This window comes from Pirellulales bacterium (assembly GCA_036499395.1).
Classification (GTDB): Bacteria; Planctomycetota; Planctomycetia; order Pirellulales; family JACPPG01; genus JACPPG01.
Genome location: DASYDW010000047.1, coordinates 1 through 41,502 on the forward strand (window position 1 = coordinate 1; position 41,502 = coordinate 41,502).

The window sequence follows — 41,502 nt, forward strand, 5'->3', positions numbered from 1 at the left end:
GTTTTCGAGCAGGAAATCTTCCTCGGTCATGGCCTTTACACCAGGCCCACGCAGTTCCCAGGCCAGACCGTCAGCGTCGGTCAGCAGCGGCTCGTAGTTCGTGGCCAGCCACCAACGCGGCATGGCCGAGCCCTTCAAGCCCGGCTTCACCATGTGCAAATAGCTGGGCAGGCCGTTGATCGGCGGCGGATCGAAGTTCATCGCCAGCCGCTTCATGCGATAATCGGCGGCTACCAGCACGCGGGCGAAATGGCTCGTCGCCGGCACGCCGGTGAGCGTGATCGTTTGTGGGCCGAGCTCTTGTTCGATGCCACGCAGCGTAGCTTGCGGATCGGCGCCGATCGTTTGCTGATACTTCATCGCCTCTTGATAGCGGCGCAAACCTTCGGCCGTGGGATCGATCGAGCACGAAATGCCTCCCTGCGCGGCCTGCATGGCCGAACGGAGCGCGACCAAGAGATCATCGAGCAACAGCACGGCACGGCCTGTGTTGGCGCCGACGATCTCGCCCGACTCGCCAACCTTCCACCCTTCGCCAAAGCCGGCCAGCACGATGTCGTTCTGCTCGGGATAGACGAAGACGTAACGCAGCCGCTGCAAGCCGGCCAGGTATTTCACATCATCCGGCAAGTCGCGATTCTTGAGCCGGTAATCGTCGATCGTGGCCATCAGCCCACGCAAAGAGATCTTCCGCAGCTCGGTCGGCTGCGCCAGATCGCCCGGCACCGCAGCCAACGCTTTGACGCGCACGTCGCGCAGCTTGTGAAGATTGTCTTGCTGCGCATTGGCCAATACGCCATCAGCATTGATCGAAATACCACCCACCGCCCCGGCAAAGAACCCGGTGCTGGTGAGCCCCTGTTGAGCGAAGCTCGCACTGGACCACAACGCGCAGTCGAGCGCGAGAATGGTCGCGAACAGCGCTGCGGAACGTCCAAGGGCGACCGCAATCCGCTTGCACATGGCTCTTCTCATCACACCTGTTCCCCGTTTCCAAATTTATGCGCCGACCCCAAGCGCCGCGCTACTGTGGCCGCGGCAACCGGCCATATCGCATTCGCACTGTCAGCGACCAGGAGAGGCCGCGAAATCCCCATAAATAAGAGTAATCACAACCAGTTAGCGTAAGCAATAACCTGGGCGCAATACGGCATTTGGCCCAATTTTTTCGATTTTCACGGGAAATGCCGCCTGCTGAAACCGCCGGGAGCTGGAAGTCTGCCAATTTCCCGTCCGCCGAGAGGGGTGGCGCTGTGGCCGGAACTGCTATTCGGACGCCGAGACCACGAACGGACGGGCGACAGTCTCGGTCTCGATCCGTTCGCGGATCGGGCCGAAAGTGTCGACGTCGAAGGCACGGCCCACGGCGTTGCCGGCCAGATCCTCGAGCGTCGTCTCAATGACCAGCCGGTATTCACCCGCCGGCCAGGGCACGTCCGGCGTGAACCGCCAGTGCGTTTCGCCGTCCGGGACGTCGATCTGGCCCGCGATCGGTTCGTCCGTCGCGCTGGTCACGTGCAAGACGCGTAGCAGCAACGCGTGGTCGAGCGGTTCGGGAAATTCGACGCGCAGCGGATCGCGTGTGCCGGCCGCGGGCGAGGCAATCTGCCACGCCGTGATATCGATTGGCGTTTCGTCGGCGGCGCCGGCGTGAAATGATTTACGCAATCCCGAGCGCAGCGGACGGCCATGCGCATCAGGCCAGTCCGCATCAATGACCAGCGTGTAATCGTGCCCTGCTTCGAGCACGGGCCCCAATTCCTCGCGCGGCACCAGGCCCCGCTTCACGCGCCCCGGGTCCAACAAGAGCGTAAAACGTTGCATGTCCCGGTCCCACAGCTCTTCGCCGAGTTCCAGAAACACAGCCGGCATATCGCGTCCCTCGGCATCAACCAGATGAATGTGTCGGTACGCTTCGCCACGGCTCATCGGCGCCGAGAAGTGCAGGTAGAACTTCAATTGATTTTCAGGGAGTTGATCCGCGGTCGGATAGATATGCGCGATCTCGGCAGTGGGCGCGATGACCGGCGCGGTTGAAAACTGCAACGTGACGGGTTCTGCAAAATTGCGTGTGCTACTCAATTGCGGGCGATTGAGTAGCACACGATAATCGAGCCCGGCGCCGAACGGATAACGCGGCGTGAAGCGCAACGCCTGGTCGACAACCGTGGTTGCGCCGGTGATCGGCGGCAGATCGTCGTTTGCCTGCGCACCGACGAAGACTTGCAAGACCGTGGCACGCTGCGCTTCGTCGAGTGCGGCGAACGCCTGCAGCTCGTTCGCCGCAAGGCCGACCAGATCAACGCTGGTGGCGGGGTCACTCCCTATTTGATTGAGCGTTAGCCGCAAGTCGGCGGGTGCATCGCTTGACGCCGCACCGGCCGACGTTTTGGTGCCCGGCGAATCGCACCCGCCCAGGCAACACAGCATTGCAACAGCGCCGATCACTAGCGACGCCGGGTGATAGTGATCGCGCCAGGCAGAAAAAAGAACCGTCAACATTTGCGATCGAATGCCGAGCAAGTCGGAGCGCCCCCGTGTTTCGCACGCTCATAGCACGTGCCGCAGGGAATCGTCTGCTACGTGGTAAAAATCTCCTGCGCTCGCCGAACATCGCGGCGAGCGCAGGAGCCGAAATCGTTATGGCACGTTTACGGAAGCTCGATGGCTCGCAGGGCGAGCGATCCGCCGTCGTTGCGCACCAGCAGCACGGCGTGCCCTTTGTCGAGGCGATCGAGTTGATCGACTTTCTTGAACTCTTCGATCGTCGAATACGGCAGACCGGCCACATCGGGAATGCGCTCGGTAATGCCTTCGGACTTGTCGATGTTCGCCAGGTCGACCTTAATCAGGCCACGGGCACTATTGGACATCAGAATCCAGTCCCGGCCATCCTTGTTGTAGACGACCATGTCGAGCGGCCGGTTGTGATTCCCTAACTCGGCGACCGTGGTTCCTTTGACCTTCGAGCCGGGCTTCAGTTCGGCGACCGGAAATTTCACGAGCGGCGTGCAGGTGTAAGCAGCCAGCACGTTCGGCTGCCCAGCAACGTCGAACACGGCAAACGTGCGAACGGGGGCCTTGGTTTCGAAACGGCCGTGCGAGCCGTGATAGATTTCTACGCTCGCTCCCTTATCGACTGTGCCGAACGGGAACGGAATCATTCGCAACTGCGAGGCGAATTCCTCGTTCGACAGACCAGCCACGAGCACCTGCCCGCCGGTGAACTGTAGATCGGTCGTCACGTCCTGACGTCCCTTGTCTTGCGGAGCATTGGGAATCGCGGCGGACGAATACGTAACGTCGGTCAGCGGGAACTCGGTGATCTTGCCCGCCGAGTCGATGCGAATGATCGCCGGCTTGGCATCGGGCCCACGCCCGCGCGAGACGGTGAGAAAGCTGCTGCCGGTTTCGGGATTCACGGCCAAATCGTTGATCAAGATTTCGGCCGTCGCGATGCCCAACAGGGCCGCGATCTTTTCATCGACCTTATCGACGATGACCGGCTGGCCGGCCGTTCCGCTCGAAGTATCACCGGTGGCGATGGCATAGATCATCGCCCCCAGCGTGTCACCGACCAGCAGAACCCCCTCGGGAGCGAAGGTGGCGGGCCCAGCCGATTTCAAATCGGGCGTTCCTTTTTTCATGCCCGAGGTCAGGCTGGCGGCCGCCGCCGGAGCGCATAGCACCGTGGCCAGCAATCCGGCAATCAGCAAATGAAATCGCGTCGACATGGCGATGCTCCTCGTTGGGTGGCGAGCGTTCCCGAACAAAGACGCTCTCGTAAGTATCGAGATGCGGGAAAGCAGAACATGGCGGCTCGACTCTCGGTCAGCCGCAGTCGGTGAATGTAGCTGCTCGTAGCCAGCCGGTCCACAAAGCGCAAGTCCGACGACTTACTTTGGGGGGAGAGGAATCTGCGTGAGCTTCTGGCGCGTAGATGACGGGAAAGAAAGTTACCGCCCGCAGTTCGCGATTCATTCAAACCGCGCTGGATCGATCTTCGCATTCACGATCCAGTTGCTGACTTTGTAATGCTCCTTGACGGAGAGGAATTCCTGTCCCGCCCGGGTCACGACATAGTTCGATATGTCGACCATCTCGGGCAGCCAGACGCCGGGAAAATGCTCGGAAAATTGCCGGGCGTCGGCCTGGTAGTGCAAAGCCCACGGACCGTCTTCGCCGTACCGCATAAACGTTTGCCGGCGCACCACCGTGCCTCGTTCGTGATCGATCCAGAACCGAAGCTGTGAAGCGTATTTTGGCTTAACAATTGGTTGCACTTCCAAGACGGCAACCGGGCGATCCTCCCACACATCGCTACTAACAACGTTCGCCTTACCGTCCACGAGCAGCTTGCTGATCGGCGTGCCGAGATGTTGGGTGGTGATGTCGAAAGGGGATGAAGTCGCGCCTCGTAGCGTCTCCGTAACACCTCGCTGAACACTCGGCGGACTATCGTCAGAGCGCGAACTGGTGATTCGATATCGGCCACTCGTTCCGTCGAATACAGAATTGTATATCCATTCGCGGACAATCCTTTCCCCGTCGACGCGCACGTTCGTTATCTGAAAGTGGGCTTCCGTTCTCCCCTGCCCGCTGCTTGTCATCTCCCATGTGACTTCGCCTCGTCGGGTCATCGAGACAGCGTCATCCTCGATCATATTCCCCCGTGGAAGCTCTGTGCCCGGCTTCACGTAGTTAAATGCATCGATGCACAGATACGTGGCCTGCAGGCTTTCCAGTGCCTTCTCATTCGATGCGAGGCGCCGGACAATTTCGTCGACCGAGGGTGAACTCGCCGGTGCTTCATTGGCAAGCGCCGCAAAGCTCGTCAGCCCCGCGACGGCGAAGAGGAGTAGTCCAAAGGCGTCGGTCATCGTGACCTCGGGCAATCCCTGCGATAGAGCCTACAACTCGCGAATTCGAATATTGCGCCACCGCACCTCGAGCGGCTCGCTGCGATCGCCGACGCCGTGAACCTGCAGGGCGATAAAGCCACTCTTGGTCATGTCGTCTTTCAAATCCGCGGCCGGAACGTCGTTCAGCCAAGTGCGGAGCGAATCTCCCTGGCAGACCACGCGCACCTTGTTCCACTCGTTTTGCCGGAACGCCTTTTGGGCGGGCTCGTTTTTCTTCAAGTCGTTCAACCAGCCGCGCCGACCTTCGTCGTAGATGCCGCAACTCCAGGCCCGGTCCGAGGGATCGATTTCGACCTGGTAGCCATGCACGCGGCCGGCGGGAATGCGAATCGTCTTATCCGCGGTCTTCAACTCCGTCGGTTGGTCGAAACATTGGCTGCGGATCTGGATGCCCGAGTTCAGCGTCGGGTCGACCTTGTATTCGAGCTCCAGTTCGAAGTCGCCGTAATCACGGTCCGTGCAGAGGAACGAATTGCTGGTCTTCGGGACGCTGGTGCCGATGATCTCGCCGTTTTCGGCGCGATACAGCGCCTTGCCGCCGCGTTGAATCCAGCCGTCGAGGGTGCTGTCGTGAACCAGTGGCTTCCAATCCGATTCGGCCGCGCGGGCCGTGAATGCTATCAAGGTCACGACGGTGAAAGCGAACGTCTGGGCGAGAACTCTCAGGGGCATGAATCGTTCCTCACTTGGGGCATGATCGCGTGCGAATTCTGCGGCAGCAAAAGTCTGGGTAACTGCCACAGCGGTCGAATTATCTCACCGCGACCAGCGCCTCACAAGCAGCGGGGCCGGCCTGAAAACACGTACGATCGCCGTGCAAGACCGCACCGTCCGACTGAGGGCCATGCCCAGTCGGCCAGCCGTAGGCTAGAATTTCACTGACGCGCGGCGGCCCTCAGCGCTCGCGCGATTTCCTCTGCGGCCAGACAGCGCCGCGGATTGCCGCCCGCCAGGACTTCGAGAACACCATGGGTCTATACGACCGAGAGTATATCCGCGACGACCGTCCCGGCTTCTCGCTGAGCGGCGATCGCTCGATGGTCACGAACCTGATCCTGGTGAACGTGGCGGTCTACCTGTTGGATTGGATGAGCGGCGGCGCGCTCGAAGACAAACTCTCGCTGAAAGCCGATCTGTTCCAGCACCCGTGGGATTGTTGGCAATTGCTCACGGCCGGGTTTGTCCACTCGCACAACTTGGCGCATATCTTAGTTAATATGCTCGTGCTCTATTTCTTCGGCCGCGAGGTCGAAGGGATCTACGGGCGGATGGAATTCCTGCGCATCTATTTGGGCCTGATCGTGCTCTCCTCGCTGGCGTGGGTCCTCGTGCATTTCGTCGAAGGGGAAGAGTTCGAGACTATGGTCGGCGCATCGGGCGCCGTGATGGGAATCCTGGTGCTGTACGTGCTGCACTTCCCCAAGCGGATGATTTACATCTGGGGTGTTTTGCCCGTACCGGCCTGGGCGCTGGCGATTCTCTACGTCGGTTCGGATTTCCTGGGCTTCATCGGCCCCCCGCAGCGTGGTGGCCCACGCGTGGCGTATGAAACGCACCTGGCCGGCGCCGCACTGGCGGCAGTGTACTTCTACTCGCACATTAATCTGGGGCGGTTGCTCCCCGGCGGACTGCGTGGTTGGCGACCAAAGCCGCAACTACGCGTGCATGATCCGCGTCTGGATGGGGGCGAGTCACTCGAGGCGCGCGTCGATGCGCTGCTGGACAAGGTCTCGCGACAGGGAATCGACAGCCTGTCAGACAGCGAGCGAAAAATGCTCGAAGACGCCAGCCGGCGCTATCAGCGGCGTCGGTCTTAGCGGTAATTAAACACGCCGGCGCGTGGCGGGATAGCGTTACGTTCCCTCACTCTGCCCTCTCCCGGAGGGACAGGGGTTACTGGGCTCGATGCATCAACCGACGACTATCGCTGCTTGACCCGCACGCGTTGATTGTCGACGCCTTCGGCTACCGTGCTCGGCTTGCCCGACGGGGCCGCGATATAGGCGAACAGGTCGGCGATCTCTTCCAGCGTCAGCGTGTTGAACAGCCCCTCGGGCATGGCCGACTTCTGGCTCGGAACGATCTCGTCGATCTCGTTGCGCGGGATCGTGATCTTTTCACCGTTGGCTTGCAGCACGATCACGGCGCCGACGCCGGCTTCGCCGACGATACCTGTGAACTGCATGCCGCGTTCGGTCTGTACCGTCTTCGAGGCGTACTGATCCGAGATGACATGCGAGGGATGAATCACGGACTCGACGATTTCCTTGCGTTGAAAACGCTGACTGACGGTCGAGAGGTCCGGACCGATGCCTTCACCGCGCGAGCCAAAGCGGTGGCATTTCACGCACTGCGCCCGGTCGAACACTTCCTGTCCGCGCTCGCGGTTGCCGTGCATGCCTTCACCACTGGCGAGGAAGACAACGATTTCGTCGACGGTCCACTTGTTACCGGCAGTTTCCTTGGGCAACGTGGGGGCGGGCAGGTCGGGATGTTTTTCCTGGAACCAATTCTGCCAGGCGGCCATCGTCGCTTCCCATGAACTGTCGCTGGTCAGTTGCTCACCCGTCCATTTGGTGAGCAGCACAGCGGCATCTTTGGCTCCGCTCTCACCCAACCGCAGGCCGCACAAGATCGCCTGGCGAATCTGTTCGGGCTGATCGGGCTTGCGATCGACGGTCGTCAATTGCGCGATCACTTCTCGGCCGATGCCTCCTTCGACGATCGGCAGAGCGCGAACCAGGAACTCCCAGTTCTCGCCCCCCGGCTGTTGGGCCAGCCCGATCGCCAGGTCCTGCCGACGATTCGGCTCGGCGTCGAAGCGTTCGCGTAGATAGCTCATCGCACGGGGCGTACCGCTGCGCGCGAGCACTGCCACGATGCCGATGCGCAGTCTCTGCGCGGACGGCTGCTCGAGCGTTTGCAAACGGCCGTCCAATACGATCAATTGCTCCAGCTTGTCGCTGCCGATATTTTCCGGCAGATTGGCAAGCGCGGTGAGTGCCGCCGTCGGGGCCAGCTCGCCGTGAGCCAGTACTTGCATCTTTTCCTCTTCGCTGAACTTGGCGAAGAAATCGCGCCCGAAGTTATCCAAGTACAGCCCGTAGCTGTGCCCGCCGTTCAGGTCGCGACTGTGCTCATAGAATTCCAAGAGCGCGATCTTCTGATCCGTGCTCCAGCCTGATTCCAGGAACCGTGCGTGCGTCGCGGTGTGGATCTTGTCCGGCATGGGATCCTTGGATTCCAATTCTTCCAGCATCCGGGGAATAATGTCGGATTGTTGCAAATGCACCAGCAGCCGCACCAGCTCGCGATTGATCGTTAAATCGCGCGAGGGATACTCGCGTTCCAGTTGCTTAGCGACCTCGGGCACGTCCTTCACGGTCAGACCGCCGCGATGCATCGCGATCTGCATCAAACGCAACAGGTCGACGAAGTCGGGGTCGCTGACGTAACCTTTCATGAATTCGCCGCAGCGAGCTACCACGACCCGGGCTAGATCGGGATCCGCGTCCACCGCCTCGAGCGCCGCGGCACCGATCAGAAATTCGCGCAGCTTGCGCGAATTCAGCACTACGTCTTGCCATTCGTCACGCGGCGATTGTTGCAGCGCCCGACTGGCGGCGGTGGCGACATAACGATTCGGGCTAACGGCCAGGTCCAGCAGCTTATCTACCGGAGCGCTGCCGCCACTGCGCACAACTGCGTCGCAAGCGTTGCGGGCTACACCGGGATCGGGATCGCTGAGCATCGAGATCAGCGCCCGAGCCGTCTTTTCATCCGGATGCAGGCCCATCAACACGGCAACCTTGGTGCGCACCTCGGGAAACTGGTCGGTCGAAAGTTTGACCAGCAAGTCGCCCGTGGGGAACGGCCCGAGCAATTGCATCAAGTCCAAGGCACGGGTACGGTCGGCCGGCTTATTCTTCGGATTGCTGGCAATGCCGATCAACTCCTTATCCCATTTGGGACCGAGCTTTTGCTGAATTGTGGCGACCTTTTGCCGGCCCCAGGCACTATCGAGCTGTGGCTGATAAATGGCCTCGACGGCGCCGGGGGTCGCCGGGCGCGGCGGAGCTTTGCCCGTCCAGACGACGCGATAGATGCCGCCGTCGGTGCCGCGTCCCCCAGTGCAGAAATAGAGCCAGCCGTCGGGACCTACTTCGATGTCGGTGACATTCAGCGGGCGACCTTCGAGGAACACTTCGCTCTTGGCTTCATAGGTGCCGCGCGAGGGGGTCATCTTGATCGCCAAGATTTTTCCCTGCGACCAATCGCAGGCAAACAGCGCGTTGTGATAACGCAACGGCATCGAGTAGTGGTTGTAGACCACCATGCCGGTGGGCGAGCCGCGCCCGACATTCAATGTGGGGGGCAGAGCGTCATAGAAATACTCGGGCCAGTTGGCCCAACCACTGCGCCAGCCGAATTCGCCGCCGGCCGTGATGTGATTGATACGCGTGGGGCGATACCAGGGCAGTCCTTCGTCCCACTCCATGTCCGAATCGAAAGTAAACAAATCACCCTGGCGGTTGAAAGCCAGGTCGTAGGCATTGCGGAAACCGCCGGCCACGGTTTGCACGAAGCTACCTTCGGTGTCGGTCCGCAATACGACGCCGCCCGGCGCCTTGATGCCCACCGCATGACCGCCTGCGTCTTCATACCGCGGCTGTACCAGGTCCCCTTCGTACCAGTGATGATGGGGGCCTGCGCCTTCGACCGGTGAAATGCAACTGGTGTGGTTGCCGATCATGACATAGATCAGACCATCGGGCCCAAGCACCATGCCGTGCGGCCCGTGCTCGTGCATCTCGCCTTTGAACTTCAACAGCAGCTTGACCGTATCGGCCTGACGATCCTGATTCTCGTCGGTCAACCGATACATGCCGATCCCTTCAGGACCGTCGCCGATGGCGAAGACGTTGCCATTGAGCGGCAGAATGCCTTGGCAACTCTTTAGCTTGTCGCAGTAGGTGGCGGTTGTATCCGGAACGCCGTCCTGATCGTTGTCCGTGATGATCAGCAGTGGGCCTCCCTCGCGCGAGGCAAGGATCTCGCCGAATTCATTAAACGTCATCGCGATCAGCGAGCCGGTATCCTCCGCCTTCAAGACGCGCTCGACGCGAAATTCCGGCGCGATCGTAAAGCGTGCGACTTGCGCACCATCGGCAGCCGTGACTTGCTTGCCCCACGGAGCGGCCTCGCCGAACTCACCCAGGACTTGCGCCATGGGCCAGGCGGCATCGTCGAAACCGGGCTTCTCCCAACCGACCGTTTCATGATCGCTCGTGCGCCAAGTGGCATCGGTCGAATGCGAGACGTCGGTGCTCCCCTTTTGGCGCACCGTGACACGCGCCACCAGGCCGGCGCTTCCGGCGGTCGTGTTTTCGGCACGGACCGCGATCGTATTGGGCCCGGCTTGCAAGAAGCGTTGAATGTCGTAGCTCTTCAGCTTTTGCCATTCTTTGCCCGAGCCGACCAGGCGACCGTTCACGTACAGGTCATAACGATCGTCGCAAGTGATTTGCACTTTGCCTTGTTCGACATCTCCCATGTCGAACGACTTGCGGAAGAAGCAACTTTCGGTGGGCACCTGGTCCTTGGGGCTTTTCGCGGACCAGATCCACTGCGTCTCACCGGCGTCGACTTTGATTTTCAAAGTGTTTTGCGCGCGGGCCGAATCGGCGCACTGCGCGCCGCAGGCGAGAAGAATGATCGCGAATTTCGCGACGGTCGAGGCAGGCGAGTGCATGGCTAGTCATCCATGACAGGGGAAAAAATCCGTGCGAAGCGCTCCTGCCATCAGCAGGTGACGAATCGCACGATGAACCGCGCCGCTTTAACTGCGTCGATCTACATTGCGCGGCACACTTGCGTTGTTAACGAAGCAGCGCGCTCTTTAGATCAACGATTCCTTTCCTTCTGCCGTGGCGATGAAATCCCTTTCGCCGGGCAGCCCTTTAGAAATTTGCGGCGGTAGACTACCACCGATTGGCAATTTGGATCAACGTCGGTTATTGGCGCGGATTCCACAGGAGCAGGACATTTACTCGCACCGCAAGAAACAGGAGGACGAATCGCACGTTCTCACACGCGCGGATGATGCGCTAGCTACTCGTGCCAGCAGCGCACTGATGTCACGACAAACTCGTCGCGATCGGCAAAGTTTGCCAAATTCGCTCAATCCCCGACCGGCGCCACGCCGATATCTCCCGCGGCTCGATCTAACGCGCCGCGGTCCGACCGACTCGCGAGACACATACTCGCGCGCCGGTACCGCAAGCGTTCGATTTGCAGCCACCGGCGGCCACGGTCCGTCGAATTTGTTTCGCTAGCGGCAACGCCCCGATGCCAGCATGTGGGAGGATAACGTGAGTCAGCGACCCCTTATTCCGGTGATTTCCGGCTTCGTTGCCGCCGCAGGCCTGACGGTGCTGATCGGTCACGGGCTGGGAATGCGCGGGCAGAAGTTCGAAGGAATTTGGCAGTCGCTCATGGCTCCGCGCTCGGCACATGCGGCCGACAGCTCGGCAGCAACGGTGCCCCCCGGTCCCCCTCCCACGATTCACAATCCGTTCGTCGATGGCGACGCGAGTCCGGCCAAGCCAACGGCCAATCGTTACGCAACTGCCACGACCGCCCCACAGACCGAGTCACGGCCGCGCGATCGTTATCGCGACAACCCATCGCTCGAGCCGATTCGCCCGCGACGGATGAATCCGCAACTAACGGCCGATACCGACCATGGCAGCGACGCCGAAATGCCGCCGGCTCAACCCACCGTAAAGACGCCGCTTGTCCAACAGGCCGTGCCAGCAAAGCCGAAGGCGAACCGCTATGCGGACACGACCCTAACGCAGCCAGCGCGCTACCAAACCGTAAAGACGGTGAACGAGCTCGCGGCGCCGACGGAACCGGTCACCGAACTGGTGCCGGAGCAGCTTGCCGCTGAGAAACCCGCTGTGTCGTCCGGCGAGATCATGACGGTCTCGCACAACGATCCTTTGCCTGAGGTCGCGCCGCAGCCGCAACTGGCGCCGGAACGCGAAATGTCCGAACCTGCGATCGATTCGCCCGAGCCGACACTGGCCGCTCCGCCCGAGGCACCGACCACGGTCGAAAGCACCGATACGCCCGAACCGAATGACGTGGTGGCCGAGCCGCGACCGCTGTCCCTCCCCGAAGAGTTGCCGGTCTCGGATATTGGCGACCAGCGTGGCGGCGTAACGCTGCAATGGATCACGCCCAGCTCTGTCTCGGTCGATCAGGAAGCGACCTGCCAGTTGCTGGTTCGCAACGTCAGTGATGCGACGGCACGCTTCGTCGCGGTCGACGTGCAACTGCCGGCCGGCGTCGAGTTTGGCTCGGCCGAGCCGAAAGCCCAAACCGAAGGGCAGCGTCTTACCTGGGAACTCGGGGACATGGCGCCTGGCTCGTCGCAGACCGCGCAAGTCACCTTCACGCCGCGGCAACAAGGGGATGTGACCCCGCGAGCGGCCGTGACGTTCACCCGGCACGTAGCGGCCACGATACAGATCGTCGAACCGCGATTGGCCCTGGTCGTCGAAGGACCGCGCGAGTCGATCGTCGGTCAGCCGACTCCGTATCAATTTCGCGTGACGAACAAGGGAACCGGTCCGGCCATGGGCGTCAGCGTCGAGGTGGCGCCCAGTGACGGACTCGAAGCGGCCAACGGCTCGCAATCGCGATACACAATCGGCACGCTCTCGCCGGGCGAGTCCCGGCACGTTCAAGTGATGATGTCCGGTTCGCAACCTGGCGACTGCAGCCTGCACGGGCGGGCGTTCATCGATCAGCGTCCGATGGATAAGTCTTCTTGTTCGATCCGCATTGTCCAACCGGCGCTCTCTGTGGCGATGGACGGACCGAAGCTGCGGTTCGTCGATCGTCGCGCTGCATACACGATCACGGTACAGAACCCTGGCCCCGCGCCGATCGACAATGTGCAATTGCTCGAACAGGTGCCCGAAGGTTTCCGCTTCGTCGAGGCCAGCTCGGGTGGCAACTACGATCGCAACGTGCGGCAGGTTGCCTGGTTCGTCGGCCGCCTGGAAGCAAACGAAACCGCGACCGTGGGCGTGCAACTCATGGCGGTCGAAGCGGGCGATCATCGCCTGAACGCCGCAGCCAAGGCGGACTGTGGTGTCGTCGGCGAAGCCGAGACCACGACCCGCGTAAAAGGTGCGCCGCATGTCACGATCGACGTCACCGAAGATGATGATCCGGTCGAGATCGACGGCGAGACGATGTACCGCATTCGGCTATCGAACATGGGCTCGACGCCAGCCCGACGCGTGCAGTTCGCCGCCGAGGTGCCGCGTGAGATGCAAATTCTCGAAGCCAATGGTCCGGCCGCCGGCATGATCAAGGGACAGCAACTGGTCTTCCCGCCGATCGACGTGCTCGAACCGGGTCAGACCACGGCCTACGAGGTGCATGTGAAGTGCAAGAAGGCGGGCCAGGTGCGATTCAAGGCCTACTTCCGCAGCGAGGATGCCCCCGATCCGGTGCTGGAAGAAGAAGCCACGCGAATCTACGCCGACTAAACGCCGCAAGTCATTCCGCCCAAGCGGGGCGAATCGAAATATAGAAGGGCCGGACTCCATCGCCTGCGGGCGGTGGAGGACGGCCTGCTTCTTTTCCTAGGGGGCGTGCGTCCCGCCCGCCTGCAACGGAACGTGCGAAGGGAATGCAAACCGCCATCAGAATGACGAATGCCGAAGGACGTAATGACGAATGATCGAGTTCAACCCTTCGTCATTCGAATTTCCTGCGGCATTCGAACACCAGACATTGTCTCTTTCAGCGTAGTTGCGTCGTCGGCTGCCAGTTCCGCGCAGCGTCTGGGACCGGCGCCCTGACGGGCTGACTCGCCGGCGGTGTTTCGAGCGAAGTGAGACGCTTCGTGGTCTGACCGCGCCGCTCGGCCGATAGCTGGCGGAGCAGATCTTGCGAAGCACGATCGACGACCACGATCTCGCTCATCGAATGCGGATCCTTCAGCGGCCGCACGATGCAGATCACCTCGGCGTCACCGGATGCGGAACGAATCTTTTCCAAGACCGATCGCTCGGCAACGGTCAGCGGAGGATTCGCCATTGCTCCGCCGATGGGACCACGCGACTCCTCGGCACTCGTAGGCACAACGCGCGGCGCCGCACTATTCATATTCATGGCTGGCATATTGCGAGCCATCGATGTCGGCTCAGCACCAGTAGGTGCAACGGTCGCAGGGCCCGCAATCATTTGGGTGAGCCCCTTGCGAGCGAGTTCACCATGAATCGAGCCGATGGCGGCGTACAAGCCTTCGTTGTCCGCCGGATCAGCCGCGTTGCAGACGCCGATCAACAGGCCATCGGCCGTGAACAGTCCACCGCCGCTGCGCCCTTCGACCGGTTGACCCGCGACCTGAATATTCGGCGGCGGCAGGTATTTGTCGGTGGTCGTCACATGGCTATTGCGAACGCTCGGCTCGCGGCCATTGTCGCAACCGATGCTCAGCACCGCGTCGCCTGACTTGATGGCGTAGCCGGTCGGCGCCAGTCGCGCGACCGTGACTGGCACGCCGGGGCGAAAGCTGATCAGGCCCACGTCTCGTTTCAGGTCATAGCCGATGACCTGGCCGGGAACGTGCTTCGGCGCGCCAGGGCCGAAGAGATCGACCGTAATCTTGCCTTGCCCCTGCGAGTCGCGAAAAACGTGACCGCAGGTCAGTACCAAGGCTTCGCCCGCGCGGGCGTCGATAATGGTTCCCGAACCGACTGAGTTTCCGTCAGCATCGGCGATCCTGATCCGCACGCTCGATGCCAGGCAGCGTTCGGCCGCCGCAGTATTCTTCTCCAACGCCGAACCGGCAGCCGACAAGGCATCGCGATGCGGCCCCTGCGGTACGCTCGGTTGCGCCGTGATCAAGGGGTACGGGCTGCGCTCGCCGGGCAATGGCATGCTGGGCGGCATGGCAGCCGGCGGAGCGAACGCGCCTGGTTGACCGCCTTCGGGCGATTGTCCACCAGCGGCAGGTGGGCCAGGCATCGGCGTCGGTGGTTCGTCAGCGAAGGTACGCTCGCGGCCCGGGCGTGCGGCGGCCATTTGTGATGGCATTGGTGCGCCCGCGGGTCCGGCCATCGAGCCGGCGCGCTGCGCTTGAGTGAGCATTTGTTGCAAGCGAGCCTGGCTGACCGCACCGACGGCGCGGTCGACTTCCTGCCCGTTGACGAGCATGACGAAACAGGGAATCGCGGTCACGTGATAGCGCGCGACCAGATCGCGCTCGCGATCGAAATCAACTTTTCGTACTGGCTGCCCCTGAGCGGCCAAGGAGTCGACCAGCGGCGCCATTTGTTGACACGGTCCACACCAGGTGGCCGTGAAATCGAGCAACTCTGTCTGCCCAGCCCCCGTCATTGCGAGACACGCCACGACGGAATGCAGCAAATGCATGGATCCCTCCTTGGATCGTGCGATAAGCAGCGCGCATTGGTCCGTCGACATGCGGGGTCGGCGGCGCAAGGCGAGCCAACTGCGGGAGCAACCGGGAGATATGGGTCATCAGGTGTGGCAATCGTGCGATGGATCGCAACACACCAGCGAGGGCAACCTCCTTGTCGCCGTCACAAGCCGTCGGTGAACGTTTCGTTGCAGACCAGTGTCCTTACTGGCGACAAGCACGTGGTTAGTGTGCCTGCTGCGACGTCGGGTAAACGCTTCCGGCGACCACTCGAGTCCGTGACAAAGCGGCGACATCTTGCCTTTGTTAGGCAATTCTTACAAGGCCAACCGCGCCTTCAGTTCCGCTAGCTCGGCGAGGCAAATCCTCGCATTGCACGGCAGAAACGGCACGCACAGCTCTCCCTGTTCGAAAATGACTCACGCCTGTAACGAACTCGCCGAGCCGTTGTGCAGGTTCCATGCCGGACGGCAGTTGTTGGTAGGCAGTAACCGGTAGTCGGTTGTTGGCAGCCGGTAGCCGGCAGAACGCAGCATGGTCAGACGAGTGGCATTGCCGCGTTGTACGAGAGTTCGATGTTGTGCCCGTGATCCGTCCGATGATCGCTCTCCCGAGGGGGTACGACGTGGTATACAATTCCCCCACTCACGCGAGGGCGTGGACGCTAGCATACGGGCATGCGCCGATATTTAGACCGCGCCTTCTCAACCACCGACTTCCGGCAACCGCCTAACTGGTTACCGATTACTGACTACTAACTACTGCCCATGCGCCGCATCCTCGTTACCAGTGCTTTGCCTTATGCCAATGGCCACATTCATTTGGGCCATCTGGTCGAGTACATCCAGACCGATATCTGGGTCCGTTTTCAGCGGCTGCGCGGGGCGCAAGTCGTCTATATCTGTGCCGACGACACGCACGGCACGGCGATCATGATCCGCGCCCGGCAAGAGGGACGCAGCGAAGAGGCCGTGATCGCCGACATGCAAGCAGCGCACACGCGCGACTTCGCCGGCTTCGACGTCGTCTTCGACCATTACGGTAGCACGAACAGCCCGGCGAACCGTGAACTTTGCGCCACGTTCTGGAAATCGCTGCGCGGGGCGGGCCTGGTCAGCGAACGACCCGTGTCGCAACTGTTCGATCCGAAGGCGGGTACGTTCCTGGCCGACCGGTTCGTGAAAGGAACCTGCCCGAAGTGCAAGTCGCCCGACCAGTACGGTGATAGCTGCGACAAATGTGGTTCGACGTATTCGCCGACCGAATTGATCAACCCCGTGAGCACGCTCTCTGGCGCCACGCCCGAGTTGCGCTCGGCCGATCATTTGTTCATCAATACCGAGCAGTTGCGGCCGTTTCTCACCGAGTGGACGCAGAGCGACGATCACCTGCATCCCGACGTGGCCAAATGGCTGGCGGCGGCATTTTTATCCGAGCCGCTGCGCGATTGGGACGTGTCGCGCCCCGCGCCGTATTTCGGCTTCGAGATACCCGACTCGCCCGGGAATTACTGGTACGTCTGGTTCGACGCGCCAATCGGCTATATCGCGGCCAGCCGCGAATGGTGCGAGAAGCAGGGCGAGAATTTCGAATCGTGGTGGCGCAACGAGGCCACGGAAGTACACCACTTCATCGGCAAGGACATCACGTATTTTCACACGTTGTTCTGGCCTGTAATGCTGAAGGCGTCGGGCTTCAATCTGCCGCGCATGATTCATATCCACGGCTTCTTGACCGTCAACGGCGAGAAGATGTCGAAGACCAAGGGGACGTTCGTCCGCGCGGCGACCTACCTCGAGCATCTCGACCCGTCATACTTGCGCTATTATTACGCTTCGAAGCTGACACCCAAGCTCGATGATCTGGACATGAACCTCGACGAGTTCGTGTCCAAAATCAACAGCGACCTGGTTGGCAAGGTGGTGAACCTGGCCAGCCGCACGGCGCGGTTTGTCGAAGCGACCGGACTGGCGGCCAGGTATCCCGACGACGGCGGACTGTTCAGCGCAGCGGCCGCGGCCGGCGACGAAATCGCCACGGCCTACGACGCCTGCGACTACAACCGGGCCATGCGCGCGATCATGGCTCTGGCTGATCAAGCCAATAAATATGTCGAAGAGAACGCACCGTGGAATCTGCGCAAGGACCCCGCGCGTGCCACGGAGCTGCAAGAAGTCTGTACCGTGGCGTTGAACTTGTTCCGGCAACTAGTTGTGTACCTGTCGCCGGTGCTGCCAAGCCTGGCGCAGCAGGTTAGCACGCTCTTGAACCGGCCGATCGAGAGCTGGGATGAAGTGCGAAGGCCGCTGGTGGGAACAAAGATCAGCCGCTTTGAACATTTAATGAAACGAGTCGATCCTACACAGGTGGAAGCCATGATCAATTCGAGTCGTGAGGAAGCGCCTGCGGGAAAAGACGCGTCGAGCGCGGCAACTGCACCAACCAGCCCATCGTCAGCCACGACCGGCGCAGCATCCGAGGGCGCCGTGCCAGCGGGAACGTTTACCGACGGGCCCGAGGCGCTCGCCGCCGAACCGCTCACGCCGACGATCTCGTTCGATGAGTTCAGCAAAGTCGATTTGCGCGTGGCGCGCATTGTCGCCGCGCAAGAGGTGCCCAAGAGCAAGAAGTTGCTTCAGCTCACGGTCAGCCTAGGAGGCGAAGAGCGGCGCAACATCTTCGCGGGCATTAAAGAGGCTTATAAACCCGAGCAATTGGTCGGCCGGCTGGTGATCATCGCCGCCAATCTGGAGCCGCGCAAGATGACCTTTGGCATCAGCGAAGGCATGGTCGTCGCCGCCGGCCCCGGCGGCAGCGAAGTCTTCGTACTAAGCCCCGACACCGGAGCCCTGCCCGGCCAGAGAATACATTAGTAGGCAGTCGTTGCGACGCGTCAGCATCGCACGCATGTACTGCCTTCTGCCAACTGCCATCTGCCCACTACCGTCATGCCTCACATCGAACGTCACTTCACGGCTACTGAGATGGTGCGGGATGTCGTGATCGGAATGTCCGATGGGCTGACGGTGCCGTTTGCGCTAGCTGCGGGTCTGACCGGCGCCGTGGATTCGAATGCCATCATCGTCACGGCTGGATTGGCCGAGATCGCGGCCGGTTCGATCGCCATGGGACTGGGAGGTTATCTGGCTGCGCGCACCGACGCTGAGCATTACCATGCCGAACGAGCGCGTGAGTTGCGCGAATGTGAAACCGTTCCCGCGGTCGAGAAGGAAGAGGTGGCCGAGATTTTTCGCGACTATGGCCTGACACCAGAACAGACCGAACCGATCGTGGCCGCGATAAGTTCGAATCGCGACCGCTGGGTCGACTTCATGATGCGTTTCGAATTGGGACTCGAAGCGCCCGACCCCAGTCGGGCTCGCACGAGCGCCCTGACAATCGCCGGCTCGTACATCGCCGGCGGCTTTATTCCGCTGGCGCCGTATTTTTTTATGGCGTCAACGCATGCGGCGCTATTGGCTTCGGCCGGTGTGACCCTGGCCGCGCTCGCGGTCTTCGGTTTTGTGAAAGCGAGGCTGACCGGCATCAGCCCCTTCCGCGGTGGATTGCAAACCGTGCTCACCGGCGGGCTGGCCGCCGCGGCCGCCTTCGCCATCGCCCGCGCAATCGGGTAAAGCCGATCGGACGAAGATTTTGATCCGCAGATTGCGCAGATGATCGCATATTTGGAAACGCTTGCCGTCCCTCGAGACCCATCTGTGAAATCTGCGGATGGATCTTCTGAACTGCCGGTGCCGTGGCACGCGTGCTAGTCGGGCTCAACCCCCATCCTCTCTGCCCACTGCCCTCTGCCGACCGCTGACTCTACACTGGCACGCATGATCGACGATCAAGTCAAGCTGTTATACGAGGATGGGCCGGTGCTGGTGGTACGCAAGCCGGCCGGGTTGTTGACGCAAGCTCCGCCGGGCATTGATAGTCTCGAAGCTCGCATTAAGTCCTGGATCAAAGAGCGTGACAGCAAGCCGGGCAACGTCTATCTCGGCGTGCCACACCGGTTGGATCGGCCCGTATCCGGAACCTTGATCTTCGCGCGACACGTCCGAGCGGCACGGCGAATCTCGGAACAGTTCGAAGGACGCCTGGTGCGAAAAGTCTATTGGGCATGCGTCGCCGGCACGGTCACGCCCGAGGCCGGTACCTGGACCGATTTCGTCCGCAAGGTGCCCGGCGAACCGCGGGCCGAAATCGTGGCGGCGGATCATCCCGAGGGGCGCGAGGCTGTGCTGCATTATCGCATCCTGCAGGTCCGGCCGTGGGGCACCTGGCTGGCGATCGAACTGGAGACAGGCCGCACGCATCAGATTCGTGTGCAATGCGCCTCACGCGGCCACCCCGTCTTGGGAGATCAGCTCTACGGATCAACGACCGCGTTCGGACAGCAACACGATGACGAGCGACTACGGGCCATCGCCCTGCACGGCCGCAGCATCACGTTTCGCCATCCGATGTCGCAAGAAATGGTGTCGGTGACGGCGCCCCTGGCGGACGAGTGGGATGAGCTAGTAGCCGGTAGTCAGTAGCTAGTAATCTCCGCGAATGCCCTAGCGACTACTAGCTACCAAATACTAGTTACTAGCAGGCGGTCGAGACGCCCGCCCCCCTGACGGCGCCCTTGAACAGGAATTTGTGTTGTGCGACCATTCTGACCGGTCGCGCGCGACGCCCGCTTAACGATTCTTCGCCCCCGCTCGCCCGCGGAGCGAAGTTGCCCCACCTGCCACGACTCATCCTGGGAGCCGCCTGCCGATGTCGCAGAACTACCGCACCGTGCCGGAAGATACGCAGGGAATGCCCAGCGGTATTCCGTACATCATCGGCAACGAGGCGGCCGAGCGGTTCAGCTACTACGGAATGCGCTGCATCCTGGTCGTGTTCATGACCAGGTACATGCTGGACCGGCAAGGAGAGCTCGACCTGCTGTCCCCCGAGCAGGCGAAGGCCTATTACTCGTGGTTCCTGTCGAGCGTTTATTTTTTTCCCATTCTCGGGGCGCTCTTGGCTGACGGGGTGTTGGGGAAATACCGCACGATCTTTTGGGTGTCACTGATTTACTGTCTCGGGCACCTCGTGTTGTCGATCGATGCGACGCGCGGAGGGCTGTTCTTGGGGCTGGGGTTAATTGCCCTGGGCTCAGGCGGGATCAAGCCTTGCGTGTCGGCCGTCGTCGGCGACCAGTTCGGGCCCAGCAATCAGAACTTGCTCGAAAAAGTATACGGCTGGTTTTACTTCTCGATCAATTTTGGATCGATGTTCTCGACGATCCTCATACCTGAACTGCTCGAACATTACGGGCCGCACGTGGCCTTCGCCGTGCCGGGCATCTTGATGGCCTTGGCGACGTTCATCTTCTGGCTAGGACGACACAAGTTCGTACACGTGCCGCCGACGGGGTTGAGCTTTTTGCGCGAAGCGTTCACGCCCGCCGGGATGCAGGCGCTGCGCACACCATTGATCGTGACGCTGTTCGTGGCCGTGTTCTGGTCGCTCTACGATCAAAGCAGCTCGGCTTGGGTCTTACAGGCCGAGAACATGAATCGCAACGCCTTCGGCAAGGAATGGCTGGCGTCTCAGACGCACACCATGAATCCGATCTTGATCCTGATCCTGATCCCGATCTTCGCGTACATCGTCTATCCGGCGCTGAACCGGATCATCCCGCTGACCCCCACGCGGAAGATCACGATCGGCATGTTCGTCACGGGGCTGTCCTTTGCGATCGCTGGCTGGATCGAGACGATGATTCAGCGCGGCGAGACGCCACACATCGCCTGGCAACTGCTTGCCTACATCGTGCTGACTTCGGGCGAGGTGATGGTGTCGATCACGGGGCTCGAGTTCTCGTACACCGTTGCGCCCAAGAACATGAAGTCGATCGTGATGGCGATCTGGCTGTTGTCCGTCTCGCTGGGCAACGCCGTGACCGCGGTGGTGAATACCGTGATCCAGAACGAGGACAAAACTAGCAAGCTGCCGGGCGCCGAATACTATTGGTTCTTCACCGGCTTGATGCTAGCGGCGGCCGTCGGGTTTGCCCTGGTGTCGCTGACATTCCCGCGCGGGGAATCTCGCGGCGAAGAAAATCTCTCGTCGGCGTAGGATGAGAGCCACTATCAAATGCAGCGAGCATGAGAATGTTCGCTGCATTTGAGGGCGTGATACGGATCCGCAACGCGTCTAGCGTTGCCCACCGTTCTTTTTAAGCTCGAGCATGACGCGCTCCGCAGCGCGAAAGTACTCCGCCGGAGTGGTGACGATAGTCACTTTCCGTTCGGCGGGCGCTTTGGCTGCTTGGTCCGTTCCGCTTCGGACGACCTTTGGTGCAGCGTTTTGACTTGCCATTCATTTGCCTTCTGATGGGGATGTTTGACTTCGTAAAAGGAACTCAAAAATGTTGCTAGCGTATCCGCAAAAATCGCGCCCAGGTTGAATACGGGAGACGAGTGCAATTCCTCCAGGTATTCCGCGGCACGATTCTGATAGTCAAAAATTTCCGGTAATCCGGCGAACGTACCAACCTTCGGGGAATCAAACATCAAAAAACCAATATAACCCATGTCCTGTCCGTCGCACGTCCGCGGGTATCGCAGGGGCAAGACAAGAACAGATTGGTAATAGTTCGACCAATTCTCGCGGCCACATCGAAAGCGCGTGCCTTGCTTCTTGAGGTCGTTGCAGCAGAAGCAAGTGAAGTCTCTGCTCCATAAAGTGACTCCGTCGCTCATTCCCAACAGCGAAGCGAAGGTTGTACTCGATGTGACCAGGTCTCCGTCGTCGTCGCCGAGCTTGCTGGGCCGCTCGTCAAATGGCTTTGACCTTCCCAACGTCGCGACGCGCCCTTCTTCGCCATCGGCCTCCATCAACTTGAGCGAACAGTGCAAGTGGTTTGCCGGAACCTTCAACAGCCGCGACATCGACCGTCGGCAAGCGGTGCAAGTGTCGATGGCCATCATCGCCGTTGCTTGGAAATTGCCGTCTAGATTCCTCATCTGGCTGGCAAGATGCCGCATGCCATGCATCACTTCCAAATGCATCGGCTTCAAAACCGCATTGGCTCGATCATATCGCCATCGCCTGAATAGTTTTCGACGTTGAACCCAGTCATAAGCGCCGACGGCCCATGACCCGACCGTGACCGCTTGTCCGACCTCCATTGGCAGTCCCTCGAGTTAGGAGTAATTCCGCAATTAGAATCGTTCCTTTGGGGAGTCCGCAATGGAGGTAACCTACTATTCACCGTCACATTCCTCGGGTTGTTGGTTGCGCGGCCGCAGGTCGTAGCAATCGCAACGATACATCAGAGCGCGGCCTAATTCCTATGCCGAATGCTCGACATTGCACACGACAAGTCAAGGATCGACTCATCTGCTGAGGTGCTGTGTAGTAGTAAACAACTATGACCAGCGGCAGGGCAGATCGTGAGCCGTCGCGCGTTCGCGCTGGCTCGACGCCGTACGCCATGACGCCGGCGCTTTCGCGAACCCTGCGGCGTGCTGGCACGTGTTACGCCCTCATTGGCGAGCGGGCGGCGGGGCTAAAAAGCCCGACGCTCCGTCTAATATCGCGGCGTTGCCAACGAATTAGGTGGTGACTGATCCCGCGAACACTTGACGCCGGCGGCGATAGCCTCGCGTCAATGACTGCTTGACGATCCCCTGCAGAGGCCGAATTCCCGGGTGTACGCCTGGGAATCTCTGGCGAGGCGTTCGGCCCTCTGCTCGATTGATGCCCCCTTTTTTGAAGGACGTGAGGTTCCCATGCGATACTTCTGGCATTCGCTGGCCGTGGCGGCTTTGGCTGCCCCGTCGCTGGCCCTGGCCGCCGCGCCGGCCGGTAGCACCTCTGGTGCCGACAAGCAGAGCCTGGCGCCGACGAAAGTCGCCTCGTTCACGCTCAAGGATTACCACGGCCAGACGTTCGACCTCGACGCCGCGGCCAAGGACAAGATCGTGGTGCTGGCATTCCTGGGCACCGAGTGTCCATTGGCCAAACTCTACGCGCCACGCCTGGCCGAACTGGCGAAACAGTACGAGTCGCGGGGTGTCGCGTTCGTAGGCATCGACGCGAACCGGCAAGACGCGGTAACCGAAATCGCCGCGTATGCTCGGCACCACGGCATCGAGTTCCCGATCCTCAAGGATTTAAACCAGACGATCGCCGACCGCGTGGGCGCGACGCGCACGCCCGAGATCGTCGTGCTCGATCGTGGACGTACGATTCGCTATCGCGGCCGCATCGACGATCAATATGGCCTGGTGAAGAACGCCAACTATCAGCGCAAGGAACCGTCGCGCCGCGATCTGGCCGAAGCTCTGGATGAAATTCTGGCCGGCAAAGAAGTCTCGCAGCCCGCGACCGAAGCGACCGGCTGTTTGATCGGCCGTGACCGCCAACCGACCACCACGAGCAACGTCACCTACACGAAGCACGTCGCGCGAATTCTCAACGAAAATTGCATCTTCTGTCATCGGCAGGGACAGATCGCGCCGTTCACCCTGACCAGTTACGAGGACGCCGCAGGCTGGGCCGGCATGATCGAAGAAGTCACACAGGCCGGCCGTATGCCACCGTGGCACGCCGATCCGCATTACGGCCACTTTCAAAACGACGCTCGCCTGAGCGACGACGACAAGGCCACGATCGCCCGCTGGGTAGCTGCGGGCGCGCCGGAAGGTGATCCTAAGGATCTCCCCGCGCCGCCGAAACTTGCCGAAGGTTGGATGATCCCCGAGCCGGACCAGGTCATTTACATGGCCGAAAAGGCGTACGATGTGCCGGCCACGGGCGTGGTCGAATACCAGATGTTCACCGTCGATCCGGGCTGGAAAGAGGACAAGTGGATCAGCGCCATCGAACCCCGGCCGGGCAACACTTCGGTCGTGCATCACATTTTGATCTTCGTGCTTCCGCCCGATGGGCGCGGAACCGGCGGGCTGGGGAATGGCAACGATTTCACGGGTGCCTTCGCGCCGGGGGCGCGTCCCGAGCCCTTGCCGCTGGGCATGGCCCGCAAGGTGCCGGCCGGCTCGAAGCTCATCTTTCAGATGCACTACACGCCCAACGGCACCGCGCAACAGGACCGCAGCTATCTGGGCGTGAAGTTTGCCGATCCCAAAACCGTGAAGCAGGAAGTCGTGGTCACAAGCGCCGTGAATTTCGTCTTTCAGCTTCCGCCAGGCGCCGATGACGTACCGGTGAACTCGCGCTACATCTTCAAGCGCGATACGTTGCTGTTGACGATGATGCCGCACATGCATCTACGCGGTAAGGCGTTTGATTACGTCGCCACGTATCCTGACGGAAAGAAGGAAACGATCCTGTCCGTGCCGGGATACGATTTTGGCTGGCAGACGAGCTATTGTTTGGACGAACCGAAGCTGCTGCCCGCCGGTACACGGCTGGACTGCCACGCCCACTTCGACAACTCGGAGCATAACCTGAACAACCCGGATCCGAAGGCCACGATCGGTTTCGGCGATCAGACGTTCGAAGAGATGATGATTGGCTTTTTCGAAATGGCCGATCCGCATCAAGACCTCACCAACCCCACCGCACAGCAGCAGCCCACCCGCGTGCAAGATTTCTTGACCGTGCTGCGTGCCACGGGAGGTGATCCAGACGACAATCTGAAAGCCGCCACGCATTTGGCGCTCTCGGATGCCGAGTGGTTCGGCCGGTTCGGATTCATCCTGCCGGTGACGGTGCCACAAGTCGATCGAGTCTGCCTCACCGTGGTCGACGATGGCAAAGTAACGCAGAAGTACGGACCCTTTACGGGCAATCGCAACCCCGATCCCACGGCCCCCGCTCCGCCCGAGACGATGCGCAGCAAGCTGCCCCCGGTCGCTGCGGCTGACGAGCCGCTCGCGAAGTACGCCGCAGGGGATAAGCCCGTCGTGATTGCCGACTTGTCGAAGGAAAAGGGAGCGATCTTTACGCTTATGGTCGCCCGCGGGGCGAAGTCGAGCCTGCACGTGCCGATGAGAATCGGCGATTCTCGTGCGACGATCAACTTCTGGAGCACCGAGCCGGATGCATTCCCGCAGCCGGCCGTGCAATTGCTGTCGGCCTTGTCGCAAGCCATGGCCGCGGCGCAGACCAAGCCCGAGAGCGCCGCGGGAAGATAGTCGCGCCGTTCGAAAGTGACGATCACTTCGACGGTCGAGCTGTTTGTGCAAAAGAAACAGGAGGGAGCGCTGTCATCGCGCTCCCTCTTCTTTTTGCTAGCGGTCTTTCTGGTCTGCCACCGCCACGACTGGGCAATCGCTACGACTGGTCGGCATCCCGATCAGTGCTTTTCACGGCACTGAACGTGTCGTTCGATAGGGTCGCCAGCAGCCAATCGTTCGAGCTGTCCGCATCGCCGGGCAAGCCGTTCGCGTTGGTACTTAACACCGAGTTATTGTTCAGTAGTGGCGTGCCAGACTGCAGGTTCGTGCTGCCTGTTGCAGGCATAGCGCCGGCGATGCCGGCGATTTCCACCGCCAACGCGTCAGGCGATGCCCAACCGATGGCGTGCAAATCGAGCGACGTTGCCACCGCCGACGGCGCCGCGGTCAGCAAGCTCATCGCGAGCGAATCGTCCGCCAAAGTATCCGTAGCGCTGGCGCTAGCCGAAGTGTTTGCAGCCGAAGCAGATGCATCGCCCGGCGTCGAAGCCGCTGTCATTGATGACACTGCCGCCGAAGCAACCGCCGCCGTGGCTGGGCCCACGGTGATGTTCCAGTTTGTTCCATCCGAGACCAGGGTCACACTCTGACCGGCCGCCAGGCTGATCGATGCTTGTCCCGCGCCACCACCGGCGGGCACGATATCGGTTCCGGCATCGGCATTAATCGTCGCCGCGCCGGATCCGCCATTATTGATGACGGCCTGCAAATTCGCCGCCGCCACGACCGGAGGCATGACGAGCGTGCTGGTCGTTCCCGATATCGCAACGTTCGACGAAGTGATGTACGTCGTCGACTTAGTGTTGACCGTCTGCTGCAGCGGAGAGAGCAACCCCGTCAGACCGGCGCGCTGCATCATCATCGCACGCAACACGGCTCCGTCCGCGGGGCTATTGGCCACGCCATAAGCCAGGACGTCACCGTAAACGGTCGTCGAGCCGAGCGTCGTGAACGATTGGTAGGACCCGTTATCGTAGAAACCGTTGAGCATCTGAGCGCTGCGCCCGCTAGCCAATTGGGTCCAGCCCTCAGGCGCAGAGCCGGCACCACCATCGCTGACGTACACCTGCTGTTGTGCGCCATTTACATACGAGCGCCACGCTCCTTGCACGGCGCCGCCACCGGGTATGGCGTCGATGTCGGCCCATTCAAACGACAGGTGCTCGCCCGGGCTCAAATAGTAGTTCCCGGCAATCGGCGATTTGGTGCTGTAGTTTACGTTCATGATCGATGCGTGCGGCGTCTGATTACCGTAGCCAGTGCCGTTTCCAGCCGTATCGTTGATCCGCAACATCGGGGTATAAACGTTGGCGACGTTGTCATTCGACGGACCGTCGTAACCCGGCATGAAGATGCGCTCGGCGTTTGGTTGCGAATCCGTATCGGCCGAGGACGACAGGAAGAAATCTTCGTTATTGGTCAGGTTCTGATCGATAACCACGTTTTGGAAGATCGCTCCGGTGGCCGAGTTTGCCATCCAACCCGGGGTGCCGTTGTACAACCATTGCCACTGGCCGAAGATCACTCCCGGAGATCCAGTTCCCAGGGCGTTCGGATCGTAGGTCGGCTCGCGCATCCGCTTCATTTGAAACACGGCTGCCGGACCGTCGCCCGCGTAGAAAGTGCCCAGCACGCCCGACTTGTCGGTCCAGGAGATCACTTGCAGTTTATTGCCGACCGTCGAATTGTCATTTGACGACGGCGTCAGGTTCCAGCCGTTGCCGCTGATGTCATTGCGGATGCCGGCGCTCTCGGTGAGGGCCCAATACATGGTCGGCGAAGCGAGATTGCTTCCACCTGCGGCGCTATTGTCAGGCAACTGATTCGGCGCCGTGATCGTCAATCCGGCGCCGCCGCTCCACAAGCTATTGATGTCACTCTGGTTGAACGCGACGTTGTCCCAGACGCCCCAATCCTCGAGTCGCATCGACATGTTCGTCGTGGCCCCGGCGTTGCCGAGCGTCAGCTTGTCGGTGCTGGCCGTATCGTTTTGCAGTGTGCTGGGAAGCACAGTGCCGTTGGGGGATAAAATCGGAAGTTGCGTGCCGTCGACCCAGATCGACAGTTTACCGCCGTCGGTAGCCTGGCTGCCGTCGAATTTGACGGCGATGAAATAATCATGGCCGGAACTGAACGCGGTCCCGCCGGGGCCAGAGGCCGTGTAGACCGACTTGATGCTATTCTTTCCGGTCCAAATCGAGAACTGCAAAAGTGCGTTATGCGCACCTCCCGTCAGACTGAGCGAAAACACACCGTTGCCGCCGCCGATTTCGCTCTGGGCGATGATGACTTGCGAGCTGCTGAAAGTATCGCCCGCCGTGTTGTTGAAATAAACCCAGCCGGCGAAGGAGAACTCGCTGTGCGTGGCGAAATTGTAGCTGCTGGTGCCCGCCGCGGTATTGAGCGACTGCTGCGATGAACCGACCAAATACGCGCTCGATCGCAAGTTCAAGGTCGACAAATCGGTCGGATCAAGCCACAGTTGCAAGCCGGGTACGTCCGCGGGCGTAACCGTGCCGGTCGTGACGTTGATCGCGACGCTTTGCGTGGCCGTCTGCGGCGTGTTGGAAATGGTATGCCCCTGATCACTGACCGTGGCGTCAAGGGTATCCGTGCCTGTGAAGCTGGCGTTCGGCGTGTAAATCACACCGTTAACGTTCGTCAACGTGGCGTTGAGCGCCGCCAGTGGCGCAGTGATGGTCACCGTGCCTGTGCCGTTTTGCGCGATTTGCGAGCTTTGCAGTCCACCACTGACCACGGTCGAGACGGCAATCGTGCCGCCGGTCACTGTGAGCGTGAGCTGCACAGTGCTCGTGCCGGGCGACAGCGAGGCGTCGGCGACCGACAGACCAGCGATCGGCAGATCGAGCGTTTGCTTGATCGTGAGCGGGCCTGTCGGCAGGGTCACACTGGGCGGACCAAGAGTGACTGAGAATCCGCCGGCGCTAGCCGTGGCCGAACGGCCGCCTTGATCGGTAACCGTCACGGAGAATGTCTGGCCGGTAAGAACCTGGCCGTACGTGTACGAGAGTTGCACGTCGAATCCGCCGTTGACGTTAGCCACGATCTGGCCGTTCGCGCCTGCCGTGCTGGTGAGCGTCTTCCTATTGCCGTCGCCGAGCGTGATGGTCGCCGTGTAGTTCGCCGCCTTGGCAGTGGGATCGGAATCTGTGAAGTGGAAGACGACGACGTTCGTAAACGGCACACCGGCGATCGCAACCGGCGGCGACAGCACAGGCGCGGCGACGCTGATCGACGCGCTGCCGGTCGTCGTTTGCGGCAAACCGGAAATCGTGTTTCCCAGATCGCTCATCGTGACGCCGAGCGTGTCCGTCCCGGAATAGCCTGACGCGGCCGTGTAGATGACACCACCGGTGGCAGCGAGCGTGGCGTTAATCGCGGACAGGGGGGCCGTGATCGTTACGTTGCCTGTGCCGTTCGAGGTTATCTGGTTGCTCTGCAAACCGCCGGCGACAGTCGTCGAGAGATTGATCTTTCCGTGAGCCGTGGCTAGCGAGAGTTGCACGTTGCTCGAGCTCGATAGCAGACCACCGTCAGCCACTGAAATCCCACTAATCGGCAGGCCAAGCCCCGCGGTAATCGTTCCCAAGTTGTCGGGGACGACGACGCTGGGGGGACCAAACGTGACCGCAAAGTTGTTTGTGCTGGCCGTCGCCGATTGCCCTTGCTGATCGGTGACGGTTACCGCGAACGTTTGCCCGCTGATGACACCGCCATAGGTGTACGAGAGTTGCACGTCGAAGCCGCCGTTCCCCGTCGCCACGATCTGGCCGTTCGGGCCGGGGGTGCCCGTTAGCGTTACCGTGTGGCCGTCTCCCAGCGTGACTAGCGCCGAGTAATTGGCAGCCGTGGCGCTCGGATCAGAATTCGAGAAGTGGAACACCGGCACGTTGCTGATCGCGACCCCGGCGCTGGCCGCGGGCGGCGACAGCACAGGCGCCATGACATGGATCGACGTGCTGCTGGAGACGGTCTGCGGTATGCCTGAGACCGTGTTCCCCAGGTCGCTGATCGTGGCCGTGAGCGTGGCCGTGCCAGCGAAGCCCGTGACGGGGCAGTACAGCACTCCTCCAGCGGCGGCCAGCGTGGCATTGATCGCGGCCAAGGGTGCCGTGATGGTAACGGTGCCACTGTCGTTATTCGAGATCTGTGAGCTTTGCAGGCCGCCCGCAACGTTAGTGCTGAGTTCGACAAAGCCAGAGTTCGCGGCCAAAGTGAGTTGCACGTTGCTCGTATTCGACAAGAGCGCGCTGTCGGCCACGGACATCCCGCTGATCGGCAGATCGATTGCCGACGAGATCGTCAGGGGACTCGCAGGGACCGTAATGCTGGGTGGAGACAGGAACGTTTCGACATCCGCCGTCTTCACGCGATTGCCGACATCCTGATTGGGCGACAGGAACAACCAGTTCGGCTTGCCATTGGTGTCGCTGTACAACTGGTCCGCGGCGCCGTCCCCCACCACGGTCACACCAGGCTGCAGATAATTAGTGCTATTTGCGCCTGTGGTGTTGCCGGTCCCGCTGATGTCGGCAACCTTCACGGCGAGCGTATCCGTCGACGTCCACTCTGCCAGGATCGATTGCAAGGCCGCCAGGTTCAAGGTCGTCGTGTCACCGATCAGGATGCTGCCGTGTCCACCTTCGGCGCCGTCGGTGATTTGCGAAGCGTAGATCGTATCGTTGCCACCATTGCCGACGATCAGGTTCTGGCCCCCTTCGCCGCCGTTGCCGGTGGGATTGGGCCCGAAGCTGCCGTAGATCGTGTCGTTCCCGGTCCCTCCGATGATCAGATTCGCCCCGCCGGTAGAACCTTTTCGCGCGTTGATGCTGTTGCCGTAGATCGTGTTATTGCCGTTACCGGCAATGATCACGTTGCTACCTTGCTTGCCTTCGCCGCCGTTTGAGCCGCCGATGAGAATGTCACCGGCGCTACCGCCGTAGATCGTGTTATTACCGAAGCCACCGTCGAACGTGGCCTGCGTGGTCAACAGTCCGCGCGCGTCGAGCACGTCGTTGCCGTTATTGCCGCTGGCCACGACCCGCCCCGTGATACCGGTGAAATCGAGCGTATTGTTGACGGCCGCCCCGTTAAGCTGAGTTTCATGGATACGAATCGTGGTGCCCGAGATCTGATTAAACTGCACCACGTCCGCGCCGCCGCTGCCACCCCACACGAGGTCGACAAGCGACGGATTTTGCGTATCGGGGCGCAGTTGCTCGGCATCCACATGCACCACTTGAGTCGCAATCTGGCTTACCCCGCCCGATTGATCGACCGCGGTGACGGCCACGCTCACCTGCCCGGCAACGTTAAAGCCGTGCGTGACTTGCGTGCCGGAGAGCGCGGTAATGATTTGCGCCGGCGAGCCGTCTCCCCAGTTGATCGTGAATTTGAACCCGGCCAACTCATCCGCGTTGACGTCGTTGGCCGTGAGCGTATAGGTGTTCGTCTCGCCGCGCAACGCCGTTGTCGGGCCTGAAATGCTAACCACGGGCGGAACATCAATGATGGTCAGCGTCGTGGCCGTCGAGTCGCCGATCTCGTTGTTAGAATCCGTGGCGCTCAGCCGCACGTTCAGCGTGCCTGCCGCGCCGATCCCCAGCGCTTCCAATTGAGCCCAACTCAGCGTCGGCGACGCGCCGGTGGCATCGCCGTAAACGCCATCGCCATTCAGATCCCACGAATAGTTGTAGGGATCGTCGCCTCCGGTCGCTAAGCCCGAGAGCGTTAAAGGCTGTCCCTGGGAAATCGTGTATGGCCCCCCGGCCGAGACTTGGACCTGTGAAATGTTGCCGAAGTTGTCACCCGTGACCGTGATCGGCGCCGTGACATTGATCGTGTACGCGCCGCTGGCGGGCGAGGAGAGCGTCGAATAGCCGGTGGGAAGCTGGCGAATCGTGTGCGTGCCCGCCGTCAGATTTGCGAACTGATACAGACCGTCGTTTCCTGTTAGATCAAAGGGTTCGCCGGCGTTGGTCGTGATTTTCAATGACCAGCTATCCAGAGTGCCGCTATTGCCCGAGACGGTATCGGACACCAGCAGCTTCCAGGTACCGTTGGGATTCTTGCCATTCAGCGCCGATAGCACGCTGGCCGGCTTGAACGATCCCGTGAACGGGGCCGTGCCGCTGCCGATGGCCTTGATGGCCTGATCGTCGAGCGTGGTATTGATGAAGTTCGCGCCGCTGCCGCCGCTGTGATTGATCAACGGGACATAAGTGCCGTCCGGGCTGATCAACGTGACGTTCAGATCGGAATCGTTCGTATGATGCAGCGTCAAGCTGACATTGATGTCCGTGATCGCGCCCGCGAGTCCCGTTGCCACGGCCGTGGACAGCGTGGTCGCCATGTCAGCAACCGTTTGCGGCGTGCTGTTCGAGTTGACGGTATAGACCGAAGTCGAGTCGTACTGGCCGTTATTGTTCAGATCGTCGTAGACGGCCCACGGTAGCGCGATCTCGCCGGGATCGAGCGCTCCGTCGCCGTCGCTGTCGATGTACATCTCGCCCGAGACGCTCGACCCCAATTCGGCAAAATCTTGAGCGGCGACGTTCATGCCCGTGGTCAACGTGACGACATTGCTGCCACTCGCGGGCGCCGTTTGCGTGAAGCCCGTGGGCGGAATCGCGACGATGTTATAAGTGCCAGGCGCCGCGTTGCGAAACAGGTAGACGCCATCCCCATCGGTCGTGGTCGTCGGTTCACTGGCCGTGAGAATGCTTAGCGACCAGTTAACGAGCGTGCCGGTATTGCCCGTCACGGTGTCCGTGACGACCAGTTGCCAGGTGCCTTGCGCATTCAGTCCGGTGAACGACGCCAGCGACGTGCCGGACGGCCGAAAGCTACCAGTAAACGGGGCAGCGCCACTGCTGATGGCCGTGCCGGACTGATCGTCGAACGTGGTGTTGGTATAGTTCGCGCCGTTGCCGCCGCCGTGATTAATCAACACGACGCTAACGCCGGAGGGGCTGATCAGCGTAACTCCCAGGTTCGAGTCGCGCGTATGATTGATGGTGAGATTGACGTTCAGATCCATGATCGATCCGGCCAGCCCGCCGACGGTCAAAGTCGATACGAGGCTGCCCGATCCGTCGGGAATCGCGAGTGGCGAGGGGATCGAGGCCGCCGTGGTGGTCACGGCCGGTGGATCGAGCACACCGTTGCCGTTCAGATCGTCGAAGACGGTCCAGCCGGCCAGGCCCGTTTCGTTGTTATCGAGCACGCCGTCGTTGTTGGCGTCGCTGAACACGGTTCCCGAAAGATTCGAGGCCGTGACCAACGCCGGCGCGATCAGATTGGCGACCGGACTGCCGCGCCCTGTCACCAGGTCGTACCCGGCGCCCGCGTTGAAGCCGTTGCTGCCGCTGAGAATGTCGTGGAAGTCGCTGCTGGGCAGGCCGTACAGCGCCGGCAGAGTGCCGCTGCGACCGTCGAGCGTCGGCAACCCGGCCGTGGCGCGCCCCTGATCGGCAATTGCGATCAGCGCCGCCCAACTGGGGGCCGAAAAGCTGGTGCCGCCGATCCTCGTCCAGGGAGTCGTGGTGCCGTTGTTGTACGAATCATAGATCGACGCGCCGGTCGCGGGATTGGCGTCGAACGATACGTCGGGAGTCGTACGGAACACCGTGCTCTGCGTGACCACGCCCGACTGGTAACCCACCGAGGGTTGCTGCGTGCTGATGCCACCGCCCGATCCAGACCAGCCCGTTTCGCTAGAGATGTTGTTCGATGAATTCAGGGTCAGCGTCGTTCCGCCAACGGCCAGCACGTTCGGTGAATAAGCCGGGTATTCGCCGGGCGCGCCGTTGTCGCCGGTCGATGCGATAAACGTAATCGGCGTATGGCCGGCCGGCGTCGTATATAGGCTGTCGTCGGGAAACGATTCAGCGCTGCCGAAGCTCATCGAAACGACCGACACGCCGGGATAATTGCGAGCGAAGTTCGTGGCCGTCCGCAGATCGATGCCGTTGGTATTGGCTTCGACCAGCAGGATGTTGGCCTGCGGCGCCAGCGCATGCGACCATTCCACGTCGAGCGCCGTTTCCACTTCCCAATTGTTTCCGCCAGGACCGGCCGGATCGGCCGTGGGATAATGCGTTGAGCCATCCTGGGCGACACGGATGAAACTCGGCGGAGCGGCGATGCCATAAAACGCGTCGAAGGCCGCCAGGTCATGCGCGATCGTGGGCGTGTCGTAAGCATCAACGATGGCGATCGTTTGCCCCGCGCCAGTTCCCACGATGCCGCCGCTGAACAAGATCTGATCGTAGCCGTACGCATGTGCGACCTGGGCTGGCGCAAGCCCAGTTGGTCCCGCGCTGCCATTGGGCTGCGATGTATTGTCGGAACGATCGATTTCAACGTTCGGGAAGTACAGGCCCGAAGCCACATACGCGGGCAGTGGCGTCGTCGAGAGATCGATGGCCAACAGCCAACGCACCTCCAAAGCCTCGACCATGGTGGTGCGAACGGTTATCGGCTTTCGTCGCGCGGCAAGTCGCGCGACACGGCGACCACGATCCAACTTCATGAGTCAGCCTTTTGGTTCCACCAGAGACCGGGGCGCGCCGCGGCATAAAAATCCGACGAGATGGCGCACTGCTAGCCTGGACCAGTCAGTCCTGGCCGGGCCCCCCCTTCCCCTGGTTCGCACTGTAAATTCACGCTCCGGGATAGTCAACCAAAAAGGGGGGGCTGGGCACTGGCACGAGTGAGTCCAGGTGCCCCTGCGCACCCATCAGAGGGGAGTCTTGCGCACTTCGATCCTCGAAGGCACGGCGAGACGCCGATGCACGAAGTAGAGAATCCAAGGCCCGCGTATCTGCAAGGCTTGTTCCTAGCTCGGCTCGTACAAGAGCGGAAAGAATTGGCCGCTCATCGGCTGGCCGGCGGGGATGGCTGGGACGCCGGACAGCAGAGGTTCATCCGATCCTGAGCGTACTCCGTCGCGAAAGGCATTCACCACCACGGCGCGGCGCGGTCGTTCGGTGCGATTTTCGTATGAGCCGTGGATCATCAAGGGATGGTGGAACGCGCACTCCCCCTTCTTCAACTCGATCGCCTTCGGCTGGAACTGCGCCAGTTGCTCGGGCGTCAGCACCTCGCGAATCGACTCCATGCCGCCGGCCAATTGCGGCGCCGGCAGCAGGTCCCAGCGATGGCTGCCCGGAATGTATTGCAGGCAACCGTTGTCACGGTCGGCGTCGTCCAGGCCGATCCAACACGTCAGATGTGCCATCGGCTGGGTGCGTGTCCAATACGAATAGTCCTGATGCCACGCGACCACACCGCCATGCTTGGCCGGCTTGCAGAACAACTGATCGTGCCAAAAGCGGACCGCCCCGCCGAACAACTGCGAAGCCGGCACGGTGAACGCCGGATGCCACAGCAGATCGTGAAAGCCCGGCGTGATGCGCCACGCCCCCAGCGCGTGAAACAATACGCGCGCCGGATCGGCCGATTCGTTCGAGTGGTATTCGTAGAACAGTTCATGCCCGGGGCAGGCCGGGTTGAACAAGCCCGCCAGTTCTCCGCGCAGCGCCTCGACCTGCGCGTCGTCCAGAATCTTCACACCAGCCAGGTAGCCGTACTGGTGAAAGAACGCGACTTGGTCGTCGCTCAGCTTGTAGCGCTCGGTGTCGGCCGGCCTCTCGATTCGCGGAAAAAGATCCGAGATCGGCTCCGGTCGCGTTGAAAGGTCGATCGCCGTCGGAGTTGCCATCGCGATCAGGCCTCCTGCCGCTCGCGCTTCGGACGATAGATTTCCGTAGCCAGTCCCAGAAAGACTTCGCCGGCGGCGCCGACCGTCTCGCTGAGCGTGGGATGCGGATGAATGATCGAGGTCAAGTCGCGCACGGTGCAACCCATCTCAATCGCCAGCACCCCTTCGCTAATCATGTCGCCGGCATTGATGCCCACGATGCCGATTCCCAGGATGCGTTCGCTTTGCGGATCGATCAGAAGCTTGGTCAATCCTTCGGTGCGCCCCAGTGCCTGAGCACGTCCGATCGCAGCCCACGGGTAGCGGGCAATCTCGACGGCGCGCCCCTCGCGGTTCGCTTGATCCTCGGTCAGACCGGCCCAGGCGATCTCGGGATCGGTAAAGACCACGGCCGGAACGGCCAAGGCATCGAACTCGGCCGGCTCACCCAGGATGGCTTCGACCGCGATCCGTCCCTCGTACATCGCCTTGTGCGCGAGCATCGGTTCGCCCGCCACGTCGCCGATGGCCGAGATGCGCGGATCAGCCGTGCGCTGCTGGCGATCGACTTGCACGAAGCCGCGCTTGTCGATTTCGACCTCGGTTTGTTCCAGCCCCAGTCCGGCGCTGGCCGGCTTGCGCCCCACCGAGACCAGCACGCGACTGTAGCGCTCGGTCCGTTGACCGGCAGCGCTTTCGAACACGACTTCGATCGAATCTCCCTTATCGGTCAGCGACACGACCTTGGTATCGAGCAAGATTTCCTTGAAGCGGTCTTTCAATCGCGCGTGCAGTGGGCGGACCAGATCGCGATCCGCGCCAGGCAACAGACCGCTGGTCAATTCGACCACGGTGACGGCGCTCCCTAGCTCGGAGTAGACCGTTCCCAACTCAAGACCGATGTAGCCGCCGCCGATAACGAGCAGGCTTTCCGGTATGTCACGCAGCTCCAGCGCGCCGGTCGAATCCATCACCCGGTCGGTCGGCAGGTCGAACGCGGGAATCTTGGCCGGGACGCTGCCCGAGGCCAGGATGCAATGTTCGAAGCTGAGCCGGTCCCCTTCATACGTCGACGGATCGCCGCCTGTCAGGACCAGGGCCTGCGAGCTTTCGAACACAGCCCGGGCATGCACGACGCGGACCTTACGTTGCTTGGCGAGCTGCTTGAGGCCGCCGGTCAGCGTGCCGATCACCTTCTCTTTACGAGCGCGAATGGCGTCGATCGCCAAGTTCGGCTTTTCGAAAGCGACACCCCAGTCGACCATCTCTTTGGCCTCTTCCAGCACCCGGGCCACGTGCAGCAGGGCCTTTGACGGGATGCAGCCCCGCAATAGGCAGGTGCCGCCCAGCCGGGGCTCGGCATCGATCAACACGACATCCATTCCCAGGTCCGCCGCCAGAAAGGCCGCGGTGTATCCGCCAGGGCCGCCCCCCAAAACCGCTAATTGAGTCTGCATAAGGTGTTAGCCTGTCTCCCGCCGCCTGACGAATAAAGGGTCAACTCAGTGCCGCAACGATGCCCCGAAGTCACAAACAAGCGTATCTCGTGGGGCCGGGCGGTCAATGCCACGGCCGCTTTACGGCCGAGGGGGCCAAAAACGGGAATCTAATAGCAGTGACATTCCGCCTTCGCTTGAACTATGTTCATGGAAAATGTCGGTCGCACTGTCCGAACCTTGGCGAATCAGGGGGTGGAAAATGGGTGCAGCGGTCTCGGACGAATTATTGAAAAGACGGGCCCATTATGGAGGCCGGAACGTGACGGGCCTGGCGATTCTCGCCACGATCCTCGCCGCGTTCTCCTTGCTGGCGATTTCGTTCGCCAAGACCGGCAACGGAATCTGGTTTCTGCTTCCACTCCCGTTGATGGCCCTGGCCTATTGGCTGGTCGCGATTGCCGCGCGTCGTGGAAATCCCCTGGCCTTGAACTTCGTACTAGGAGTCCTGGCCATTCAATTTCTGGTCAGTCTCGTCGGGCAGGTGGCCGCCTACCTCATGACGGGCCGCAGTATAGGCTCGCAACTATTTTTGACCGTTCTTCCATTGCTGGTCATCGCTGTTCTCGCGCGAAATCGCACAGACCTGATCGAGCTGCGCCGCAGGGGACTGTGGGAGGCGCTTTTTGGTGCGGCAAAGCCGTCGAGGAATCTTTGCCTGATCGGCGGTGTATTGCTGATCGTCAGCACGTTCGCCCTCTACGGGGGACTGCTCTTTGGGGCGATCCACGCCACGGAGAACGGGCGATTGCGCAATTAGTTTTCCACCATGGTCCTGCAAGACGACAAAGCCCTGCTCACGGCGATTCAGGCTGCCGACGCGACGCGCATCAAAGAAGCCCTTCCCGACCTGCAAGCCAAAGCCAATGACCTGGAAGGCAAGGCCCAGGAAATCGTTTCACGATCCGCCGCAGGAACCCCGATTCACGATGCGGCCACCACCTACGTCACGGCCGTGCAGAAATGGCACGAGGGCTTCGCCTTGATCGGCGACGAAGCGCAACAAGACCGGATGCAGACGCTGTTCCTCGAAGGGGACGAGCTGCGCAAACAGGCCATCGCGCAATTCGATGCCTCGGTCGCTACGAAGAAATAATCTTGCAGCGCGCTCACGCAATTGACGGCCCTGCGAGAATCCGTCAGGCTACGACTCTTACATGATCGCGAAATAGTTCGCCACCGCGAAGTCGAAATTCTCCGGCGTCATTTCCGGGGCCTGGTTCTGGTACAGGCAGTGATTGCGGATCTGCAGCAGCAAGTCGCGCGGCTGGCAGCAGCGGAGCGGGCGGTTCACTGGCCGGTAGTGCGTGTCGATCAGGTAATCGACTGCCTGGACGTTGTACTGAAAGCCAAAGCGCGGGGCCATCATCGCGAACAGCTCGCGGAACTCCTCCTCGGTGGGATCGATCACGTCGATCTTGTACGGAATACGACGCAGAAACGCGTCGTCGACCAGATCTTTCGGTTGCAGGTTTGTCGAGAAAATGATTAATTGATCGAACGGCACCTGCACCTTCTTGCCGTTCGGCAGATTCAAGTAATCGTATCGCTTCTCCAGCGGCACGATCCACCGGTTCAGCAGTTCGTCGGTGCTCATCCGCTGCCGGCCGAAATCGTCGATCACCAAGATGCCGCAGTTGCTCTTCAACTGCAGCGGCGCTTCGCAAATGTTGGTGGTCGCGTTGGCGGTCACTTCCAGGGCGGACATCGTCAACTCGCCGCCCACGACAATCGTCGGCCGGCGGATGCGCACCCAGCGGGCGTCGACCTTGTTGTCGTTGATCAACCCCTCGCGCTGCTCGGGCGGCGCTTCGTCGTGATTGACGGGATCGAACATGCGAATGATCTCGCCGTCGACCACGATCGTGCGCGGGATCCAGATGTAAGGGCCGAAGGCGCTCGTCACGCGCTCGGCAATGCTCGTCTTGCCATTGCCGGGGGCTCCGTACAGAAACAGCCCTCGCCCGGAATTGATGGCCGGGCCGAGCCGGTCGAGGATGCGCTTGTTCAAGAGCAAGTCGGTAAAGGCGCGTTTCAAGTCCTCGGACGTGGGATGCTGATTCGTGAGCGATTGCGCGCCGACGCTATCGATGTAGTCGGACAGCGAAACGGGCGCCGAGCCGAAATAGGCGCAATGCTCGGTAAACCGGCGGGCCCGTTCGCGCCCCATGTCGGTCAATTGATACTCGTAGTCCCCCATCGTGGTCGTGCCACGGTAGAAGACCAACTGGTCGGACTTCAGTTGGTGTAGCATCCCTTCGATCAGCTTGAACGGCAGCTTCACCTGGTCCGCGACGAGCATGCCGCTCGACGAGCCGCAGGCGAGCAGGTACTTCAGGCACAGGGCCTCGACCTCGGATTCGTTCAATTGCGTCTGCGCCCAGCTCGCCGGCTCGACCGGGAAGAACACGTTCTCATCGCCGACGGCGCGTTCGGGCGCCGCCGAAGGGGGCGTCACGACTTCGACGCGCAGTTGATTGATACGGTGCAGTAGCTGGTCGAGCTTGGCGTCCGTCCCGTGGTCACTTCGGTGGGACGAAGTTGTCGGGGTGTCGTCGTCGTTGTCGTTGTCGAGCGTGGCAGCCCTCGTAGCCAGGCCGGCGAAATCGCTGGCGTCGTTATCCACCGGTGTCGATTGCGAGAGATGATCGAAATTCGGCGTCATCGAGGGCATCCTGAATGATGGGTGAACAGGACTCGTCCGGCGCGCGGGACGCGCGGCGCAATAGCGAAATCGAGATTCGGTCGAAAGGGTAATTGCCGATCGGTCGGACACGATGGACCGCGGCCTCGGCCGACGGTCGATTGTCCAAAGGCAACTCTAGTTCGCTGGTCAAATCCCAAGCACCGGCCGTGTCCGGTTACAACAATCATGCCGAACGTCGCGCCCCAGGGCGTGGCGCGCAATACTTCCGCCCCAGGATTTAGCTTCTCAATACTGCCGGGCGAATCTGCTCACAAATCGGCGGAAACGTCGATAATTCTCTATCCGCCAGCTTCACAGGCCCCAGACAATGGCCCCGCGGAGTGTTAAAATCCGCGCCGGGGCGGCCTCGGTGGACCCACACGTCAAAACACTTGCAGGAAAGTTTTCGCCATGAGCGCGTCGCGCAAGCATGATCCGTTCGGAGCGCGGGATACGTTTAACACCGGGGCTGGCCAGGCCGGCATCTATCGCTTGTCGAAGCTCGAGGCGCGCGGGCTCGGCAAGATCGACGAACTGCCCTTTTCAGTTCGCCTGCTGCTCGAAGCGGCGCTGCGGACCTGCGACGGCTACGAGGTCACCGAGGCCGACGTCGAGTCGCTGGCACACTGGGCCACGACCAGCAAGCAAGACGTCGAAATTCCCTTCAAGCCGGCCCGTGTGGTGCTGCAAGATTTCACCGGCGTCCCCTGCGTGGTCGACCTGGCCGCGATGCGCGGCGCCATGAAGCGATTGGGCGGCGACCCGAAGAAGATCAATCCGCTGATTCCGGTCGACCTGGTGATCGATCATTCGGTGCAGGTCGACAATTTCGGCGCGGCCGATTCGTTGGACCTGAACGTCGATTTGGAATTCAGCCGCAATCGCGAGCGTTACGAGTTCCTGCGCTGGGGTCAGAAGGCATTCGATAATTTCCGCGTCGTGCCGCCGGCCGTCGGCATCGTGCATCAGGTGAATCTGGAATTCCTGGCCAAGTGCGTCTTCCTGCGCAAGGACGAGCACGGCGATGTGGCCGTCCCCGATACACTGGTCGGCACCGACAGCCATACCACGATGATCAACGGCCTGGGTGTGCTGGGCTGGGGTGTGGGCGGAATCGAGGCCGAGGCCGTGATGCTCGGCCAGCCGCTGTACATGCTGCTGCCCGAGGTCGTGGGCTTCGAGTTGACCGGGCAATTGCCACCGGGCACCACGGCCACGGACCTGGTGCTGATGGTGACGCAAATCCTGCGCAAGGCGGGCGTGGTCGGCAAGTTCGTCGAATTCTTCGGCACCGGCGTATCGAGCATGAAGCTGGCCGATCGGGCCACGATCGGCAACATGGCTCCGGAATATGGCGCCACGATGGGCTTCTTCCCCGTCGACGACGAAACCCTGCGTTACCTGCGCATGACTGGACGCACCGAAACCGAAGTGCAACTGGTCGAGCGCTATACTAAGGAGCAGGGGCTATTCCGCACCGACAAAACGCCGACGCCGAAGTTCAGCCAGACGCTTTCGCTTGACCTCAGCAAGGTCGAGCCGAGCCTGGCCGGCCCGAAGCGCCCCCAGGACCGGGTGCCGCTAGCCGGGATGCAGGAATCGTTTCGCAAATCGTTGCGAGCGCCGGTCAACGAGCGCGGCTTTGCCCTGTCGGACGCCGATGTCGAGCGTAAGGCGACGGTTTCCGACAACGGTTCGTCGAGCGAAATCGGGCATGGCGCCGTCGTGATCGCCGCCATCACCAGTTGCACCAACACGTCGAACCCCTCGGTGCTGGTGGCCGCAGGCCTGGTCGCGAAGAAGGCGGTTGAGCGCGGGCTCACATCCAAGCCCTGGGTGAAGACCAGTCTCGCGCCGGGATCGAAAGTCGTCATGGATTATTTGCGCGAGGCCGAACTGCTGCCTGCGCTTGAAGCGCTCAAGTTCAACTTGGTCGGCTATGGTTGCACCACGTGTATCGGCAACAGCGGTCCGCTACCCGACGAAGTGGCCGCCGGCGTGAATAAGGAAAAGTTG

At 61.3% G+C, this 41,502-nt stretch carries 22 protein-coding genes; 10 read left to right on the forward strand and 12 right to left on the reverse strand.

Features of this window, described 5'->3' with window-relative positions; all coding sequences use genetic code 11:
• From VGN12_07425 to VGN12_07445, 5 genes are all read right to left on the reverse strand, one after another.
• A partial coding sequence (locus tag VGN12_07425; protein HEY4309267.1) for a DUF1598 domain-containing protein occupies positions 1 to 963 on the reverse strand: 963 nt, incomplete at its 3' end.
• Positions 964 to 1,266: 303 nt separating this feature from the next.
• Complete coding sequence (locus tag VGN12_07430) at positions 1,267 to 2,502, reverse strand: Ig-like domain-containing protein (protein ID HEY4309268.1); 1,236 nt, start codon at positions 2,500 to 2,502, stop codon at positions 1,267 to 1,269.
• Between the two features lie 149 nt (positions 2,503 to 2,651).
• On the reverse strand, positions 2,652 to 3,734 hold the full coding sequence (locus VGN12_07435; GenBank protein ID HEY4309269.1) for a hypothetical protein: 1,083 nt from the start codon (positions 3,732 to 3,734) through the stop codon (positions 2,652 to 2,654).
• 243 nt (positions 3,735 to 3,977) lie between these two features.
• Positions 3,978 to 4,880 (reverse strand): hypothetical protein, encoded by a 903-nt coding sequence (locus VGN12_07440; GenBank protein HEY4309270.1) that lies wholly within the window; start codon positions 4,878 to 4,880, stop codon positions 3,978 to 3,980.
• A gap of 30 nt (positions 4,881 to 4,910) precedes the next feature.
• The gene (locus tag VGN12_07445; protein ID HEY4309271.1) at positions 4,911 to 5,594 is read right to left on the reverse strand and encodes a DUF1080 domain-containing protein; all 684 of its coding nucleotides are present in this window, start codon (positions 5,592 to 5,594) and stop codon (positions 4,911 to 4,913) included.
• A gap of 296 nt (positions 5,595 to 5,890) precedes the next feature.
• On the opposite strand from VGN12_07445, the gene VGN12_07450 reads away from it, so the two are divergent.
• A complete protein-coding gene (locus tag VGN12_07450) occupies positions 5,891 to 6,739 on the forward strand; it encodes a rhomboid family intramembrane serine protease (GenBank protein ID HEY4309272.1) in 849 nt (282 codons plus the stop codon).
• Positions 6,740 to 6,843: 104 nt separating this feature from the next.
• Here the strand turns inward: VGN12_07450 and VGN12_07455 are convergent, their stop codons facing one another.
• On the reverse strand, positions 6,844 to 10,674 hold the full coding sequence (locus tag VGN12_07455) for a HEAT repeat domain-containing protein (GenBank protein ID HEY4309273.1): 3,831 nt from the start codon (positions 10,672 to 10,674) through the stop codon (positions 6,844 to 6,846).
• Positions 10,675 to 11,293: 619 nt separating this feature from the next.
• Between VGN12_07455 and VGN12_07460 the strand changes: the two genes are divergently transcribed.
• On the forward strand, positions 11,294 to 13,489 hold the full coding sequence (locus tag VGN12_07460; GenBank protein ID HEY4309274.1) for a hypothetical protein: 2,196 nt from the start codon (positions 11,294 to 11,296) through the stop codon (positions 13,487 to 13,489).
• Between the two features lie 256 nt (positions 13,490 to 13,745).
• Here the strand turns inward: VGN12_07460 and VGN12_07465 are convergent, their stop codons facing one another.
• Entirely contained in the window at positions 13,746 to 15,383 is a 1,638-nt protein-coding gene (locus VGN12_07465; protein HEY4309275.1) for a trypsin-like peptidase domain-containing protein, read from the reverse strand.
• 774 nt (positions 15,384 to 16,157) lie between these two features.
• On the opposite strand from VGN12_07465, the gene metG reads away from it, so the two are divergent.
• The 4 genes from metG (at position 16,158) to VGN12_07485 (ending at position 21,510) form a co-directional block, all read left to right on the forward strand.
• Positions 16,158 to 18,263, forward strand: coding sequence for a methionine--tRNA ligase (metG, locus tag VGN12_07470; GenBank protein HEY4309276.1), 2,106 nt, complete (start codon positions 16,158 to 16,160; stop codon positions 18,261 to 18,263).
• A 75-nt stretch (positions 18,264 to 18,338) separates the two neighbouring features.
• Positions 18,339 to 19,025, forward strand: coding sequence for a VIT1/CCC1 transporter family protein (locus VGN12_07475; GenBank protein ID HEY4309277.1), 687 nt, complete (start codon positions 18,339 to 18,341; stop codon positions 19,023 to 19,025).
• Positions 19,026 to 19,229: 204 nt separating this feature from the next.
• Positions 19,230 to 19,934 carry an RluA family pseudouridine synthase gene (locus tag VGN12_07480; protein HEY4309278.1) on the forward strand — a complete coding sequence of 235 codons (705 nt, stop codon included), beginning with the start codon at positions 19,230 to 19,232 and terminating at the stop codon, positions 19,932 to 19,934.
• A gap of 226 nt (positions 19,935 to 20,160) precedes the next feature.
• Positions 20,161 to 21,510, forward strand: coding sequence for a POT family MFS transporter (locus VGN12_07485; GenBank protein HEY4309279.1), 1,350 nt, complete (start codon positions 20,161 to 20,163; stop codon positions 21,508 to 21,510).
• A gap of 161 nt (positions 21,511 to 21,671) precedes the next feature.
• Here VGN12_07485 and VGN12_07490 read toward each other — a convergent pair whose 3' ends face one another.
• Complete coding sequence (locus VGN12_07490) at positions 21,672 to 22,454, reverse strand: hypothetical protein (protein HEY4309280.1); 783 nt, start codon at positions 22,452 to 22,454, stop codon at positions 21,672 to 21,674.
• 714 nt (positions 22,455 to 23,168) lie between these two features.
• On the opposite strand from VGN12_07490, the gene VGN12_07495 reads away from it, so the two are divergent.
• The gene (locus VGN12_07495; GenBank protein ID HEY4309281.1) at positions 23,169 to 25,538 is read left to right on the forward strand and encodes a redoxin domain-containing protein; all 2,370 of its coding nucleotides are present in this window, start codon (positions 23,169 to 23,171) and stop codon (positions 25,536 to 25,538) included.
• Between the two features lie 139 nt (positions 25,539 to 25,677).
• On the opposite strand, the gene VGN12_07500 is transcribed toward VGN12_07495, so the two are convergent.
• From VGN12_07500 to lpdA, 3 genes are all read right to left on the reverse strand, one after another.
• Entirely contained in the window at positions 25,678 to 34,134 is an 8,457-nt protein-coding gene (locus tag VGN12_07500) for a proprotein convertase P-domain-containing protein (protein HEY4309282.1), read from the reverse strand.
• Positions 34,135 to 34,440: 306 nt separating this feature from the next.
• Positions 34,441 to 35,325, reverse strand: coding sequence for a phytanoyl-CoA dioxygenase family protein (locus VGN12_07505; protein ID HEY4309283.1), 885 nt, complete (start codon positions 35,323 to 35,325; stop codon positions 34,441 to 34,443).
• A 5-nt stretch (positions 35,326 to 35,330) separates the two neighbouring features.
• Positions 35,331 to 36,761 carry a dihydrolipoyl dehydrogenase gene (gene lpdA / locus VGN12_07510; GenBank protein HEY4309284.1) on the reverse strand — a complete coding sequence of 477 codons (1,431 nt, stop codon included), beginning with the start codon at positions 36,759 to 36,761 and terminating at the stop codon, positions 35,331 to 35,333.
• Positions 36,762 to 37,062: 301 nt separating this feature from the next.
• Here lpdA and VGN12_07515 point away from each other — a divergent pair, with 301 nt between their 5' ends.
• A complete protein-coding gene (locus tag VGN12_07515) occupies positions 37,063 to 37,560 on the forward strand; it encodes a hypothetical protein (GenBank protein ID HEY4309285.1) in 498 nt (165 codons plus the stop codon).
• 9 nt (positions 37,561 to 37,569) lie between these two features.
• Entirely contained in the window at positions 37,570 to 37,896 is a 327-nt protein-coding gene (locus tag VGN12_07520; protein HEY4309286.1) for a hypothetical protein, read from the forward strand.
• Positions 37,897 to 37,953: 57 nt separating this feature from the next.
• On the opposite strand, the gene VGN12_07525 is transcribed toward VGN12_07520, so the two are convergent.
• Positions 37,954 to 39,465, reverse strand: a complete 1,512-nt coding sequence (locus tag VGN12_07525) for an AAA family ATPase (GenBank protein ID HEY4309287.1) — start codon at positions 39,463 to 39,465, stop codon at positions 37,954 to 37,956.
• 432 nt (positions 39,466 to 39,897) lie between these two features.
• Here VGN12_07525 and acnA point away from each other — a divergent pair.
• The coding region (acnA, locus tag VGN12_07530; protein ID HEY4309288.1) for an aconitate hydratase AcnA at positions 39,898 to 41,502 on the forward strand (1,605 nt) is incomplete at its 3' end.

Bases quoted from the DNA above. Each gene is read 5' to 3' on its own strand.
- VGN12_07430 (HEY4309268.1), bottom strand. From the start codon at position 2,502: ATGTTGACGGTTCTTTTTTCTGCCTGGCGCGATCACTATCACCCGGCG.
- VGN12_07435 (HEY4309269.1), bottom strand. From the start codon at position 3,734: ATGTCGACGCGATTTCATTTGCTGATTGCCGGATTGCTGGCCACGGTG.
- VGN12_07440 (HEY4309270.1), bottom strand. From the start codon at position 4,880: ATGACCGACGCCTTTGGACTACTCCTCTTCGCCGTCGCGGGGCTGACG.
- VGN12_07445 (HEY4309271.1), bottom strand. From the start codon at position 5,594: ATGCCCCTGAGAGTTCTCGCCCAGACGTTCGCTTTCACCGTCGTGACC.
- VGN12_07450 (HEY4309272.1), top strand. From the start codon at position 5,891: ATGGGTCTATACGACCGAGAGTATATCCGCGACGACCGTCCCGGCTTC.
- VGN12_07455 (HEY4309273.1), bottom strand. From the start codon at position 10,674: ATGCACTCGCCTGCCTCGACCGTCGCGAAATTCGCGATCATTCTTCTC.
- VGN12_07465 (HEY4309275.1), bottom strand. From the start codon at position 15,383: ATGCATTTGCTGCATTCCGTCGTGGCGTGTCTCGCAATGACGGGGGCT.
- metG (HEY4309276.1), top strand. From the start codon at position 16,158: ATGCGCCGCATCCTCGTTACCAGTGCTTTGCCTTATGCCAATGGCCAC.
- VGN12_07475 (HEY4309277.1), top strand. From the start codon at position 18,339: ATGCCTCACATCGAACGTCACTTCACGGCTACTGAGATGGTGCGGGAT.
- VGN12_07480 (HEY4309278.1), top strand. From the start codon at position 19,230: ATGATCGACGATCAAGTCAAGCTGTTATACGAGGATGGGCCGGTGCTG.
- VGN12_07485 (HEY4309279.1), top strand. From the start codon at position 20,161: ATGTCGCAGAACTACCGCACCGTGCCGGAAGATACGCAGGGAATGCCC.
- VGN12_07495 (HEY4309281.1), top strand. From the start codon at position 23,169: ATGCGATACTTCTGGCATTCGCTGGCCGTGGCGGCTTTGGCTGCCCCG.
- VGN12_07500 (HEY4309282.1), bottom strand. From the start codon at position 34,134: ATGAAGTTGGATCGTGGTCGCCGTGTCGCGCGACTTGCCGCGCGACGA.
- VGN12_07505 (HEY4309283.1), bottom strand. From the start codon at position 35,325: ATGGCAACTCCGACGGCGATCGACCTTTCAACGCGACCGGAGCCGATC.
- lpdA (HEY4309284.1), bottom strand. From the start codon at position 36,761: ATGCAGACTCAATTAGCGGTTTTGGGGGGCGGCCCTGGCGGATACACC.
- VGN12_07520 (HEY4309286.1), top strand. From the start codon at position 37,570: ATGGTCCTGCAAGACGACAAAGCCCTGCTCACGGCGATTCAGGCTGCC.
- VGN12_07525 (HEY4309287.1), bottom strand. From the start codon at position 39,465: ATGACGCCGAATTTCGATCATCTCTCGCAATCGACACCGGTGGATAAC.